Raw genomic sequence first — 56,948 nt, forward strand, 5'->3', positions numbered from 1 at the left:
TTCGCCACGCTTGCTACTCCTGCGCAGGAAGCCCCTTTGGTGACCGACCCGAGGCAGGAAGCACCATTCGTCAGATTGGTGTCGGCAGCGCCGGTGACCGGATCAGAACGCGGCTTCACCGGCATCATCGGGGCGAGGGTGCAGAGCAATCTCGGCTTTCGGGTTCCCGGCAAGATCGTGGAACGGTTGGTGGACGTCGGTCAGGAGGTCAAAGCCGGTCAGCCGCTGATGCGGATTGACGATACCGATCTGCGCCTTGCGCTTTCGGCGAAACGCAATGCCGTTGCGGCAGCGCGTGCAACCGTCGTTCAGACACAGCCGGATGAACGGCGCTACGCCAGCTTGCTCGGCAGTGGGTGGGTTACACCCCAGCGCTACGAGCAGGCGAAGGCTGCGATGGATACAGCCCAAGCGCAACTTGCCGCCGCCGAAGCCGATGCACGGGTCGCTGAAAACGAGGCGGCCTATGCAGTCCTGTTGGCGGACGCGGATGGAACGGTGGTTGAAACGCTCGGCGAGCCGGGGCAGGTCGTGGCTGCCGGCCAGCCAATGATCCGGATCGCCAAGGCCGGCCCCCGCGAAGCGGTTGTCGCGCTTCCCGAAACGATCCGGCCGGCGATAGGCTCGGCAGCCGAGGCCAGCGTGTATGGTGGCGATGAACGTCGCTATTCAGCGCATCTGCGGCAGCTGTCGGACTCCGCCGATGCCCAGACCCGCACGTATGAGGCGCGCTATGTGCTCGACGGTGAGGCTGCCGCAGCACCGCTTGGCGCGACGGTAACCGTTCGGCTCGCAAGCCAGGTGAAACAGCCGGAGGTCCAGGTGCCACTGGGAGCCGTGCTCGATGACGGCCGCAAGACTGGCGTTTGGGTGTTGGACAGCGCCAGCTCAACTGTACACTTTCAGCCCGTCCAGCTTGTTCGTGTAACCAGCGAGACCGCTGTGATCTCCGGATTGAACTCCAACGTTCCCATTGTGTCGCTCGGCGCCCACCTCCTGCAGGAGGGCGCTCGCGTCCGGACCGAGTCCGAAAGCGGGAGCAACTGATGAGCTTCAATCTGTCCGCGATCGCCGTTCGCGAACGCGCCGTCACCCTGTTCTTCATCCTCTTGCTGGTGGCTGCTGGTGCCTACGCCTTCCTCATGCTCGGCCGGGCCGAGGACCCTAGCTTCACCATCAAGACCATGACGGTTACGACGGCATGGCCGGGCGCGACGGCGCTCGAGATGCAGGATCTCGTCGCCGAACCGTTGGAGAAGCGGCTTCAGGAATTGACCTGGTACGACAGGGTGGAGACGACCACACGGCCAGGTTATGCGTATATGACGGTCACGCTGAAGGACAGCACACCGTCATCCGTCGTGCAGGAGGAGTTCTACCAGGCTCGCAAGAAGCTCGGGGATGAAGCCCGAAACCTGCCGCCCGGCGTCTTTGGCCCCTTCGTCAACGACGAATATTCGGATGTGAGCTTCGCCCTTTATGCGCTGAAGGCCAAGGACATGCCGATGCGGGAACTGGCGCGGCAGGCGGAGGTGATCCGCCAGGACCTCCTGCACGTGCCCGGCGTCAAGAAGATCAACATCCTTGGTGAACGTCCCGAACAGATATTCGTCGAGTTTTCCTACGCCAAGCTGGCAACCCTCGGCGTGTCGGCACAGGACATCGTCGCCGCCTTGCAGCGGCAGAACACCGTCACGCCCGCAGGCTCGATCGACACCCAGGGGCCGCGGCTCTTCATTCGGGTCGACGGCGCCTATGACAGCGTTCAGGCGATCGCCGACACGCCGATTGTCGCCGCGGGGCGGACACTGAAGCTCTCCGACATCGCCGAGGTCAGCCGCGGCTATGAAGACCCTCCCACATACCTCATCCGGCGTCAGGGCGAGCCCACCATCATGCTCGCGGCGGTCATGCAGGAAGGCTGGGATGGTCGCGCGCTCGGCAAGGCGCTGGAGGACAGGACTGCCACGATCGCAAAGACACTGCCGCTTGGGATGACGTTCGACAAGGTGTCCGATCAGGCCGTCAACATCACCTCGGCGGTTGACGAATTCATGTTGAAGTTCGCGATGGCGCTCGGCGTCGTGCTGCTGATCAGCCTGCTCAGCATGGGCTGGCGCGTCGGCATCGTCGTGGCGGCTGCCGTCCCTCTGACGCTCGCCGTCGTGTTCCTCATCATGCTGGAAACCGGCCGGTTCTTCGACCGCATCACGCTCGGTGCCCTCATCCTGGCGCTTGGTCTTCTCGTGGACGACGCCATCATCGCCATCGAGGTGATGGTGGTGAAGATGGAAGAGGGCATGGACCGCATCAAAGCGGCGGCCTATGCATGGAGCCACACCGCGGCGCCGATGCTATCCGGAACGCTGGTGACGATCGCCGGCTTCGTGCCGGTGGGTTTTGCGCGCTCGACGGCCGGCGAATACGCCGGCAACATTTTTTGGGTCGTGGGGTTCGCCCTGATTGTCTCCTGGATCGTCGCGGTGGTCTTCACGCCCTATCTCGGTGTCAAGATGCTGCCCGCGATCAAACCGGTCGAAGGCGGTCACCACGCTATTTACGACACGCCTAACTATCGACGCTTGCGGCGGCTCATCACCTTTGCCGTACGCCATAAGTTCGTAACCTGCGGTATCGTTGGCATCGCCTTCGCCCTTTCCGTCGTCGGTATGGCCGGCATCAAACAGCAGTTCTTCCCGACATCCGACCGCCCCGAAGTGTTGGTGGAGGTTCGCCTGCCGGAAGGTGCCAGCATCGAGACGACGACCGCCGCAGTCGAGAAGCTTGAACATTGGCTGGACAGCCAGCCCGAGGCCAAGATCGTCACCAGCTATGTCGGTCAGGGCGCCCCCCGCTTCTTCTTCGCGATGGCCCCGGAACTGCCTGATCCTGCCTTTGCCAAGATCGTCGTGCTGACCCCGGACGCCGAAGCGCGTGAGTCTTTGAAGCACCGGCTCCGGGAGGCGGTGGCGCAAGGGCTTGCGCCCGAGGCGTATGTCCGCGTTACGCAGCTCGTGTTCGGCCCCTACACGCCGTTCCCGGTCGAGTTCCGGGTCATGGGACCCGATGCGACGCAACTCTACAGCATTTCCGAAAAGGCCCTCGACATCATGCGGGGCGTCCCGGATGTGCGACAGGCCAACCGCGACTGGGGCAATCGCACGCCCGTGCTTCGCTTTGTCCCAGATCAGGATCGACTGAACCTCATCGGCCTCTCGCCGGCGGAGGTGGCCCAGCAACTGCAATTCCTTCTCACCGGCATCCCCGTTACGCAGGTTCGCGAGGACATCCGCAATGTCCCCATCGTGGCACGCAGCGCCGGCGGCGAGCGGCTGGATCCGGCACGTCTGGCGGATTTCTCGCTCGTGAGCCGAGATGGCCGCTCGATTCCGCTCGACCAGATCGGGCATTCGGAAATCCGTCAGGAGGAGCCAATCCTGAAGCGCCGCGATCGCACGCCCGTTGTCACGATCTGTGCGGACATCAATGAGGCGACCCAGCCTCCGGAGGTCTCCAAGCAGATCATGAAGGCCCTTCAGCCGCTGATCGCGTCCCTTCCGGTCGGCTATCGCATCGAAATGGGCGGATCGATCGAAGAGGCTGAAAAGGCCAACACCGCGCTAGGCAAGGTCTTCCCGGCCATGATAGCCGCCATGTTGATCGTCATCATGCTGCAGGTGCGATCCTTCTCGACGATGTTCATGGTCATGCTGACGGCGCCGCTTGGCCTTGTCGGCGTCGTGCCGATGCTGCTCACCTTCCACCAACCCTTCGGGTTCAACGCCATTCTGGGCATGATAGGACTGGCCGGCATCCTGATGCGCAATACGCTGATCCTGACCGAACAGATCAAGGAGAACCGTGCTGCCGGCATTGACGACTATCACGCGGTCATCGAGGCCACGGTGCAACGCACACGGCCCGTCATTTTGACGGCACTTGCAGCCGTGCTCGCCTTCATCCCCCTCACGCACTCCGTCTTCTGGGGTTCAATGGCTTATACGCTGATCGGCGGAACGGCCGCCGGCACGGTGTTGATCTTGCTCTTCCTTCCCGCGCTCTACACTGCATGGTTCCGGATCAAGCCGACTGCGGGTGAGAGCCAGGAGGTGTCGACGGAGCAACCGGAACCGCAACTAGCAATGGCTGCCGAGTAGGCACTGTTGTCGAGCCTCGTTTGTCTACACGGGCGACTGGCGGATTCGCTTTGTCGATGCGAGCAGCTGACGGCGGGACATCCGGGGAGTGCTGATGATTTTGAGCGCTGCCTCGCACGCCTTCGGTCAGCTGGACGTCCGCACAATCAGCCGCCCCGGCAAATAGGTTGTCGCTTTCTCCCGGTGGCCCAGAAGCATGGCGATCATGACGTCAACCATTTCGGACTCCGGCTGCTCATAAGTCGTGAGGTCGTAGGTCGGGGATCCTGAAAACGCCGTGTTGTCGAAACCGACGACGGCAATGTCCTGCGGTATTCTCAATGCGTATTCGCTGCGGATCACGTCCATGGCGCCGAACGCCAGCGCATCGTTCTCACACATCAGCACATCGATGCGTTCTCCCGCCGGTGTTCTCTCGAGATAGGCACGCGCCGCTTCCGCGCCGGCATCGACGCTGTAGCGTTCGGCCGCGATTTCCATCAAGTCGACATCGCGCTCCCGACGCCAGAATTCCTTGAATTTGCGGCGTCGTCCGAGCGCCGTCGACAATGTTTTCCGCCCCGCCATGAAACCCGGTCGGCGGTAGCCCCGCGCCAGAAGATGGCGGCCGATTTCCTCCATGGCGATATCGGTATCGCAGGTAATCGCCGGCACACCCTCGATCTGGCAGTCCCTGGCCACGACGAAAAGCGGGGCGCCGTCGCGTCCGAGTTTTCGATCGTTCAAAGTCTCGTCACGAAAAGCGGTGCCGAACAGAACGATCGCATCGACCTGGCGCTGATCGGCGTTGAGGATTGCGTGGATGTGATTGTAGTGGTCGTTGATGTTGATCAGGACCGCCAGCAATCCTTCGGCCTGCAGCCCTAATGTCAGCTTTGCCAGGAAGGGAAGCTTGTGGGGGTTCTCGAAGTCGTCGACGAGAACTGCGACCTGATGCGTCAGGTTGGTGGCGAGGCTGCGTGCCAGAAGGTTGGGGCGGTAGTTGAGTTTCTCGGCGGCGGCCAGCACCTTCGCCTTGCTCGCCTCCGTGATCGATGCGCCCTGCGTGAAGGCCCGTATCACGGTCCATTTGGATACGCCCGCCTCCGCTGCCACGTTCTGAGCCGTCGCCCGCTTCATGCCCGAGTCTCCTGCCTTCGGAATGTATATTCCATATTCTCGAAACTCGAAATGAACAGTTGATTTTTCGACAGCGCGATTTTATAACGCATCTAGTTTGCTACCGGTAGCAAGAAAGTTTGCACCCGATAGCAGACGCGCCGTGTGGGGCGCAACAATCGTGCTCGTGCCAGGAGGCGCGGGGCATTCTTTTGGGAGGAGTTCTGAAATGAAGTCGTTTCTTCGTAACATCATGCTTGGTGTGGCGTTCGCGGGCGCGCTTGGCGCCGCTTCGAGTGCCGCCTCTGCCAAGGACATTTCCATCATTGCCGTGACTCACGGCCAGGCCAACGATCCTTTCTGGTCCGTGGTCAAGAACGGCATGGCGGCTGGCGCCAAGGATTCCGCCGTACATATCGACTACCGCGCACCGGAAACCTTCGACATGGTGGCCATGAGCCAGCTCATCGATGCGGCGGTCAACCAGAAGCCTGATGGCCTGATCGTCTCGATCCCGGATTCTTCGGCATTGGGGCCATCTATCCAGAAAGCTGTTGCCGCCGGCATTCCGGTCATCTCGATCAACTCGGGCTCCGATGTTTCGAAGTCGCTGGGTGCGCTCCTGCATGTCGGTCAGGACGAATACAGTGCCGGCAAGGCGGCCGGCGAAAAGCTGAAGGAACTGGGTGGCAAGGTCGCAATCTGCGTCAATCAGGAAGTCGGCAACGTAGCGCTCGACCTGCGCTGCAAGGGTTTCTCCGATGGCTTTGCTGGCAGTGCCACGGTGTTGCCGGTTTCCAATGATCCGGCTGATGTTCGTGCAAAGGTGAAGGCCGCGCTCAGCGCGAATGCTGAAGTCGACACCATCATGGCACTCGGTGCCAGCACCGCAGGCGAGCCGTCCCTGGCTGCTGTTGCCGATGCCGGCATGACCGGCAAGGTCAAGGTGGCCACATTCGACCTTTCGGCAGACTTCCTGAAGGCTGTCGCCGCCGGCGATGCTGCCTTTGCCATCGATCAGCAGCAGTTCCTGCAGGGCTATCTGCCCGTGGTCTTCCTCGCAAACTATGCCAAGTATGGTCTGATCCCCGGCGGCAATGTGCCTTCTGGTCCGAACCTGATCACCAAGGACAAGGCGGCGCAGGTCGTCGAACTCTCGGCTCAGGGCATCCGCTAACCCAAGACTGCTGAACGCGTGATCGTCGGCAATCCCTCCCCGGTTTCGGGGAGGGCCTTCGGCTGACGACATGGGCGATGAGGATTGCCCGCGATGCTTCAGCAGACTTGCAATCCATTGGGAGGTATCATGGCTGCGGAACAGAAAGCTGCGGATGCGGCAAAATCCGACGAACGCATCAGGCAGGTGGGAATTCTCACACAGCTGATGCGTCGCCCCGAGCTCGGCGCTGTTGCCGGTCTCGTGCTGGTGGTGATCTTCTTCTTTTTCACCGCCGATCGTTCGATGTTTTCGCTCTCGGGCGCAATGACGATCCTGGCTCCTGCGTCGCAGTTGGGAATTCTCGCCATCGCCGCCGCCTTGCTGATGATCGGTGGCGAGTTCGACCTGTCCATCGGTTCGATGGTGGCTTTCTCTGGTCTGATCTTCGGTTCTGCATTGACCAATTTCGGTCAGCCCGCCTGGATGGCCATCATCTTGACGATGCTGCTGGCCGGTGCCATGGGCGCGGTCCATGGGCAGATCGTCATCAGAACCCGATTGCCTTCGTTCATCGTGACGCTTGCATTCCTCTTCATTCTGCGCGGCTTGACCCTCGTTGGCCTCAAATGGGCGACCGGCGGCTCGACACAGCTTCGCGGGATAAATGACCTCGTTGGCGACGGACCTCTGAAGCGGCTGTTCTCCGGAGTTGCCTTTCAGGATCTCTTCAGCTGGCTTGCTGAACACGGCCTGATCGAGAAATTCGACAATGGGGTGCCGAAAGTAACCGGCGTACCGGTGTCCGTCGTCTGGTTCGTGGTCATTGCCGGCGTCGCAACATGGGTGCTTTTGCGCACTCGTGTCGGCAACTGGATCTTCGCGGCCGGTGGTGATCCCAATGCCGCGAGAAACTCCGGTGTGCCGGTCGATCGCGTGAAGACGGGGCTTTTCGCCCTGACGGCATGCGCCGCAGCGCTCGTCGCTATCATCACCGTGCTCGATGCCGGCTCGACCGACGCGCGCCGCGGCTTCCAGAAGGAATTCGAGGCGATCATCGCCGCCGTGATTGGCGGATGCCTGCTGACGGGTGGCTATGGCTCGGCGATCGGCGCCTTCTTCGGCGCTATCATCTTCGGCCTTGTCTCCATCGGCCTGACCTACACCAAGTTCGACTCCGACTGGTTCCAGGTGTTCCTCGGCTCGATGCTGCTGCTGGCCGTCCTCTTCAACAGTTTCATCCGCCGCAAGGTGACCGGGGAGCGTTGATCATGGCTGAGAGCAAAGTGGAAACTGTCCCCCCGGTCATCGAAGTCCGGGACATCGTAAAGCACTATGGTTCCGTCATCGCGCTTTCGGGTGTCTCGATGAAGGTGTCGCAAGGCGAAGTCCTGTGCCTGCTTGGTGACAACGGCGCCGGAAAATCCACCTTGATCAAGACCCTTTCGGGCGTGGTCCGCCCGTCCAGCGGCGATTTCCTGGTCGATGGCAAACCGGTCGCGTTCACCAGCCCACGGGATGCGCTCGATGCCGGCATCGCGACCGTCTACCAAGATCTGGCGATGATCCCGCTGATGTCGATAACGCGCAATTTCTTCATGGGTCGCGAGCCGCTCAGGGGTTTTCCGCCGTTCCGCAACATCGATTTCCGTCACTGCGATCAGGTGACTCGCGAGGAAATGCACAAGATCGGCATTGATGTTCGTGATCCGAGCCAGGCGGTCGGAACGCTTTCGGGCGGCGAGCGGCAGTGCGTGGCAATCGCGCGGGCCGTCTATTTCGGGGCCAAGATCCTGATCCTCGACGAGCCGACATCGGCGCTCGGCGTCGCCCAGACTTCCATGGTCCTGAAGTATATCCATCAGGTTCAACAAAAAGGCCTGGGCGTGATTTTCATCACCCACAACGTCCGCCACGCCTTCGCGGTCGGCGATCGCTTCACGGTTCTCAACCGCGGCAAGACGCTGGGCACTTTCGACAAGGGCGCGGTCTCCATCGAGGAACTGCAGAACCTCATGGCCGGCGGCAAGGAACTGCAGGTGCTCGCCGGCGAGCTCGGCGGCACAGTCTGACCCGCAAAATTCAGGAATCGACCTTGACCACAACAACCACATCCTCGCCATTCACGTTCGCAGTTTGCGCCGAGATGGTGTTTCGCTCCCTGCCGGTGCTTGAGCGTCTGAAGCGCATCACCGAGCTCGGCTTTCAGGCTGAGATCTGGGACTGGACGAAGCATGACATCGCAGCGATCGCGAAGTCCGGTGCCACCTTCTCCTCGATGACCGGCTATGTGACGGGCACGCTTGCCGACGATGCCGGCGCCGACGAGCTTCTGCGCACCGCGCGGCTCTCGGTCCCCGTTGCGAGGGAACTGAACTGCCCGCGTCTCAATCTGCACGGCACCGGGCTCGACGGGCAGGGCCTGCCGATCGTCAAGTCCGAGGTTGTTTCCGGGGCCATGTGGTTGAAAGCCGCCGATACGCTCAGGCGGATCGCCGATCTCGGAGAAGAGGGAGGTGTCACCTTTGTCCTCGAAAACCTCAACGAGGCCGTCGACCACCCAAAGACGCCATTCGCCAAGGCCGCCGATACGATCGCGTTGGTGGCCGCTGTCAATAGGCCGTCGCTGAAGCTCAATCTCGACCTCTATCACGCGCAGATCGGGGAGGGGAATCTCATCGAACTGTGCCGCCAGGCGCTTCCCCACATCGGCGAGATCCAGATTGCCGACGTCCCAGGCCGCAAGGAGCCGGGAACCGGCGAGATCAACTATCCCGCGATCGCCCGGGCACTCAATGAGATGGGCTACCGCGGAACGATCGGAATGGAGGCCTGGCCTTCGGCCGATGACGAACTCGCGCTCGCGCGCTTCCGCAACGCCTTCTCAATCTAGCCAGACGACAGAATTCAGGAGTATTCCATGCCCAACCATCGTCCCGTCAACATCGGCCTCATCGGTGCAGGGCGCATTGGATCTTTCCACGCCGAAAGCGTCGCCCGTCGCCTTTTCGACGCCGATCTCGTCGCCATCGCCGACCCGGCGCCCGGCGCCGCCGAGAAACTGGCCGCCAGGCTCGGCGCGCCAAAGGCCTATACGAGCGTCTCCGAACTTCTCGCCAACCCCGAGATTGAAGGCGTCGTCATCGCGACGCCGGCGCGCTTCCATACCAGCGTCGTCGTCGAGGCGGCAAAGGCCGGAAAGGCGGTGTTCTGCGAAAAGCCGATGGCGCTGACGCTTGAAGAGGCGGATCAGGCGATAGCCGCCACTGCGGCTGCAAAGGTGCCGCTTCAGGTCGGCTTCAACCGGCGCTGGGACCAGGCCTTTCACGAGGGGCGCACCGCCATCGACGCCGGCAAGGTCGGCTCGGTCCAGCTGCTGCGCTCGCTGACGCGAGATCCCGGACCGTACGGCGGTGATCCGGCCAAGACGCCGTTGTGGACGATCTTCTACGAAACGCTGATCCACGACTTCGACACGCTTTTGTGGCTCAACCCGGCGGCGAAACCGGTCGAAGTCACCGCCATTGCCGACGCGCTGGTGCGCCCGGACTTCGCCGGCCGGGGTTTTCACGATACCGCCGTTGTCACCATCCGCTTCGACAACGGTTCGATCGCGGTCGCGGAAGCGAATTTTTGCGCCATGTACGGCTACGACATCCGCGGCGAGGTCTTCGGCTCGGGCGGCATGGTGACGATGGGCGATGTGCGTCGCTCCTCCATGACGCTGTACGACAACAATGGCGTCTCGAACGACACCTGGCGGCGCGACACCGATCACTTCGTGCACGGCTATACGGCGCAGCTCGCCTCCTTTGTCGAAGCGACGAGGACCGGCACCGTTACCGGCCCTACCGGTAAAGACGCCCGCAACGCGCTCGCCATTGCGCTTGCCAGCATCAAGTCGGTTTCGGAGCGACGGACAGTCCAACTTTCAGATGTCTGACGGACAGCGATGGAGGCGGAGTGAAACGAATGCCAAGACATTTGCGCGTTTTGGACACTCCGCCTTTGAGTCTCGAGGAACTGAGGCGAGCGATCGCCACACGTCAGGTAACCTTTTCTCATCACGTTGAGAGTGTGGCGAGGAGGGTTCTGGCCGAGCCGGAACTCATGGCCTTCGAAAGTGCTCCCCGGATCGCCAAGCATATCGGCGTATCCACTTCCACCGTGATCCGCTTCGTCACCCATATTGGGTTCCGCAACTTTGCCCAGGCGCGCGGAATTTTCCAGACAGAGCTTCGACGTCGTTTCAACTAGGAGACACATAACCGCGGCGGTATCCAATTTATGGCGCTGTTCTTTCGACCCGTTTCGGAAATGTTCAAGCCGCGTCACCCGTGTCGGCCCGGTCGGAGCAGGCAGTCTAGCCAAGCTGGCGAACCAGCTGATCGTCGCTAGTAACATTTGTGCGGTCGCCGAAGCGTTGCTGCTTGCCGAAAGAGGTGGCGCCGACTGCGCCACGCTTACCCATAGGAAGCGCCGGACCCGTGGTCGAGTCGATCGCTGTCCGCTGAAATTTGCGATGCGACACCTGGCCGGAGCCGTCTCCGTGGTGACTGCAGGTATTGGCGACGAACGGACGGGCGCAACAGTTACCACCGCCCACTCCTTGTCGGTCGAACCGGAGGTGATGGTCGTCAGCATCAATCTGAGCTCGTCGACATGGACGGCCATCAGCCGGCATCGGCATTTCTGCGTGAATGTGCTGCGCGCCGACCAGATTGCGATTGCCGACCGTTTTGCTGGCCGCGGCGGCCTCAAGGGGCAGGCGCGTTACGAGGGTGCACGCTGGTCCACCCTTGCAAGCGGTGCACTGGCACTCGACGGGGCGCTTGCCGCTGTCGACTGCACGGTTGAGGACACGATTATCCGCCACAGCCACGCACTCATCCTCGGCAGCGTTCGGCATGTGGTGAGCGAAGAGCCCGGTCCGGCACTAATCTATCATCACGGCGCATATGGGTCATCGTGAGCGCTGTCGGTTCTCCGCGTCAGGATCGAACTCCTGGTCCTCTCGTGGCGCAATGTGTTAAGGTTGCCAAACCTTGAACCCTCCCAGAGTGAGAGTGGGCCTCCAACGAAGTGCTGGTATTTTTGTTGGCACTTTCTGAACCTCTGTGAATGGCATTGATTTATTGATCTATGGCGGGCTCCCGAGGGCCGCCAGTCGATTTGCTATACAAGACGGGCGACGTGAAAGGGATCGAACTGCCGCCTGACTTGAGGGAAACATCCCGGTCCAGAGCCAAACCTCAGCAATTGTGTTTCCGAGCGTTCGATCACCGACCAGATTGCGGTGACTCTGCACCTGCGGCGCCCACGCTGCGAAACCAGTCAAGCTTGGCGAAGCGTTTTGCGCGTGACATTTGGGACATGAAGCGAAGACATCAATCGTGTGTGAGGTGGCTAAGGCGCGGCTCTTGAAGCGGTCTGGTTTCCTGTCGAATCGACGTGATACGGGCGACGACAAACTCTGTGAAAATGCTCTTCGACCCAGCCCACAAACGCATCGCGTGGGAGATTGATCAGGAAATGTTCGCATCTGCACTAACGTTCAACATGGATCAGCTACTGTAGATCCGGCGGAGATGCGCCTTGAAATTTTCTTTCACACAGCGACTGCGAGTCCTCGACTGACGGATTCGCCAATTTGCTGAATTTTCCGGCAGAAAAGCCTGGTGAAGTTGCGCCTCTGCATATGTTTTGGCAAAATTGTGCCTGCCTGTGCCCACATCAGCGGCAGATAAGCTTTGCTTATGATTGGAATTTTCACTTCTAATTTGGCGCATCGCGCAAAAACTATATCCTGCTCCCAGCAGACAGCCAGACATCGAAAGAATGTGGATTGCCGACGAGAGGTTCGGCATGCAGGGGAAGGGTTTGACCATGAAACAGGTGAAAGAGTCGACGAATTCACTGACAAGAAGAAAGTTTCTTAGAGGCAGCGCGGCCGCTGCCGGGGCTGCCGTCGGATCCGGTGCGATCGGCGGGTTTCCGACGATCTGGGCCCAGGAAATCAAGGACATTGAACTGCGCCATCTCGGCGTTTCATACTCGGTGGTGAAGGCAATCGGCGACCAGGCCGCCAAGGATCTCGGCTTCAAGGTGACGATGCAGAATCTCGACACCTCGGCAGCCATCAACCGCTTCATCACCCAGCCGAATTCGGTCGATATCGCCGACCTCGAAGGCTGGCAGGCCAAGCTCGCCGCCAAGCGCGGCGTGATCCAGGGCATTGAAGCCAAGAGGATCAAGGAATTCGACAATTTCCTGCCGATCTTCACCAAAGGCGAACTCGACGGGCACAAGATCCCGCGTCAGGGTATCTCCCCCTATGAGGCGCTCTACATCGAGAAGCCGGAGTCCACCGAACTGCATGACGGCGTCACCGAATGGCTGACAAATGTGCCGCAGGTCTACAATGCCGATTCCATTGGCTACCGTCCCGATCTGGTCGGCCATCCGGTCACCGAATGGAAGGAATTGATCGACCCGAAGTTCAAGGGCAAGGCGGCGATCCTCGACGTGCCGGCGATCGGCATCATGGACGCCGCCCTTTGTTTCGAGAGCGCCGACCTGATCAAGTACGGCAACAAGGGAAACATGACCAAGGCCGAGATCGACTTCACCATCGACAAGCTGATCGAACTGAAGAAGTCGGGCCACTTCCGCGCCACCTGGACCACATTCGACCAGTCGGTGCAGCTGATGGCGGCCGGCGAGGTGATCATCCAGTCGATGTGGTCGCCGGCCGTTGCCGCGGTGCGCGTCAAGGAAATTCCTTGCGTTTATGCTCCAGTCAACAAGAAGGGCGACAAGGAAGGCTATCGCGGCTGGTGCAACGGCATGGGCCTGATGAAACATCTCACCGGTAAGAAGCTCGACGCGGCCTATGAATATATGAACTGGTACATGTCGGGCTGGCAGGGCGCCTTCGTCAGCCGCTACGGCTATTACAGCCCGGTCCCCTCCACGGCGAAGAAGTTCATGACGCCGGCCGAATACACCTTCTGGTACGAGGGCAAACCGGCGCCGGAAGAGGTCAAGGATCCTTATGGTGTGCCCATGGAGAAGGTGGGCACCGTCCGCGACGGCGGCTCCTTCGTCGAGCGCGTCACCAACATCTCATGCTGGAACACGCTGATGGACGAGGCGGCCTATATGAACAAGCGCTGGAACGACTTCAAGGTCGCCTGAGGCGCTAGACCTTTGAGCACGATCTTCTCCAAAAACCGGTTTCCACTTTCCGGGATCATGCTCTAGCCCCAACCGGATCGGGCGCGCCGTGCCCGATCCATACCTTCATCCGAAAATCTTCGGAGAGCCGCGATGGCGCAAAGCGCTGCGTTCAAGCGAAATCTGGCCGGATGGGCCTATGTGGCCCCGCTGGTCGTCGTGCTGATCCCGTTCTTCGTGCTGCCGCTGATCGCCGTGGTGGCCGCGAGCTTTTTCGAGACCGACGGCTTCGGCGGATTGTTCCCGGCCTTCAACCTCGACAATTACACCGAGATCCTGACTTCGGAACTGACGTTCAATCTCTACTACGAGACGATCAAGTTCACTGTGTTGACCTGGTTCTTCAGCCTCCTCATCGGCTTCTTCGTCGCCTATTTCCTCGTCTTCCATGTCAGGAACCAATTGCTCGCGCTTGGGCTGTTCCTGCTCTGCACCGTGCCGTTCTGGACCTCGAACATTATCCGGATGATTTCCTGGATCCCCTTGCTCGGCAAGGAAGGGCTGGTCAACGAGGCTTTGCTCAAACTCGGCCTGATCGACCAGCCACTCGAATTCCTGCTGTTTTCGAGTTTCGCGGTGGTGGTTGCCTATGTCCACCAGCTGACGATCTTCATGATCGTGCCGATCTTCAACGCCATGGGCCGCATCGACAAGCGCGTCGTCGAGGCCGCACTGGATGCCGGCGCCAGCCGCTTCGACATCATGCGGCTGATCATCGTGCCGCTGTCGAAGAGCGGCATTGCCCTCGGTTCGATCTTCGTCATCTCAATCGTCATGGGCGACTTCTTCGTGGTCAAGGTGATGTCGGGTGGCGGCTCGGCGTCGGTCGTCGGCGCCTTCTACGAGGACATCTCGGTCCTGCAATATCCGACCGCCGCGGCGAGTGCTGTTCTGCTGACGATAATCCTCGTCATTGCGGTTGGGCTGATCATCCGCTTCGTCGATATCCGCAAGGAGATCACGCGGTGAGCCTGGCCCGCGTCTCGGACGAGGTCGCCACCAGCGCACCGGCGCGCAGGAGCCGGGCGATCGCGCCAGCCAGTGGACACCGGCCGTGGACCTTCTACGTGCTTGCCACCCTGTTCACGGTCTACCTGCTGGCGCTCTACGGTCCGATGGCCTGCATCTATATCCTTTCCTTCCAGGATCTGCGCGGCGGGCTGGTCTTCCCTATGAAGGGCTTCTCGCTGCACTGGTTCGTCGACCTGTTCACGCAGGTCCGCACCGGCGACGTCCAGGGCTCCTTCGAGCGCTCGTTCGAGCTTGCGCTGGTGGTCACGGTGCTGACCGTGGTCGTGTCCTTCCTGGCCGGACTTGGTTTTCGCAAACGCTTCGCCGGCGACACGGTCGTTTTCTATATGATGATCGGAAGCCTGGTCGCTCCCGGCCTGGTGCTTGGCATCGGCGTCGGGCTCATCTTCAACGCAGTCGGCATCGACGCAAGCCTGTTCACATCGGCGCTTGGCGCGCAGCTTACATGGACGCTGCCTTTTGGCGTGCTGGTCATGTTCGCCGTCATGTCACGCTTCGACCATGCCTGGGAGGAGGCGGCACGCGACCTCGGCGCCTCGCCATGGCAGACGATCCGACTCGTCGTGATCCCGGTACTGGCGCCCGGCATCGTCGCCGTCGCGCTGTTCGGGTTCACGCTCTCCTATGATGAATTTGCCCGGACGCTGCAGACGGCCGGCTCGCTCAACACGCTGCCCCTGGAGATCTGGAGCATGACGCTGAACATCACCTCGCCGGCGCTCTATGCGCTTGGCACCGTTACCACGATCGTCTCTTTCATAGTCATCGGCGCAAGCCTGGGCACGATCGCCTTCATCCAGAAACGGCGTGAGGCGCGCGCCCCCGGCCATCGGGGAGGTGCGGCATGAGCCTCGGCAAGGGCCATATCGAGATCGCCGGCGTCGCCAAGAGCTATGACGGCTTCACCTATGCGGTCGACGGCGTCAATCTGAAGATCCCGGACGGCGCCTATTGCTGCATTCTAGGCCCGTCCGGCTGTGGCAAGACCACGATCCTGCGCATGATCGCCGGCCATGAAGATCCGACCGTCGGCGAGATCCTGATCGGCGGCGAGAATGTCGTCGGCCTGCCGCCGGTCGAGCGCCGCACGGCGATGATGTTCCAGTCCTACGCATTGTTTCCGCATCTCACGGTTCGCGACAACATCGCCTTCGCGCTCAGGGTTCGCGGACTTTCGAAGACCGCGCGCTACGCCAGGACCGACGCCATGATCGAGAAGGTGCGGATGACCGAGTTCTCCGACCGTCTTCCGGCGCAGCTTTCCGGCGGCCAGCAGCAGCGCGTGGCGCTGGCCCGCGCGGCCATCACCGAACCGCGGGTGCTGCTGCTCGACGAGCCGCTATCGGCGCTCGACGAACATTTGCGCATCAGGATGCGCGCCGAGCTGAGGCGCATGCAGCGCGAACTCGGCATCACCTTCGTCCATGTCACCCACACCCAGCTTGAGGCGATTGCGCTCGCCGACATGGTCGTGGTCATGGAAAACGGCAAGATCAAGCAGTCGGGTCCGGCGCGCGAAATCTATGCCGCACCGAAGGATCGCTACGTCGCGGAGTTTCTTGGCGGGCAGAATGTGCTGAGCGGCAAGGTCGGCAAGATCAACGGCACGCGGGCGATGATCGCGAGCACCGAGATCGCCGGCGTTCAGATTCCGATGCACGCCGGTGCCCGGCTTGAGGCCGGCCAGGCAATCGACATCGCGGTGCGGCGCGACGATGTCGAGCTCTTCCGCAAGGATACGGCACTCTCCGAGGACATGGCGTCGGTGCCGGCGACGATCCTCGGCATCGAGTATCAGGGCAATTTTGTCAAGGTGATGCTGGACGCGGCCGGCGAGGAGGAATTCGTCGCCTATGTGCCGGAGCGCCGTTTTTTCGGGAATCCGTTCGAAGTTGGCGACAGCGTGCTTGCGGCATGGCTGATCGACCGCGCACATTTGCTTGCCTAGAATTTGGAGCCCGTCATGGAAATCAGTCTCACGCTCAATGCACGCCCGATCAATGTTTCGGTCGAACCGGCGATGCTGCTGGTTGAGCTGCTGCGCGAGCAGCTCTCGCTGACTGGAACGCATGTTGGCTGCGACACCAGCCAGTGCGGCGCTTGCCTGGTGCATTTCAATGGCGAGTCCGTGAAGAGCTGCACCATGCTGGCGGTCTCTGCGGATGGCGGTTCGGTGATGACGGTCGAAGGCCTGGCGGGTGCCGGGCAGGCGAAGGTGCATCCGATGCAGCAGGCCTTCCATGAAAACCACGGGCTGCAATGCGGCTTCTGCACGCCGGGCATGCTGATGAGCGCGGTCGACCTCGTCGGACGCAATCCCGACCCGAGCGAGACACAGGTGCGGGATTGGCTGGAAGGCAATCTCTGCCGCTGCACCGGCTACCACAACATCGTCAAATCGGTGATCGCTGGCGCTGCCGCCATGCGCGATGCGAAGTGAGGGGCTTATGAACATGTCAAAAGTGATCGGCATCGGCGCGTCGCCAAAGCGCAAGGAGGATCTGCGCTTCGTCACCGGGCGCGGCAACTACGTCGCGGACATCAAGCGGCCGGGAATGTTGTTCGCCGCGTTCCTGCGTTCGCCGCACGCACATGCCAGGCTTGGGGCGATCGATGTGACAGCGGCCCGTGCCATGCCGGGCGTGGTGGCGATCTATACCGGCGAAGATCTGAAAGCCGACAATGTCGGCGGCCTGCCGGTCGGCTGGGGCATCCATGGCAAGGACGGCAACCCGATGAAGGAGCCGCCGCACCCGCCAATCGCGCATGGGAAGGTGCGCCATGTCGGCGACGCCGTCGCCTTCGTGGTGGCGGAATCGGTCGAGCAGGCGCGCAGCGCCGCGGAAGCTATCGAAGTCCAGTACGAGGTCCTGCCCGCCGTGGTCGGCGTCGTCGAGGCCTTGCAGGCGGGGGCGCCCGCCGTCTACGACGACATTCCGGACAATCTTTGCTGCGACTGGGAACTGGGCGACGCCGCCGCGGTGGAGGCGGCTTTCGCCGACGCTGCGCATGTCGCCAGTATCGAGTTGGTCAACAACCGCCTGATCGGCAACCCGATGGAGCCGCGCGCGGCGATCGGCGAGTACGACTTCGCCACCGGCCAGCACACGCTGTGGACCACCAGCCAGTTTCCGCACGTGGTGCGCTTCCTGATGGGCGAATTCGTGCTTCATATCCCGCAGCACAAATTGCGCGTCGTGGCGCCCGATGTCGGCGGCGGCTTCGGCGTCAAGCAGTTCCACTATGCCGAGGAAGCTGTCGTCACGTGGGCGGCGGCAAAGCTCGGGCAACCGGTCAAATGGGTGTGCGAGAGGTCGGAGGGCTTTGTCTCCGACGCCCATGGCCGCGACCATTTCACCGAGGCCGATCTGGCTCTCGACGAGAGCGGCAAGTTTTTGGGTCTGAGGGTGCGCACGCTCGCCAATATGGGCGGCTACCTCTCGACCTTCGGACCCAACATCCCAACCAATCTTTACGCGCCGCTGCTGTCGGGGGTCTATCGAATGCCGGCGATACACTGCTCGGTCAAGGTGGTGTTCACCAACACCGTTCCAGTGGATGCCTATCGCGGCGCCGGCCGGCCGGAAGCGACCTTCGTGCTGGAACGTCTGGTCGACGTAGCGGCGATCGAAATGGGCATCGACAAGCGTGCCATCCGTCGCCGCAACATGATCCCGACGGAGGCCTATCCCTACCAGACGCCGGTCATCGTCGAATATGACAGCGGCGACCCGATGGGCTGCCTCGACCGGGCCGAGAAACTCGCCGATGTCGATGGCTTCGAGCAGCGGCGGTTGGAATCGGCGCGCCGCGGCAAATATCGCGGCCTCGGCCTCTCCACCTATGTCGAAGCCTGTGGGCTCGCACCGTCGCGGCTTGCCGGCAGTCTCGGGGCGCGCGGCGGCCTCTACGAAAGCGCAACGGTGCGCGTGCATCCGACCGGCGCCGTCACTGTGCTGATCGGCACCCACAATCACGGCCAAGGCCATGAAACGACCTTCGCGCAGATCGTCTCGGATCGTCTTGGCGTGCCGTTCGAGGATATCGACATCGTCTGCGGCGACACCGCCAAGGTGCAGTTCGGCATGGGCACTTACGGCTCGCGCTCGCTGGTGGTCGGCGGCGCGGCGCTTTCGAAGGCGGCCGACAAGGTCATCCTGAAGGGGAGGAAGATCGCAGCCCATCAGCTCGAGGCCGATCTGGGGGATATCGTCTTCGAAGCGGGGGAGTTTTCCGTCGCCGGCACGGACCGCAAGAAGAAGTTCACCGAGATTGCCGGCGCCGCCTATGTGCCCTTCGACTATCCGCTGGAAACGCTGGAGCCCGGGCTTGAGGAGCAATCCTACTACGACCCGGTCAACTTCACCTATCCCGGCGGTGCGCATTTCGCCGAAGTCGAGATCGATCCCGACACCGGCACGGTGGCGCTCGAGCGCTATACCGCCGTTGACGATGTCGGCACGATCATCAACCCGATGATCGTCGAGGGCCAGCTGCAAGGCGGTATCGCCCAGGGCGTCGGCCAGGCGCTGTTCGAGCACGGCGTCTATGACGAGAGCTCCGGGCAACTGCTGTCCGGATCGTTCATGGACTATTGCATGCCGCGCGCCGACAATCTTCCGGCGATCGTCGTTGCGCCACACTCGACCACCTGCACCCATACGCCGATGGGGGTGAAGGGCTGCGGCGAATGCGGCACCATCGGTTCGCCGGCTGCCGTCATCAACGCCGTGGTCGACGCCTTGCAGCCGCTGGGCATCACCCATGTCGACATGCCGGCCACGCCGAACCGGATCTGGAACATCATCCGCAATTCGCGCGCCGCGCTCGCGGCCGAATGAGGGGGCTTCGATGAAATCCTTCGCCTACATGAAGCCCGAGACGACCATAGCAGCAGCCACTCTGCTTGCCGAACATGACGACGCCAGGATCTTGGCCGGCGGCATGACCCTGCTGCCCACCATGAAGCAAGGCCTGGCCGCGCCGGCCGCAATCATCGATCTCGCAGCGGTGGCCGTGCTTCGTGAGATAGCATTCGAGGAGGGCGCCCTGATCATCGGCTCGATGGCACGCCACTACGATGTGGCGTCCTCGGCGCTGGTGCGGGCGCATATCCCCGCACTGGCCTCGCTCGCCGGGCAGATCGGCGACCCGCAAGTGCGCCATCGCGGTACTATCGGCGGCTCCGTTGCCAACAACGATCCAGCCGCCGACTATCCGGCGGCGATCCTCGCGCTCGATGCGACCGTGGTCACGACCATGCGGACCGTCACTGCTGATGATTTCTTCGTCGACATGTTCGAGACGGCGCTTGAGCCCGGGGAAATCGTCACCGGTTTTCGTATCCCGGTTCCCGAAATGGCGGCTTACGCGAAATTCCGCAGCCCAGCGTCGCGCTATGCGCTTGTCGGCGTGTTCGTCGCACGGACGGCCGGAAAGGTGCGTGTCGCCATCACCGGTGCGGCCTCGTCCGTGTTCAGGGCGCTCGACATCGAGGCGGCGCTGCAGGAACGGTTCGATCCGGAGCAGCTCAGCCGCGTCTCGATGGATCCGTCGGGATTAAACTCCGATATCCATGCGGATCGCGATTATCGCGCCAATCTGGTGATGGTCATGGCACGGCGCGCGGTAGCGGCCGCGCTTCAAAATGCCGACCAGAGTGCAACAAAAGGACAATAGCGGCCGGCCGGCGCGGTTCGGCCGCGCGAGTCCGGCCCGGGAGGGCATATGACCGTCAATCCAGCCAATTTCGGCGCGGCCAGCGCGCCGGGCGACCTTGCGCGTCTTTCCGCCGCCGACATGGTCGCGGGCTACAAAGCCGGCCGTTTCGACGCTGTCGACGTGATCGACGATACTGTGTCGGCGCTCCGCCGCTCGGACGCGGTCTGCAACATCGTCGTGACCGACCTCTATGACGATGCTGTTTCGGCGGCCAAGGCGATCGCGCAGCGCTATCGAAAGGGCACTGAGAACCGCCCACTGGCGGGCGTTCCGGTTACCGTAAAGGATCTCGTCTTCGTCGCCGGCAAACCGGCTAAAGCGGGCGCACCCTCGCTTGCCGGTTTCGTGCCGCAGGTTGATGCGCATGTCGTGCGCCGCCTGCGCGACGCCGGCGCCATCGTAACCTGTAAAACGACCACCTGCGAATCCGGCTACAAGCTCACCGCCGACAGTCCCGTCAGCGGCATCACCCGCAATCCCTGGTCACCGGATCGCACCAGCGGCGGCTCCAGCGGCGGTGCCGCCGCTGGTGTCGCCGCCGGCTGCGGCCCGCTGGCGATTGGCACCGACGGCGTCGGTTCGATCCGCGTGCCGGCTTCGTTTTGCGGGGTCTTTGGTCTCAAGCCGACTTTTGGCCTCGTTTCGCGCGCGCCCGGCTTCTTTCCGCCGTCATGGGGATCGCTCGCGCATACCGGCCCTATTGCACGAACGGTCACTGATGCGGCCCTGCTGTTGGAGACAATTGCAGGCTACGATGTGCGCGACGCCGCCTCGCTCGCCTTGAAGCCACAGGAATATTCGAGGATACCGTCGTCAGCGAAGGGCCTGCGCGTCGCCTTCTCGGCCGATTTCGGCTACGCGTCGATCGACCCGCAAGTCCGGGCGGCATTTACCACCGCGGTAGATCTCGTGGCCTCCGCCGGGGCTGAACTCGTCGAGTTCCCTTTTATCCTCGACCCGCAGATGCTGGACAAGGTGCTCAAGCCGATCGCCTTCACCGAACAGGCGGCATCGGTCGGCGATCGCGGTGAAGATGCGTTTGTCGATTCGGACGATGAGTTCCGCGCAATTCTTCAAAAGGGCCTCGGCTACAGCGGTGCGGACTACATGGCGGCGACGCATCTGCGCACACGGTTGAGGAGCCAGTTCGTCGAACTGTTCCGCACCGTCGACATATTGCTGACGCCGACGGTCGCAGTCACGGCCTTCGCGGCCGGTACGCTCGGCACATCCCGCGTCGACGGGCGGCCGGTCGACGCGCATCTGGGCTGGTCGCCCTTCACCTGGCCGGTCAATCTGTGCGGCCTGCCAGCCGCGACGGTTCCTTGCGGGCGCGATTCCTCGGGCATGCCGATCGGCCTGCAGATGATCGCGCCCTGGATGCGGGAGAGCTCTATCATTGCGCTCGCTGGGGCCTTCGAGGAGGTGCGGCCCTGGGCGCAGGAATGGCCGCCGCTCAACTTCCAGTGAGGGGTTCTTCGCTTTCAGCTTCACGCATGTCCGGCATCAGCACACCGCCGATCTCTCGGCTGATATCGAGATAGTGCGAAAGATAGTCGTATAGCGCCCTGGCGGCCGGCGTGGTCGCGCCCTGCGCCTTGTAAAGCAGCAGATCGACTTTCGGCAGCGTTGGGAATTCGCCGCTGGCGACGATTTCGCGCATGCCCGAAACGAGCGCGCTGCGGCCTAGAACGGTGACGGCCATACCCGAAAACACTGCAGCCTGGAGCCCGCTGACGCTTTCGCTGACGCAGGCAATGCGCCAGGCTCGGCCCGCCATTTCGAGGTGCTCGATGGCGTGATCGCGATAGATGTTGCCCGGCGGCAGCAGTGCCAGCGGCAAGGGTGTCTCGACATGCGCCGTTGAGTGTTCGCCGGTGATCCAGACGAGCTGTTCCTGACGTACGACCCGCCCGCCGATGAAGTCGTTCATCCGGGTGACTAGCGCGATGTCGATTTCGCCGCGATGGACCTGCGCGACCAGCGGCGTCGACAGCGAGCATTGAAGCTGGACCTGGACGCGCGGGAAGGCGCGCTGGAATACGGCCAGGATCGACGGCAGCAGATAGGCAGCGTAGAGGTCGGGGGTGCCGAGGACCACCTGGCCTTCGATGTCGGGCGACGAGAGCCGCGACAGCAGCTCGTCGTGCAGGCGAAGAATCGAATTTGCATAAGAAAGCACCAACCTGCCGTCGGAAGTGAGCACCATCTTGCGTCCGTCATGATGGAACAGGTTGCAGCCGCAAATGTCGTCGAGCCGCTGCAACTGTAAGGTAATGGCCGGCTGCGATCGGCTAAGGCGCCGCGCCGTCTCCGTAATGCTGCCGGTTTCCGCGACACATTGCAGCGATCGGAGCATTCGTATGTCGACGCTGATGAGGTTCATATTCGTGCCCCGGGCCAGATCCGATGCGCCCAGTCGATTTTAAGCAAGATTCATTCCAAATTTTCTGTGTGGCATGTTGCGGCTGTACTCATGGCGGCGGCCGCCAGATGCATGTTCTGGGCATCTCCTCTCTCGCCGTCGGCCACAAAGCGGGTAAGTCTAGAATTTGTGAATGAAATGGTTTTGGGCCGTTCGTCGATTTTCTCCGTCTTGTTGATGGCACCCGTCCCACGTAGCTCAGCACTCCCGGCTTCGAAAGGCCTTGTAACGACGCTCGCGGTAGTCGGAGGCAACGACGTGCAATTGGGCGGGTCCTGACTTCGGCTGCAGGCTCATTGCCCGTAAGTATGCCGGTCACCGATCCCAATCGGCTGGAGAAGCGTCCAGGCGTTTGGAGATCGAAACGATCCAGGCACGAAGTTCTGGTGCAAATGGTTTTTCTAGCGCCGCACGGTCCCAGGCGAGGAAATAGGCGTCGGACAACCTTATTCGCTGATCGAACGGCACGATGAGCCGACCCGCAGCGATATCGTCAGCGGCCATGGACAATTGCGCAAGCACAAACCCCTTTCCATTTATCGCAGCGTCGATCGCGGCGCTCGATAAGGAAAAGGCAACTTCACCGGAAATATTTGATTTTGCTAAGCTTTTCTGAGGCTGCCCCGCAACGTGGACGCGAACCCCTCCATCTGAAGACAACTCATCTTGGTATACGGTCGTTGGTGTCGATCATCGGTGAGCGTTTGTAGCCTGTTGGGGCGACCAAACATTGAGTCTAGATCTTGTGCCGACGCCGTTCCCCCGTTGCGAAATCGTCGTCAAACGCATTCGTTCCCACAACGCGCAGAAGTAGCCAAGGATCGTATTGACAAGGCTTCGCTGATATGAACATTTGACTTTGTAAAAGTAACGATGTTCATGCTGAGGCAAGCTTGCCACGGCTGAAATCGGCGGAGTTGGGAGGCCCGATCACATGTCTCATTACAATTGTGCCGTCCTGGAAATCGAACGGGTGCGGCCGTCCGGACTGCTTGCGGACCCGACGGGGTGGGCTGTGACTGGGTAATCAATGTGGGTCTGGACAGGCCCGCTTTCGAACCTGGCATCGTCGTTGGCCCGCAAACGATGCATGATATCTCTGGGCGGGTGTTTGGGAGGATTTGCAATGCCTGTTGGAAATAAGAAGGACGTATCGCGTCGGTCGTTTCTGATGTCGACGGCAGTCGTCGGCGCATCGGCCGTGGCGGCTGGCGGTGTCTCGCTGTTCAATGTCCGGCGCAGCTTTGCGCAGGAAGCCGCCAACCCCGCGGACATTCTCGCCAAGATCAACGTCGGCGGCTACGTCAAGAAGGAATACCGCGACCTCTACAAGCTCGCCGATGGCGACGAACTTTGGGATCCGGCCAAGGACTGGATCCGCACCGTCGACTGGGAAAAGGTGCGCAGCGAATTCGCCGGAAAGACGGTCAAGTTCGCGATCGGTGCTGCTGACATGGAATCGGCTGCGGACGGGTTGAAGCCCTTCGAGCAGCTTTCTGGAATGAAAGTCGAACTCGTTCCGATTCCCGACGATTCCATGTACGACAAGGTGCTGGCCGAATTCATCTCGGGCAATGCCAGCTTCGACGCGCTGCAGTTCTTCTCGCCCTGGCTCGGCGACTTCGCCGGTCCGGGCTTCCTCGCCAAGCTCGACGACTATGCTGAGAAATGGAAACTGCCGCTCGACGATTTTTATGACACCTACCGCCTGAACTACGGCTATTTCGGCGACAAGGGCCTCTACGGCATTCCCTTCGACTGCGACATCCAGATGGTGCATGTCAGGCCGTCGCTGCTGAAGAAGGTGACAGGCAAGGACGCAGACGCCAAGCTGACCGTGCCGACCTATGACGAGATGATCCGTCTGTCGGCCGAACTCAACAAGGTGGAAAAGGGCGTTGCCGGCGTCGGCATGATGGGCGCTCGCGGCTTCTGGTCCACCTACACCTGGGAGCACATCGCCGCGCAGCATGGCGTCGACCTGTTCAACGATTCCTGGGAGCCGGTGTTCAACAGCGACGCAGGCATCAAGGCGCTCGAAACCATTCTCGCGCTGAAAGCCTCTTCGGCGGAAGGCGTTGCCGGTTGGGGCTGGGGCGAGAACCGCGCTGCCTGGCTTGGCGGCCAGCTTGCCATGAATATATCGTGGCAGGATTCCGGCACCCAGGCGACGCGTCCGGACCAGAGCCGCATCGTCGGCGACGTGCTGACCATCTATGAGCCGCGCGTACAGATCGAAGGCGCTCGCTTCGCGCCGCCGAACATCGCCGGATCGACCTCCTGCGTGACAGCCACATCGCAAAACCCGGAAGGCGCCTTCCTGATGCTTGCCTTCCTGACCTCGGCATCGATCATGGCGATGAACGAAGCCAATGCAAACGGTGTCGCACCGGGCTATAAGTCGGTGCTGAAGAACGAAAAGCTGCGCTCGGTGTCTCAGCCTGCCGCCGTCTGGGCCGACTCGCTCGACTACGCCTGGTGCGCGCCGCGCATTCCCGGCATGTTCGAGATGGAACAGGCGCTTGGCAACGAGATCAACAAGGCGATCGTCGGCCAGGCGACCCCGAAGGAGGCTCTCGATGCCGGCGCCAAGGCCTGGAAGGAGATCATGACCAAGAATGGCTTCTTCTCAGACAAGGAGCCCTTCAAGTATGCTGCGGTGGCGCCGGCGACCTGGGCCGGCAAGGGCAAGACCCCGCCGGTTTGACGGTCGATTGATACTAGCTTGCCCACAGGTCCAGGGAGACTTCACGTAATGCAGGACTCCATGGTCCAGAACAGTTCAGGATGGGCGGCGACAGCCGCCCATCCCGGCATCAGGCCCCGACCCCGGAGCCGGTTGCGCCGCAAGGCGTTTCCCTATCTCCTGGTGGCGCCGGCGATGATCTTCCTGCTGGGCATCACGCTCTATCCCGGCGTCTACGCCATGTATCAGAGCTTTTTCTACGTCCGCTTCAACGACTGGTCCTTCGCCGGGCTCGCCAACTACACCAAGCTCCTGTCTGACAACGAGTTCTGGCAGGCGTTGTGGAACACTTTCGTCATGGGCGCGATCGCGCTCAGCCTCGAATGCGTCATCGCCATCAGCATCGCGGCTTTCGCCTATCGCGATCCCTGGGTGCGATCGTGGCGCATTTTGTTTCTGATGCCGATGCTGTTCATGCCGTCGGCGGTCGCTTTCATCTGGAAGCTCGCCTTCAACGATGGGCGGATCGTCAGCGATCTCCTGATGCGCCTGGGGCTGATCGACGGCAATCTGGATTTTCTGGGCTCCATCTGGCTCGCCCGGCTGACCCTGATCGTCGCCGACGTCTGGCAGTGGACGCCGTTCCTGTTCATCATCTTCGTCGCGGCCCTGCAGGGCCAGGATGCGGAGATGGAAGAGGCGGCAAGGCTCGATGGTGCCAAATGGCGGCAGATATTCTGGAACATCTCGCTGCCGCTGATGATGCCGATCGTCGCCGTCGCGCTCATCCTGCGCGGCATCGACATAATCACCATGTTCGCTTCGGTCTTCATCATCACCGGCGGGACGCCCGGCGGCGCCACCGAAACGATCAGCTATTTCATCTATCGCATCGGCTTCAAGACCTTCAATTTTGGCTACGCCTCAGCCATCTCGGTGGTCATGCTGGCGATAACGGTCACGGTTGCGCAGCTGTTCGTGAAACGCTTCTTCCGCTCGGGACGGGAATAGAAGATGGCCAGAAAAAGCAAATCGTCCGAGAGCCTGTTCTTGCGCTATCTCGTGCTGTTCGCCTGGGCCGTTTTCTGCCTGGCGCCGATCCTTTGGTTCCTGTCCATCGGATTGCGGCCGCGCACCGAGATCATCGCCGCCGAGCCCATCTACTGGCCGACCTTTTCCCTCGACGCCTGGAACATGATCTGGACCGACTGGCCGATGGGCAATTATCTGCGCAATTCGCTCGTCGCGGTCGTCGGCAGCGTCGTCATCGACCTGCTGCTGGCGATCCCGGCCGCCTATTCGCTGGCCCGCTACACCTACCGGTTTCGCGAAGACATCGGCTTCTACATCCTGTCGACCCGCATGATGGCGCCGGCCATCGTTGCCATTCCGATCTTCTTCCTGTTCCGGAACATGGGACTGCTCGATACGGTCTGGGCGCTGATGCTGGTCTATGCCGCGATCAACCTGTCGCTGGTGACCTGGATTATCCGCTCCTACATGCTCGACATACCGCATGAGATCGAGGACGCGGCCCGCACCGACGGCGCCTCGGACCTGCGCATCCTGGTGTCGATCATCGTGCCGATGTGCTTGCCCGGCATCATCACCGCTGCCGTCATCGCCGTCATCTTTGCGGTCAACGAGTTCCTGTTCACTCTGCTCATCGCCTCGACCAAGAACGCCTACACGCTTTCCGTCGCGCTCGCCAACTTCACCGGCGGTTCGGACGGCATCATCTACAACGCGATCGCCCTTGTTGCCTTCCTCGCCTTCGTTCCGATCATGTTCCTGGTCGTGCTGATCCAGAAGCATCTGTCGCGAGGCCTGACCATGGGCGCGGTCAAGGGTTGATATCAGGCGCGGCAGCAATTGCACTGCCTGCGTTGCGCGGCCGGCCGGCGAAGAAAAAATGGAAAGAAGTAAATGGCTCAGATTCAACTGAAGAATGTCACCAAGGGGTGGGGAGCAGTCCTTGGCGTCGACAAGGTCGATCTGGACATACGCGATGAGGAGTTCATGGTCTTCCTCGGGCCGTCGGGCTGCGGAAAAACCACGACGATGCGCATGATTGCCGGTCTGAACGATCTGACGTCGGGCGAAATCTGGATCGACGGCGAACTGGTCAACGATTTCGATCCGCGCGACCGCGACGTCGCGATGGTGTTCCAGAGCTATGCGCTCTACCCGAACATGACCGTCTACGAAAACATCCGCTTTCCGCTCAGGATGCGCGGCATCCCCAAAGCCGAGCACGATCAGCGGGTGCGCCGCGCCGCCGACATGGTCGAACTCGGCGACTATCTCGACCGCAAGCCCGGCGCGCTTTCGGGTGGCCAGCGGCAGCGCGCGGCACTTGCTCGAGCGATCGTCAGGCAGCCGCGCGTCTTCCTGATGGACGAACCGCTGTCCAACCTCGACGCGAAGCTTCGCAACGCCATGCGCGTGCAGCTAAAGCACGTCCAGCGCCAGTTGAAGATCACCACCGTCTACGTCACCCACGACCAGGTCGAGGCGATGACGCTGGCCGACCGGATCGTCATCATGGACAAGGGCCGCATTCAGCAGTTGGGCACACCCGATGAGATCTATTCGAACCCCAGCAACACCTTCGTCGCCGGCTTCATCGGTTCGCCACCGATGAACCTGATCAAGGGCGCGGTGCGCGGCAAGCGTTTTTCCGCTCCCGGAGTGGAGGTTGCCGGTGTGAACCTGCCCGACTCGCAAAGCATCATTCTTGGCGTGCGACCGGAAGATGCAAAGGTCTCCACCGGCGCGGCCACCCATCTGAGAGGGACGCTCTACGGGCTGGAGCCGACCGGCGACCAGACCTTCCTTTCGATCCGCACGGAGGCGATGGTCGTCGAGGTGAAGGCCGATCGGGATTTCCGCCAACCGCTCGATACGGCCATCGCCATTGAGCTCGACCTCGACCGCCTCTACTTCTTCGATGCAGAATCAGGCCAGCGCATTCGCGCAAACTGACGGGATGTGACGGTGCTCTACGACTACGCTTCCATCGGCTTCTTCACCTTCGATTGCCTCGGTCGGCCGGTGCGCCGCATCCCGGGGCCGACCGAATTCGATTTCCTGGAGGAGATCACCATCGCCGTTTCCGGCGCGGCGGGTGCCGCGGCAATTGTCGCCGCCAAATACGGAATGAAGGTGCTGGGCGTCGGCGGCGTCGGCGCCGACGACATGGGCGACTGGGTGCTCGGCAAGCTTGGCCAGCACGGCGTCGAGACCAGCCTGATGCAAAGGATCGAAGGCGTCGGCACCTCGTCGAGCATCGTGGCGGTGCAGGAAAACGGCCAGCGGCCGGCCATGCACATGCGCGGCGCGACCGGCTCGTTCGAGATCGCGCCGGACCAGTTCGACAAGGTGCTGGATGCGACCTTCGTGCATATCGGCGGCGCTGGCCTGATGGACCGCATGGACGGCGAGCCGACGGTCGCCCTGCTGACCCGCGCCAAGCAGCGTGGCTGCACGACCACGCTCGACGTTGCATCCGCCCGACACGAAGACATGCCGATGATCGCCAGGCTGCTGCCGCATGTCGATTACTTCCTCCCCTCGGTCGAGGAGGCGCGCCTGCTCTCAGGGCTATCTGACACGCGCGACGTGGCGCGCTTCATGCTCGACCGCGGCGTGCGCTGCTGCATCCTGACCCTGGGCGAGGACGGCGCCTACTATCATCACGCCGACGGCACGCGGTTTCACATTCCCGCATTCGAGGTCGAGGTGGTCTGCACCTGCGGCTGTGGCGATGCCTTCAACGCCGGCTTTGTGGCCGGGCTGCATCGCGGGCTTGGTCCGGAGGACGCGGTCACCCTCGCTCAGGCAACGTCGGCGCTCAACGCCACCGGGCTCGGCAGCCAGGCCGGGGTTCGATCCTTCGACCACACCATGGAATTTGCCCGGCGCACGAAGCGAAAGACCAACACGCTCGCCGCTTGAACTGGAGCATGATCGCGAACCGAAGGCCAGCGCAGCAAAAAGTGGTTTCCGGCTTTCAGAAGGGTCTATGCCGGCTCGTTGCTCTTCTTCTGCCCTCGCCATCCGCGCAGCTGCATTTTTTCGATCATGCTTGCCGCGGTCACTTCATCAGTGATGAAAACCGTCGGCTCGACCAGCTTCATCACGCCGATCAGCGCGCCCACCTTTTCGGGTCCGCCGGACGCCAGCAGCCGGATCGGTGCCCTGCGCAACCGGTCGATGCCGACCGACATCACGCGGTCGTTGATCTCATGATCGACAAGGTTGCCGTGTTCGTCGAAGAAATGGAACAGCAGATCGCCGATGGCGCCGGCCGAAACCAGCGAGTCGTGCTGGGCGTCGGTCAGGTAGCCAACCCGGTAGGAGGTGGCCGTCGACGTCGTCCCGCCGACGCTGAGAAGCACGGCGTCGAGGTCCTCAGCCATTTCGAAGATGGTGTTCAGCCCGCAGCGCTCGATCAGGGTGCGCTTTGTCTCGACGCTGTCGACGATGGCCGGCGCCGGCACCAGGAAACCCTCGCCCTGGAAGAGTTCGGCGAGTTGCCAGGCGAACTCGGCCGGGTTGAAGCGGCGCGCCTGGATGATACCGCCGAGCAGCGAATAGACGCGAAATCCGGTCAGCGTCTGGCCCGTTATGAAGGGCAGTGTGTTGTAGAGCGTCCTTCCCCAGCCGACCCCGACGCGCATGTTCGAGGTCGCAATCTGCGAAATATAGTCGCCGGCGGCGGCGCTGATCACGGGCACCGGATCGGCCTGCGGGCTCGACAGCGGCGCCACGATCGCCTTCTGGATGCCGAACAGCTCTTCCAGGCCGCGCTCAAGCTCCGTCGTGTCGGCGACTTTCGCATTGATCGTGATCTTGATCTCGTTGCGAGCTCGTGCATCCGCCAGAAGCCTGACGACAGTCACCCGGCCGATTTTGAGGATCGCGGCGATCTCGCTCTGGGTGAGCTGCTCGACATAGTACATCCAGGCGGTGCGCACACGAACGCGATCCGCCTGACTCGAGCCGCGAACGTTCTCGCCAAACATCATCTCGGGGTCTTTCGTCCCCCGTTTCCCTTGGCGCATGGTTCCCCTGGCTCCATCGTTCCGGCCCACCTGTCACAGCCGGAATACAGGATGCGCGGATGATCATGTCATAGCTTTGCGGGCCATAATTGTCTATCATTCCAGGGACCGTACAAAGCAGTCATAGGGACGGAAGCATGGCATCATTCTTGCCGGAGGAACTGCGGACGAAGGTGAAGGAGCGCCTGCGCGACGCCCGTTTTCTGGCGCGCGAGATGCGCGCTTCCACGAGAAAGGGTCAAGACAGCCAAGTGCCCGAGGGGGTCGACCATGCTGCGGGCCCGACCGGGCTAGTGACCGCGATTGCCGACTTCTCCGACAGTGCGCTTTCGGCGCTGGAATCGGTCGCTATAGGGCTGCTCTCTTCCGATCCCAAGGCGCATTTCGGCAATGCGTCCGCCTATCCGCTGAGCCGTTATTTCGACGGTGAAAGTGCAAGCGCCCAGACGATGTTCGCGCGCGATTGCTATTTTGCCGCCAAGCAGATCCTGTTGGCGAAAGGCATCTCGAACCCGCACCTCAGCGAGGAACTCTTCGCCGAGGCCCATCGCCTCGCGGCCAAAGGCCAGCAGCCGCCGCCCGGCAAGGTCGCGGACCCGGATGCGTCGCTCGACGATATTTCGCTGCGGGCCGCGGTCATGGCCACGGCCATCCTTCGCGCCCGCCCGGTCGAGGCACCCAGGCACATCGATGATGCGGCCAACGGCCGTATGCTGGACAGCAACGTCTACAGCGCGGCCGCACTTGCTTTAGCCATGGCGGTCGCGAGCTACCACGAGGACGTGACTGTCGACGACGATATCTATCCGGGCGTCTGCGCCGCAGTCGACGCACGCTATGCGCTGTTCGCAAAAGCCCTGGCGAGCCAGGACCGGCCAGAGGACCTGGCGCGCGTTTTCGCCGATCTGATCCCGCATCTTCCTTAGTTTGGGGTCTCACGAAAGGGCCGGGCCATAATCGAGCGAAGCTTTGAACCTTTGCCTTTTCGTGGAAACACATGTACATGTGTGGCGACCTCAAAGCCTGAGCAGATATGAACGTCGCCGGGGATGGAACGAGACGATGGACCTGACGCCGAAGGACAAATTGTCTTCGATACCGGACCTCCGCCACCGGCTCCGGCAGTTGCGCTGGTTTTCCAAGGCGTTCCGCAACAATGCGGAATTGGTGGAAGCGCATTTCGGCTTCACCTACCGGGTCGATGAAAAGCTGTTGAACCAGGTCTTCTTCGACTGGCTCGCCGCAATCGACGCGCAGGATGAATCAGCGGCGGTTGACCGGGCCGACTACATCGTCTTCGTGGCCGGGCTTGCCTTGCGGGAACTGATCCGCACCAAGCCTGCGGTTATGGTTTCCGACGCTGGCAAGGGACGGGTGGACGACCAGGCGACACTTGAGATCGTGCGTTTCTGGCCGGAAGGCTTTCTGTTCACGAATTTCTGCGTCTGTGCCATTGCCGCCGTTCAGGAACAGGAATTCGGCGTGTCGCGCGATCTCGAAAAGGCTGCCTCCGATTTGCGTGTCTGGTGGTCCTACCGGGAGAACGCGGTGGAGGATCCGAACATTTCAATCGCGTTCCTTGACCAGTTCGTCGGTCTCGAGCCGAACTGGCTTTTTCCCGCAATGGTGCAGGAGAGGGCGGCGATCAAGAAGGCTCTCAGCGCCTCTCGCGAGGCCGTGCTCGGTCGCCTGTAGCCTTCGATGTAAGGTCCTCAGGATTCGTTTTCCCATCGATCAGCGCTTCGGTTTCTGACGCGACGTCCCCAGTTTGACCGCGGGTCGGATGTCACCGCATCCAGGGGCTTGCGGTCGGCATCGCCGTTGCGCCTGCCATATTCCATCCTTTGCGACGAAGATTTGAACATTCGTCTTGATATGGAGACAGATGTTCAGTATTTGTTTGACCGAAGAAAAGTTGCCTATGGGAGGATATCGCAATGACCATCAACGTCGCGCCGACCGGCCTTGCGCGCGATCTTGCCGAGCGGGCAAAGTTCGGCAAGCCGATCCGCATCGGCCTGATCGGTTCCGGCGAGATGGGCACCGATATCGTGACCGCGGTTGCTCACATGACCGGTATCGAGATCGGAGCGATCTCGGAACTCAAACTTCCGGCGGCGGCCAAGGCGGTCGACGTCGCCTTTCAGGAAGCCGGGCATTCGCGCGAGGTGTCCAGCGCTTCCGCCATGACGGCCGCGATCGAGGCCGGCAAGGTCGCGGTGACGGGCGACGCCGACCTCATCATCAACAGCGAGCTGATCGACGTGGTGATCGACGCCACCGGCGTTCCGGCCGTCGGTGCCGAAATCGGCTTGCGCGCCATGGAGCAGGGCAAGCATCTGGTGATGATGAATGTCGAAGCCGACGTCACCATCGGTGCCTATCTGAAGAGCGAGGCCGACCGGCTGGGAGTCACCTATTCGCTCGGCGCCGGCGATGAACCGTCCTCCTGCATGGAACTGATCGAATTCGTCTCGGCCATGGGGCATACGATCGTCGCCGCCGGCAAGGGCAAGAACAATCCGCTCAACATCGATGCGGTCCCGCACGACTATGAAGAAGAAGCGAAGCGCCGGCATATGAATGTGCGCATGCTGGTCGAATTCGTCGATGGCTCCAAGACCATGGTCGAGATGGCGGCGATCGCCAATGCCACCGGGCTGGTTCCCGACAAGCCCGGCATGCATGGCCCGGCGGCGACGCTTGGCGAACTGTCCAAGGTTCTGGTGCCGCAGAAGGATGGCGGCGTGCTGTCGAATGTCGGCGTCGTCGACTACTCGATCGGCAAGGGTGTCGCGCCCGGCGTCTTCGTCGTCGCCGACATGTCGCACCCTCGCATTTCGGAGCGCATGGAAGATCTGAAGATGGGCAAGGGCCCGTATTTCACCTTTCATCGCCCCTATCACCTGACCTCGCTCGAGGTGCCGCTGACCTGCGCGCGCGTGGTGCTCTACGGCAAGGCGGACATGGTTCCGCTGGCCACGCCGGTGGCGGAAGTCTGCGCCGTCGCCAAGAAGGACATGCAGCCGGGCGAACGGCTCGATGCGATCGGCGAGTATTGCTACCGCGCCTGGATCATGACCGCCGAGGATGCACGGGCGGCCAAGGCGGTGCCCTGCGGCCTGCTTCAGGGCGGCTCGGCGACGGCACCGATCAGCAAGGGCGATCTCATCACCTACGCCAACGCAGCACCCGTCCCCGGCTCGAAGATCGCCGAACTCAGGGCGCGGCAGGACAAGCTCGTTTACGGCGACAAGGGAGCATGACGATGGCCAGGAAAGCCGTGATGGAAAAGGCTGAGCCCACCAATCTGCCCTTCGCCTACCGGCAGTATGATGCCGGGCAATTGAAGGAAGTGCTGCGCAAGATGTACCTGATCCGGCGCTTCGAGGAGGGCGCCGAGGATTGCTACACGCGCGGTCTGATCCACGGCACCATGCATTTGTCGATCGGACAGGAGGCGAGCGCCATGGGCATCTGCATGCCACTTGCCGAGGATGACCAGATCACGTCCACTCACCGCGGCCACGGCCATTGCATTGCCAAGGGCGCCGAGGTCAAGAAGATGTTCGCCGAGTTCTTCGGCAAGACCACCGGCTACTGCAAGGGCCGCGGCGGCTCGATGCACATTGCTGACGTCGCCAAAGGCAATCTCGGGGCCAACGGCATCGTTGCCGGCGGCATCCCGATCGCCGTTGGCGCCGCACTGTCGGCCAAGCGGCTGAAGACCGGCAAGGTCGTCGTCTCGTTCTTCGGCGACGGCGCCAACAATGAGGGCGCCTTCCACGAGGCATTGAACATGGCGTCGATCTGGAAGCTGCCGGTTATTTTCGTCTGCGAGAACAACGGCTACGGCATGTCGACATCGACCGCGCGCTCCACCGCCGTCAAGAACATCGCAGACCGGGCGGCCGCCTATTCGATGCCTGGCGTCATCGTCAACGGCAATATCTTCACAGAAGTCGCGGAAGCGTCGCACGCGGCGATCGAGCGGGCTCGCGCGGGCGAAGGACCGACGTTGATCGAGTCCAAGACCTACCGCTATCGCGGTCACTCCAAGAGCGATCGCAACCGCTATCGCACCAAGGAAGAGATCGAGGACTGGATGTCGAACCGCGATCCAATCATGCTCTTTGAAGCCGAATTGAAGGAGTTCGGCATCATCGACGACAACGGCATCGAAGCGGTGCGCGATGTGGTCAGACAGGAAATCGCCGAGGCCATCGAATTCGCCAAGGCCAGCCCTGCTCCTGAGATCCGCGACCTTCAGAACTACGTTTATGCGGAGCCCGCGTGATGGACGCCATGGTGCGCGAACTGAGTTATGCCCAGGCGATCCAGGAGGCGATGGCGATCGCCATGGAGGCCGATGAGCGCGTCTTCCTGATGGGCGAGGACATTGGCGTCTATGGCGGCGCCTTCCAGGTCACGGGCGATCTGGTCGAGCGCTTTGGCGCCGACCGCGTCATGGATACGCCGATCTCCGAGCTCGGCGGCGCCGGTGTCGCCGTGGGCGCGGCGATGACAGGGTTGCGGCCGATCTTCGAGTTTCAGTTTTCCGACTTCGCCACGCTTGCCCTGGAGCAGATCGTCAACCAGGCGGCCAAGATGCGCTTCATGCTGGGTGGAGAGGTTTCCGTGCCGCTGGTGATGCGGTTTCCGGCCGGCTCAGGCACAGGAGCGGCCGCCCAGCACAGCCAGAGCCTGGAAGCCTGGCTAGGTCACGTGCCGGGGCTGAAGGTCGTCCAGCCGGCGACGCCCTATGATGCCAAGGGCATGTTGCTGGCCGCCGTCGCCGATCCTGATCCGGTCATGATCTTCGAACACAAGCTGCTCTACAAGATGAAAGGCCCGGTTCCGGAAGGCTATTACACGGTGCCGATCGGCACGGCCGACATCCGGCGCGAGGGCCGCGACCTGACCATCGTTGCCACCTCCATCATGGTGCACAAGGCGCTGGAGGCGGCGCAAGTGCTCGAGGCGGAAGGGATCGACATCGAAGTGGTCGATCTCAGAACCGTCCGGCCGATGGACAAACAGACGATCATCGAAAGCGTCAAGAAGACGTCGAGGCTACTTTGCGTCTACGAGGCGGTGAAAACCCTCGGCGTCGGCGCCGAGGTCAGTGCGATGATCGCCGAAAGCGAGGCGTTCGATTTCCTCGACGCGCCGATCGTGCGGCTGGGCGGCGCCGAGACGCCGATCCCCTACAATCCCGAATTGGAAAGGGCGACGGTTCCGCAAGTACCCGACATCATTGCCGCCGCCCGCGACCTCGTGAAGGGGGCTCGCTAGCCGATGCCGGTCGAAGTCATCCTTCCCAAGGTCGACATGGACATGGCGACCGGGCAGATCTCACGCTGGTTCGTCGCCGAAGGTGCTGATGTCAAGCAAGGCGACGTGCTGTTCGAGATCGAAACCGACAAGGCGGCGATGGAAATCGACGCGCCGGCTAGCGGCACGATTCGCAACATTACCGGCAAGGAAGGCATAGATATTCCGGTCGGCGAGGCCGTCGCCTGGATTTATGCAGCAGGGGAGGATGCGGACGCCGCGGTAATCGCTCCCGCGCTGGCCGCAGCATCAATGGTGCTGCCGAGCAGCACTGATCAATCTGAATCGTCCTCCCAGGACAGTCCCGCTCGGGCTGCGCCTGCCAAGCAGAAATCGTCTGCACCGGCGGGCGCAGCCCGCGCTTCGCCACTGGCCCGTCGTATCGCCAAGGATGCAGGTGTCGATGTGGCGACCGTCACCGGCTCAGGCCCGCATGGCCGTGTGGTGAAGGCCGATGTCGAGGCAGTGATTGCCGGCGGTGGCGCCAAGGCGGCGCCGGCTGCGAAAGCGGCGCCTGCCGTTGCTCCGGCTGCTGCCGCACCCGCGCCAAAGGCGATGTCGGACGAACAGGTGCTGAAACTGTTTGCCGAAGGCTCCTACGATCTCGTCCCGCACGACAACATGCGCAAGACCATCGCGCGGCGGCTGGTCGAGGCCAAGACCACCATCCCGCATTTCTACCTGACGCTCGATTGCGAGCTCGATGCGCTGCTGGCGCTGCGCACGCAGCTCAATGCGGCGGCCCCGGTGAAGAAGACCGAGAAGGGCGAAGTGCCGGCCTACAAGCTGTCGGTCAACGACATGGTGATCAAGGCGATGGCGCTGGCACTGAAGGCAGTGCCGGATGCCAATGCGTCCTGGACTGACAGCGCCATGGTCAAGCACAAGCATGCCGATGTCGGTGTTGCCGTGTCGATCCCAGGCGGGCTGATCACGCCGATCATCCGCAAGGCGGAAGAAAAGACGCTTTCCGTCATTTCCAACGAGATGAAGGACCTGGCCAGCCGCGCCCGCGGCCGCAAGCTGAAGCCGGAGGAATATCAGGGCGGCACCACGGCGGTGTCCAACCTCGGCATGTTCGGCATCAAGGACTTTGCCGCCGTCATCAACCCGCCGCATGCGACGATCTTGGCGGTGGGTGCCGGCGAGCAGCGTGCCGTGGTCAAGAATGGCGAGATCAAGGTCGCCACCGTGATGTCGGTGACGCTCTCGACAGATCATCGCGCCGTCGATGGCGCGCTCGGCGCCGAACTGCTGGTCGCCTTCAAGCGGCTGATCGAAAACCCGATGGGCATGCTGGTCTGATGCAGAATACAGGGTCGTCGTTTCGCCTGGCCCAGCCAGTACGACGATGGTGAGCACGCGACATCGGGAGCCTGCACAGCGCCTGTTGGGCTGGCACTGGCATCACGGAGGTGATCGACGCAGTATATGCCGCACCTCGCGGCCGCCGACTATGCCGGCATCTTAATCGCCGAGCCGGTTCAGCGATCCCCGGCGTCGTGTTGCATCGTTTCGGCGTTCTCAACCGCGGCGACTCCCTCAAGGTGTGCTTCCTCGAAACAGTGCTCCGTGACTGGCGCGAAGGGCTTGTCGCCGATCTTCTGATCGATGAGGTGGAGCTGACACAACGGCGCTACGCGGAGTTACGAGCACAGCAGAACTTCGACTTGTTGACCTCAGAGGCGACAATGCCGTCAGGATTGGTGTGCCGACCGACGTCGTTCGAGCACAGCGCTATCTGGCACGCCGGTGGTCGCTGGCGAGCACCCGTTTCAGCCTGATGGGATCGTTTACCCGTTCGAGCGCCAGAGAGATGCCCTGAGGCGCTGCTGTCAGGTGAGATGGTTGCCGCGTAGGCGCGGTCCTCCGATGGCTCATGGGCGGCTTGAGACGCTGGTCGCGGGATAGTCGGTATAGCCGGCGGGGCCGCCGCCATAGAGCGTCGCCGGGTTGAACTCCGCCAGCGGCACGCGTGTCTTCAGTCGTTCAACAAGGTCGGGATTGGCGATGAACGGGCGTCCGAAGGCGAACAGGTCGGCCTTACCCTCGGCGAGCCGCGCTGCTGCGAGTTCGAGGTCATAGCCATTATTGGCGATATAGGTGTTGTTGAAGCGCCGGCGGAGCGATCCGAAGTCGAATGGCGCAACATCGCGCGGTCCGCCCGTGGCGCCCTCAACGACATGGATGTAGACGATGCCCAAGGCATCTAGTTGATCGACAATATAGTCGAACTGCGCCTGGGGGTCGCTGCTGGAGATGCCGTTGGCAGGCGAGACGGGCGAAATCCGGATGCCGGTGCGCTCGGCGCCGATCTCGTCGACGACCGCGGCTGTGACCTCCAGCATGAGCCGGGCGCGGTTCTCGACCGATCCGCCGTATGCGTCCGTCCGGACGTTGGCGCCGTCCTTGGCAAACTGGTCGAGCAGATAGCCGTTGGCGCCGTGGACTTCCACGCCATCGAATCCCGCCGCGACTGCGTTTGCGGCTGCTTTGCGAAAGTCGTCCACGATGCCCCGCAGTTCATCCAGTTCGAGCGTGCGCGGCTCGGAGACAGCGACGAAGCCATTGTTGACGAACGTCTTGGTTTCGGCCCGGATCGCCGACGGCGCGACCGGCGCCGCCCCGTTCTCCTGGAGGTCGACGTGCGAGACGCGGCCGACATGCCAGAGCTGCAGGAAAATCCGCCCACCCTTGGCGTGCACGGTGGTCGTGACCTTGCGCCAGCCATCGACCTGAGCCTGGGAGTAGATGCCGGGCGTGTCCTGGTAACCCTGTCCCTGCCGCGAGATCTGCGTGGCCTCGGAAATCAGCAGGCCGGCCGACGCGCGCTGGCCGTAATACTCCACGGTCAGATCGCCTGGAACGAAGCCCGCGCCAGCGCGATTGCGCGTTAGGGGCGCCATAACGATACGATTGGAGAGGGTCAGCGAGCCGAGAGTATACGGCTCAAACAGCGTTTTGCTCGTCATAGGTCACCTTTAGTTGTCGTCCCTGCCGTGGCGGGCTCATTTATCGAAACGTCTTCGTTGGTGCTCAAGCGACCGTGCGGTACCGCTCGGCGGGATGTTCGTTCCGATAGTTCGGAAGCATGGCCTGGCGCGCGGCCTGAAGCGCGTCCCACTGCCCGGCATCGGGAAGCGGCGGGATGGTCACTGGTTCGCGGCGGTCAAAGCCGACCAGCGCCGCATCAACCAGATCGTCCACCTCCATCACGTTGGAAAGCGTGTTGATGTCGGCGCCGACGTGTTCCCAGATCTCCGTTCGCGTCGTAGCGGGAAGCACGGCCTGGACGTAGACACCCTTCGGCCCGAGTTCGAGGCTGAGTCCCTGCGACAGAAACAGCACAAAGGCCTTGGTTGCGCCGTAGACCGTCATGCCGAACTCCGGCGCCAGGCCGACCACGGAACCGATGTTGACGATCGCTCCTTCGCCGGCCTTCGCAAGACGCGGGGCCACGGCGCTGGCAAGCCGCAGAAGTGCGGTCGTGTTGAGCGTAACCAGCCGTGCGACGTCATCGGTGCTCTGCTCGATGAAGCTTCCGCCGATGGCCGTTCCGGCATTGTTGACGAGGATCCCGATGCGGGCGTCGTCGCGCAGCCTCGTCTCTACCGTTGCAAGCTCGGCAGGCTGCGTAAGATCAGCCCGGATGATGTCGATCGCCACGCCATTTTCCTGACGCAGACGGACCCCCAGAGCCTCCATTCGTGCCATGTCACGGGCAACCAGCACGAGGTCGTGCCCGCGGCGCGCGAAGCGCTCGGCATAGGCGGCTCCGATGCCGGTGGAGGCGCCGGTGATGAGGACTGACGGAAGGGTGGTCATGGCATTGCTCTTTTCTCTGATGGAATCTATAATCATGACAGTCATCATGATTGCGCTTAAATATGATACCCATCATGTAAATGTCAACGGTGCCGGCGGAGTATTTTGAAATGAAGGTCAGTCGAGAACAGATGGCGGAGAACCGTCGCCGGATTCTGGATGTTGCCAGCCTGCTGTTTCGCGACAAGGGGTTCGACGCGGTCAGCGTGGCGGAGGTGATGAAAGCCGCCGGGCTCACCCATGGCGGCTTCTACGGCCATTTCAGTTCGAAGGACGATCTGATCGCGCAGACCCTTGCCCATGTCCTCGCCGTCGAAGCCGGCGGAGGGGGCGATTTTCGCGCTTATGTGGATGCCTATCTTTCGCCCCGTCATCGCGACAACGCCGCCGGTGGTTGCCCGACGGCGGGCCTTGCCGCGGCCATCCGCCATCAGACCCCGGCTGCACGCTCGGCCATGACGGAAGGCCTTCGATCGCAGATCGACCGTATCGGCAAGGCGCTCCCGGAGTTGGATGCGGCAGACAGACGCCGCGTGGCGATCGGAAGCTGGGCGGCGATGGTGGGGGCAGTGATCCTCGCCCGGGCGATCGACGATCCCACGCTTTCGGATGAGGTGCTGGAACAGACACGTGCCTGGGTTGATGACGGGATCAACCAAGCGACTGCCAGCTAGGCGGTCTGCGGCAAGAGTGCTCTTGTCGAGAGCAATGCGGCTGTCGGCGGTGGTCGGCAACCTCGGGGCCGGAAGTGGACCGGACGCTTCGAGGATGGGACCTTCAAAAGCGAACTCTCAGTTCGGCGGGAGCATCGTAGTGACGTGACCAATCCAGACACGGTCGCTGCATCAGAATCGGGTAGAACGTTCTGCTGGTTGAGGCGACTTCAAACCCTGGCAAGAGCATTCCGGATTGGCTGGAAGTCGGGCCGCGGTCTCCAGCGCGACCCGCGAGGCCGTCATGGAGAGGTTCGGCAACACGTCCTCCTGCAGCAATTCCTGGCGATTGCGGTCCATATAGTCGTTGAAACCTGCCGTTACGAACGCAAGAGGCACGAAACACGAGCCAATCTCGCGCGATAAGGTCGCCTCAGGGGCGATCGAATGGTTGAGCACATCCGCTCCCATGCTCCGAAACGCCAAGGCCTCGGCCGGGGTGGTCAGTCGCGGCCCGTAGCAGTGGGCAGCGACCAACTGCTGTTCGATACCATGAACGCGGCATTCGGCTGGCCAATGACGGCGGGCGGTTTCGACCAGAACGGCCGCACATCTGGGACATACGATCTGCTTGCCCGAGCAGTCGAAGCTCTGGCGGCCGGGAAGCAGCGAAAACGGGGTCTGTGTCAGTTCGATGATATCGGCGTTCACCACCATGTCGCCGGGCCTGATCGCCTTGTTGACCGCGCCAATGGTCGAGCAGGCGAGGACTTGCCTTACACCCGCTTTCATCAAGACCCAGAACGCGCGGCGATGGCAGGAATGGTCGATATGGTCGCGGGGATTGCCGTGCGAATACATGCACAAGGCACGTTTGGGTTTGCCTTCGACGGTGATCGACGCGTCGAACTCGAGCAGCTTCCAGTTGTCGGTGCGACCGAAAGGCGTTTCAAAACTCATGTTCCGCCGCAAGGTGCGCACGCCAGCGACTTCGACATCTTCCGGGAAAGCTAGCCCCCAGTTTGCCGACCCGGTGATGATCGCCAAGCCGACCTGAGGGATGTCCGTTGAATGATACGCCGGATCGTCGGCTGCGTGCTGATTGGTGGGCATGTTTCCAGTCTCTGTCAGGATTTTTGGCGAAGGGTCACGATCAGGACGGCGACCAGGACGATGGCGGTCCACAATGTGGAGATCGCCGCAATGGTCGGATCGATCTGATCGCGTAGCGACAGGAACATGAGCTTCGGCAGCGTGCTGTTTTGACCGCTGGCGACGAAGATCGAAATCACAGACTCGTCGAGCGAGGTCAGGAAGGCCATCAGCGTGGCCGACAACAGACTGATCTGAAGTTGCGGGACAATTATTCCGCCAATGGCTCTCGCCCAGTTTGCGCCGAGGCTGCGCGCCGCCTGAACCTGGTTCCAGTCAAAGCGGGCCAGAGCGGGCAACAACACAATGCACGCGACCGGGATGGCCAGCACCACATGTCCGACCAGGACGCCGAACAGCGTCCCGACCAGACGTTGCGCCGCCAGAACAAAGAAGAGACCGATCGCGAGCAGGATGCCCGGCACGATGGACGGGGTGAGCAGAATGCCTTGAATGGCTACGGCGGCCTTTCCGCCGAGCCTGTTCATCGAGATGCAGGCCAGCAGCCCCAGGGGCACTGCGATCATCGCCGTCAATGTCCCAAGGATCAGGCTCGTCCTGAGTGCGGCCATCCATGTCGCCGAGCCGAAGAAAGCCTCGTACCAGCGCAACGAGTATGCGCGCGGTGGGAACTCGAGGAGATTCGACGCCGAAAAGGAGAGCGGAACGACGACGAGCGTCGGCAGCATCAGGAACGCCATTACGAGCGCGCAGAAACTCCACAGGAGGATGCGGGCCAGCCTGTTGTCTGGATAGGCTTCAAGCATGGGCTGTACCGACTTTGCGCCCGGCAATCAGCCGCCGTGCAGCCAGGAACATCACACCCATCAACGCCATCAAGATGAGGAGCAGAATACCCAGGACGCTCGCCGACCCCCAATCCTGAAATGTCGACAGCGTGCGCTCGATCCGGATGGAGAGGGGATTTACCTTGCCGCCGCCAAGCACCGCCGGCGTGATGAAGAACCCTATGGTGTAGATGAAGACGATGATCGAGCCCGAGAAGATGCCGCCGGCCGAAAGTGGCAGAATGACCGTGCGGATCGTTTGTCCGAGAGTGGCGCCCATGCTCGCCGACGCGCGGACGAGGTTTGCGTCGATATCGCGCATCGCCGCATAAACGGGCAGCAGAAAGAGCGGCAGCATGTAGTGAACCATGCCGATGAGTGTTCCCGTGAAGTTGTAGACCAGCGGCAATGGCTCGGCTGTCAGGCCTGAGCCGGTCAAAGCCGCGTTGATCAGGCCATCGCGCCGCAAGAGCACGAGCCAGCCATAGGTGCGCACCAGAATGGAGGTCCACAACGGCAGCATGACGAAGGCCATCAGCAAATTGGCTACCCTTGGTCTGGCGCTGGCCAGGGCGAGCGCCAGGGGTGTGCCGAGTAGAATGCAGATCGCCAGCGTGCCCAGGGACAGCTCAAGGGTTGTGACGAGCGCCGACCATGTCAGTCCACTCGACAGCACCTTCTCGTAATTGCCGACGGTGTATTCGCCCCCGGTGGTCAGGAAGGATTGCCGGATGATCCAGAGGATGGGCAGTATCGCCGCCAGTCCGACGATGAAAAGCGCAGGCAGTGAAAGCGAGAGGAAGAACCGCCGCTCGCGTCCAGCGTCTGCCGCCAGCGCAGGATCGGCAAGGACTGTCACGCTCTCGCTCCGGGTATCGCGTGAACTTTCGCTGCTGGTGCATACGCGGTCACCCGCTGACCGGTGACAAGCTCGGCGCAGCCACTGGCCAGCGCCGCCGGAATGCAGACAAGAATCTCCTGCCCGCCGTCAAGCGACAGCGTCAAAAGCCAGTTCTCGCCGCGAAACGCCTTGGCGCGCAGCGTTCCCTCAAGCGCCACCCCGTCTCGCCCCACGAGCTTCGCATCAAGATGGAAGCTTTCCGCGCGGATCATCAAAGCTTCGCTTGACGCATCGGCGCCGTCTATCCTGCGCACCGAGCCCGGGGCCACAATGTTGGCCTCCCCCATGAACTCCGCGACGAAGCGGGTCGATGGACGATCATAAATCCGCTGTGGCGTGTCGATCTGCTGAATGCAGCCGGAATTCATCACCGCAACCCGGTCTGACATAATCAGTGCTTCGCGCTGGTCATGCGTCACATAGATTGTGGTGATCCCCAGATCATCGTGCAGACGCCGGATCTCGTACTGCATGGTTTCGCGCAGATTCTTGTCGAGCGCCGACAAAGGCTCGTCCATCAGCATCACGCGTGGTTCGAAGACGATCGCCCGCGCCAGCGCCACCCGCTGGCGCTGGCCGCCGGACAATGCGGCAATGTTGCGCTCCGACAGACCTTCCAGCTTCACGCGAGCCAAGGTGTCAAGCGCCCGCTGGCGGGCCTCCGCTTTCGGCACCTTGCGCAGCGCCAACGGATACTCGACATTTGCCAGAACGTTCATGTGGGGAAACAGGGCGTAGTTCTGGAACACTATGCCGATGTCCCGCTTGTTGGGGGCCAGTCGGGTAATGTCGCGATCACCCAACAGGAGTTTACCGGAATCGGGCCGGACAAACCCGGCCAGAGCCATGAGCAGCGTGGTCTTGCCCGACCCGGACGGCCCCAGCAGCGTGAGGAATTCGCCGGCCCGAATGTCGAGCGAGACATCGTCCAGCGCGACGTAAGAACCATAGGTCTTGCGCACGCTGTCGATGGTGATCGGGAGCGACTTCATCATGTGCTTCAGCCTTGGAGCTGATGAATTCGAGACTCAGCGGTTCATCATTTCATCGAAGGCCTTTTGGGCGGTCTCGCCATTCTTGACCCACCAGTCGGCATTCGAAAACACCGAAGTGCCGGCATTTTCAGGCGCGGTCGCCAGGGTCTTCAGACGGTCCTCGGGAATAAGGCCACCCTCATAGCCGGCAGGATTGACCGGGCCATAGGCTATGAAGTCGGTCAGCTTCGCCACGCGCGCGGGCTGCGTCATCGCCGCGATGAGCTTCATGGCTGCTTCCTTGTTCGGCGCCCCCTTCGGCACCGCAAGACAGTCCGTGCCGATGACGGAACCCTTGAACGTGTAGTCAACCGTGCCGCCATCGGCTTTCGCGGTCTGCGCCCGACCATTCCAGGTAACGACCAGATCCGCCTCGCCGTCTTTCAGCAACTGCGCGGACTGCGCTCCCGAGGTCCACCAGACCGAGACATTCGATTTGATCGCTTCAAGCCGCTTGATAGCACGCTCCAGACCTTCCGGCGTGCTGAGCACGGTATACACGTCGGCCGGCGCCACGCCATCGGAGAGCAGCGCGATCTCGATCAGGTCCTGCGCATTGGCGCGCAGGGCGCGACGGCCCGGGAATTTGGCAACATCCCAGAACTCGGCCCAGGTCTTCGGCGGATTCTCGCCATAGGTCTTGGTATTCCACGACATGACGGTGCCATAGGAGTCGAACGGATAGCAGTAGTCGGACTTTGCGCCGGCCGGCACGGAGTTGGCATCGATGATTTTGTAGTCGAGCGGCTCCAGCAGCGACTGTGCGGCCGCCTGCGCGCCTTCCGGTGAGCCCAGGTGGATAATGTCGGTGGTGACTGCACCCGAGGTGACCTGCATCTTCAGTGCGGCCAGGCCGTCGCTCTGTGTCTCCTCCCGGACATCATAGCCAAGCTCTTTTGCAGCGGGGGCCCACATGGCCTCCTTTATGGCGTTACCATAGTCGCCGCCCGCGGTCGTGATGGTGACGGTTTGGGCATAGACGGGCAAGGCAGCCGAGACTGCGATAGCTGCCAGGGAAATGCGTAGCAACCAGGACATAATTTCTCCTCCTCCGGATTCATCAAAATGCCGATAAGATAGGCTTTTTTGTTAATCGTAACGTTACGATTGCCGAAAAACACCCCGGAGTCAAGCTGGTGCCGGGCGGGTCCGTTCAGGTTCGGTGGGCTTGGATTTGACCCTCTGGTCGAATCCGGTAACGTTACGACGCCCAGCAAAATCAGCCGGCGCTTTCGCAAATGAAGTCGGGCGATATGGCCAATCTAAAACAGATCGCGGCGGAACTTTCCCTTTCGGTGACCACGGTGTCCCGCGCTCTGAAGGATGGGCCGGAAGTGCAGCCCTCGACCATAGCCCGCGTCAAGGAGGCAGCGAAGCGGGTCGGCTATATCCCAAATCATCATGGGCGCGCGCTGAAAACCGGACGAACCCTGACGCTGACGGCAGTGCTGCCGATGGAGACGAGCGACTACCTGTCCGATCTGGCAAAGCTTCCCTTGATCGAAGGCATGACGCTGGCGGCGCGGCAAGCGGGTTATAGCCTATCCATCTATTCGACCACGCCCGATGACGATCCCGTCGAAAGCGTGCAACGCCTGCTTGAGGCGCGCAGCGCGGACGGCCTGATCATCACGCGCATGGTCTCGGGTGATCCGCGCGTCAAGCTGCTGCTGGATCAGCGCATCCCGTTCGTGGCGTTTGGAAGAACCGACCTGGACATCGCGTATCCCTATGTCGATATCGACAATGAGCAGATTGCCTACGATGCGACCCGACGGCTCATGGACAAAGGCTGTCGACGCATTGCGCTGCAGCTTCTCGTGGCGAAGGATCAGGCGAGCGCAATGCGTCTTGCGGGCTATGGAAGGGCGATGTCCGAGGCCGGTATTCCTATCGACCAGTCGCTGATCGGTCACGGCACGTTCACGATGGAATCGAGTGCTGCCTGGTTCGATCGCCTGCTGGCGTCGTCAGATCCGCCGACGGGATTGGCATGTGCCAACGAACTGGGCCTTCTGGGAGCATTACACGCTCTCGGCAGGCGGGGTCTTGAGCCGGGCCGTGACGTCCACATCGTCACCCGCGACAACACGCGTCTGGCACGCTTTCTTCCGGCCAAGATCGACGTTCATTCCGTCGACATGGCAGATGTCGGACACAAACTCATCGAGGTTCTGGAAAGCCGGATCGCAAATCCGCTTGGGCCGGTCGCGACAGTCTTGTTCAAAGGTGAGTTCGACCCTGGCGAATAGTCGGACCGGAAGAAGTCGGACTGAGTTAGATACTCAAAAAGGGAAAAGCAGACATCCGTATTGCCCTGACAACTATCTCGGTTTGATCCTGGGCGACCTTGACAGTGCAGTTCGCCAATGATGCCGAGCCTTTTCCGTTCCGCAGATACGGCCCTCAGGCGGCCACCTCGTCTTAAGCCGACTGGATCAGCGCCTTTGCGGCATTTGCTCCTGCCGCAAGGATGCGATCCGACAATTCCGTCCCTGCCACCGCGCGTGCCAGCTGAAGCGCGCCGATGAGGGTTGCAAAGATGGCGAACGCAACGCCCTCCGGATCCCTGGTCGACGGCGGCAGATCCGCCGACACCTGGCGCACCAGAGCCAGCAAGCGCTCGGTATAGAGTTGACGGGATTCGGCTGGTTCACGTGCGATTTCTGGCAACAAGGCGGCAGATGCGCAGCCCTTCCCGGGACTGTCTCGGTGCGCAGCCGCCAGATAGGTGTCTATGGCCATTGTCAGACCGCCGGAGGCCAATGCTTGCCCAATCTGGTCTGACTGATCCTCCAGTGCCGCCGCCACCGCTTCGCGGACAAGTGCCTTCTTGGATTGGAAATGCGGATAGAAGGCTCCGTTCGTCAGCCCGGCGTCGCTCATGATTTTTGCGAGCCCTGACGCAGCTATGCCGTCATTCCGAAAGCGTTCCGCGGCGACCTCCACGATCCGATCGCGTGATGCGTCCTTTCGGCCCTTTTCGTAGCGCATGGCTGCTATTCCTCTTTGCTATTGCATTATGAGCGTAATGTGATATTATGATCGTAATTCAACCAATGGCAAAAAGCTAGCCCTCATATCTCTGGAGTATCAAATGAGTGCCTTTTCGGGAAGAACCGCGATTGTGACCGGAGCCTCCTCGGGCATCGGCCGTGCCAGCGCCGAGGCCCTGGCCCGGGCAGGATTTACCGTCTTCGGGACCAGTCGCAGCAAGGCCGGCAGCAATCCAACGCAGGTGTCCATGCTGACATGCGACGTGACGGATGGTGACTCCGTCAACACCCTCGTTTCGACCGTGCTGGCGCAGACCGGCAGGATCGACCTGCTGGTCAACAATGCCGGTGTCGGCCTGCTTGGTGGCGCCGAGGAATCCTCGGTCGCACAGGTGCAGTCCCTGTTCGACGTCAATCTGTTCGGCGTCATGCGCATGACCAATGCGGTGTTGCCGTCGATGCGGCGGCGTGGCCAAGGGCGCATCGTCAACATCGGCTCGATTCTGGGATTGGCACCCGCGCCATACTCAGCTCACTACTCGGCGGTCAAGCACGCGCTCGAGGGCTATTCGGAATCGCTCGATCACGAGGTTCGTGCCTTCAACGTTCGCGTCTCGGTCATCGAGCCGGCGTTCGTCCGCACCGTCTTCGACCAGAACGGCATCGAGCCGGATTCTCTCTTGAAGGAATACGATCAGGCGCGAGCCGGGCTCAAGGCGCTGCTTGCCGATGTGATGCCCAAAGCCGATCGGCCGGAAGTGGTGGCCGATGTGGTCGTCAAGGCGGCGACCGATGCCCGTCCGCGACGGCGCTATACCGCTGGCAAGGCAGCGCGCCAGGTCAGCCTGCTGCGCCGCTTCGCCCCCGCACAAATGTTTGACAAGACCTTGCGCAAGCAGTTCCGCCTACCGGTCTGAACCAGGCTAAGGAGTTCACGCAGATGAGACTGGCAACCACAACACAATTGGTCAGACACCACAGCACGGAGGTGTTAAACATGCCCCATACATCCAACCAGTCGCCCCATTCACGGGTATCGTTCCAGGACGCGCCAACGCGCTCTGTCGATGTCGGCGGCACGGCATTTGTCTACAGGGAACTCGGACCCAGGACCGGTGTGCCTGTGATCCTGCTCAACCATTTGGCCGCTCAGCTGGATAACTTTGATCCCCGTATCGTCGATGGTCTCGCCGCGACCCGGCGGGTGATTGCCTTCGACAATCGCGGCATCGGTGCTTCGGGTGGCAAGACGCCGTCAAACATCTCCGCGATGGCGCGGGATGCCGTCGCCTTTATCCGGGCGCTGGGGTTCGAAGAAGTCGATCTCTTCGGCTTTTCACTCGGCGGCTTCGTGGCGCAGGAGATTGTACTGACCGAGCCCACACTTGTGCGTAAACTCATCCTGGCCGGCACGGGGCCGGCAGGCGGCGAAGGCATAGACAAGGTGACGCCGTTGACGATCGTGGACATGATCAAGGGAGCGCTGACCTTTCGGGATGCGAAATACTATCTCTTCTTCACAACGACGCCGAATGGCCGCCGTGCCGCAAACGCATTTCTGGATCGGCTGAAAGAGCGCAACAACAACCGGGACAAGGCGATTTCGCTGAGCGCGTTCGGCGCGCAACTGAAGGCGATCAAGGCCTATGGACTGCAGGCGCGGCAAGACTTGAGCACCATCCGCATTCCTACCCTCGTCGTTATTGGCGAGGGACGATCGCCGGCGATCGAGAAGCAGCGCGACAAGCGCCGCCTGAAAGAGGCGACGAGTTTTGGCGAGTTCGGGCAGAAGTGGCTCACTACCGCGCCGATGGCCGACAGCACGCGCGCCATGCGGCGCTCCATATTCGAGCGGGAGCTTCTTCCGGTCTGGCGCAATCGTCTTTCTGACGGAAATCACGCCGGATGATCTAAGAGCGCACTGCGGCGCCATCGTTAAAAGTGGTGCTCCAGCGACCGCTATCCACGTACGAGACATCCTGAAGCAGATTTACGGCTTTGCCATCCTCCACGGAGAGAAGGTGGCAAATTCGGCTGATGAAGTTGGGCCCGCATCGATTGCTACGTTCGTTCCAAAGGACCGCTCGCTTTCGCCCTCGGAAATTCGAGTGATGCTGAAGCAGCTTGAGCATTTTGCCACACTTCCCACGATCCGTTTGGGAATGCGGCTTTATCTGCTTACGATGGTGCGCAAGAGCGAGCTGCAAGACGCGGTGTGGGACGAGGTCGACTTCGAGAATGCGGTCTGGACTATCCCGAAGGAACGGATGAAGCGTTCCAAGGCGCACAACGTCTACCTATCGCGCCAGGCGCTCGACATCATGATCGCCCTGAAGACCTGCGCGGGAAATTCCAGATACCTTCTTCCATCGCGTTACGATGCGGATGCCCCGATGTCGCGCGCCACCTTCAACCGGGTCATTTACGCCGTCGTCGAACGCGCAAAGTCCGAGGGGCTGCTCCTTGAGCCGTTCACGGTTCATGACCTGCGGCGAACCGGCTCGACGCTGTTGAATGAACTTGGCTTCAACAGCGATTGGATTGAAAGGTGCCTGGCCCACGAGGACGGACGCTCGTCGCGTGGCGTCTACAACAAGGCCGAATACGAGGTGCAGCGTCGGCACATGATGCAGGAATGGTCGGACATCATTGATGCCTGGGTGGATGGCAAGAAGTACGTGCCGACGCTCATCCCGCAGTCGATGCCGATCTTGGGGCTTGATCCGGCTCTTTGACCGGCCGGGATCGGCGCTGCTTCACGTCCGGTTTGGGGGCGCGGAGAATTGGTTTTGAGCGGCGGGCCGCGAGCCATGCTTGAACTTCGCCCAGATCCCAAACCACGCATCTTGGGGTCAAGGCGAAGCGTCGCGGAAATTCGCCCCGCTGCTCCATTTCGTAGATCGTGCTGTGCTGAGTGCCGCAGGGCATGATGCCTACCATGTCTAAAAAGTCGCCCCTGCAGCCATGATTTTCACTCCCTGCAGGAATGGGATCACCCACAACGAGGCGGAGCACATCGAACTCGAATACACCGTCCCTGGTGTCAACGTGCTTCTGAATGCCGTCGTCCGCCGAGCAAGCACGTAGGCTGATCGGGATCTGCAATGTACACACTCACCGACCCTGGCCTGCTCAAATCACAGGCGCGGGGCTAACAGCTGCGGCAACTGGACGAAGACCGCAGTGCGTGGCGCATGACGGCATCATAAATCCACAGCGACGGAAGCGCAGATGGATGCTGCGGGCCAGCGGCGTCACCAGCCTCAGGCCGGCGAAACCGATGCGTGGGGAACAAGCGTGACAAACAGAGTTAGAGGGCGTATGTTGACATAAAGATGTCTTTATGTGACTTGAGTGCGACTGTCGTCTTGAGGATGAAAAATGTCGCAAAGTTCCTCATCGCTGGATGACCTGTTCGGCCCCGCCGCGGCAAAGCCCGACGGTTCGGAAGTGCTTGCTGCGCTGACCGCAGCGGCGCACGAACGCATCCTCATCCTTGACGGCGCCATGGGCACGCAGATCCAGGGCCTAGGGTTTGACGAGGACCATTTCAGGGGTGAGGCCTTCGCCGGCTGTGCCTGCCACCAGCAGGGCAACAACGATCTGCTGATCCTGACGCAGCCCGGGGCGATCGAGGAGATCCACTATCAGTACGCCATCGCCGGCGCGGATATCCTTGAAACCAACACCTTCTCCTCGACCTCGATCGCCCAGGCCGACTACGGCATGGAGGATGCGGTCTACGCATTGAACCGCGATGGCGCGCGACTGGTGCGCCGCGCCGCTGTTCGTGCCGAGCAGGAGGACGGCAGGCGCCGTTTCGTCGCCGGCGCGCTCGGGCCGACCAACCGCACCGCCTCGATGTCGCCCGACGTGAACAATCCCGGCTACCGCGCTGTGACCTTCGACGACCTGCGCCTCGCCTATGGCGAGCAGTTGCGCGGGCTGATCGACGGCGGCGCCGACATCATCCTGATCGAGACCATCTTCGACACGCTGAACGCCAAGGCGGCGATCTTCGCCTGCAACGAGATATTCATCGAGAAGGGCGTGCACCTGCCGGTGATGATCTCCGGCACCATCACCGACCTGTCCGGCCGCACGCTGTCGGGCCAAACGCCGACCGCCTTCTGGCATTCGGTGCGCCACGCCAGCCCCTTCACCATCGGCCTCAATTGCGCGCTCGGCGCCAGGGCCATGCGCGCGCATCTGGCCGAAATATCAGGCGTCGCCAACACCTTCACCTGCGCCTATCCGAATGCCGGCCTGCCCAATGAATTCGGCCGCTATGACGAGAGCCCGGAATTCATGGCCGCGCAGATCGAGGATTTCGCCCGCGAGGGGCTGGTCAATGTCGTCGGCGGCTGCTGCGGTTCGACGCCGGATCACATCCGGGCGATAGCCGAGGCGGTGCGGAAATATCCGCCGCGCGCCATTCCGGACATCGAGCCGAAGATGCGCCTTTCCGGGCTGGAGCCGTTCACGCTGACCGACGAGATCCCCTTCGTCAATGTCGGCGAGCGCACCAATGTCACGGGGTCGGCCAAGTTCCGAAAACTGATCACGGCGGGCGACTATGTTGCCGCGCTCGACGTGGCCCGCGACCAGGTCGCCAACGGCGCCCAGATCATCGACATCAACATGGACGAGGGGTTGATCGATTCGAAGAAGGCGATGGTCGAATATCTCAACCTCATCGCCGCCGAGCCGGACATCGCGCGTGTTCCGGTGATGGTCGACAGTTCGAAATGGGAGATCATCGAGGCCGGCCTGAAATGCGTGCAGGGCAAGCCGCTGGTCAACTCCATTTCGATGAAGGAGGGCGAAGAGGCGTTCCTGCATCATGCGAGGCTCGTTCGGGCCTATGGCGCGGCGGTGGTCGTCATGGCCTTCGACGAGGACGGCCAGGCCGACACCAAGGCGCGCAAGGTCGAGATCTGCACCCGCGCCTACAAGCTCCTGACCGAACAGGCCGGCTTTCCGCCGGAGGACATCGTCTTCGACCCCAATGTCTTTGCCATCGCCACCGGCATCGAGGAGCACGACAATTACGGCGTCGACTTCATCGAGGCGACGGGTGAGATCACCGCGACGCTGCCGCATGTTCATATCTCAGGCGGCGTGTCGAACCTGTCCTTCTCGTTCCGCGGCAACGAACCGGTGCGCGAGGCCATGCATGCCGTGTTCCTCTACCATGCCATCCAGCGCGGCATGGACATGGGCATCGTCAATGCCGGCCAGCTTGCGGTCTACGACACGATCGAGCCGGAACTTCGCGAGGCCTGCGAGGATGTCGTGCTCAACCGCGTGCCCAAGGCGGGCGGGACTGCCACCGAACGCATGCTGGAGATCGCCGAACGCTTCAAGGACACGGCCGGCCAGGAGGCCAGGGAGCGCGATCTCGCCTGGCGCGAATTGCCGGTCGAACAGCGGATCAGCCACGCGCTGGTCAACGGCATCACCGAATTCATCGACGCCGATACCGAGGAAGCGCGGCTGGCGGCCGAGCGCCCGCTGCATGTCATCGAAGGCCCGCTGATGGCCGGCATGAACGTCGTCGGCGACCTGTTCGGCGCGGGAAAGATGTTCCTGCCGCAAGTGGTGAAGTCCGCGCGCGTGATGAAGCAGGCGGTGGCCGGATTGCTGCCGCACATGGAAGCCGAGAAGGTGGCGAACGCCGCCAACGGCATCGACAATGGCGAACGCCAGACGGCCGGCAAGATCCTGATGGCGACGGTGAAGGGCGATGTCCACGACATCGGCAAGAACATCGTCGGCGTGGTTCTGGCCTGCAACAATTACGAGATCATCGATCTCGGCGTCATGGTGCCGGCGGCAAAAATCCTGCAGACGGCGCGCGAACGGAAGGTCGACATCATCGGCCTGTCCGGCCTGATCACGCCGTCGCTCGACGAGATGGCGCACATGGCCGCCGAGATGGAGCGCGAAGGCTTCGACATTCCGCTGTTGATCGGCGGCGCAACGACCAGCCGCGTGCATACGGCGGTGAAGATCCATCCGCGCTATACCAAGGGCCAGACGGTCTATGTCAACGACGCCAGCCGGGCGGTCGGCGTGGTCTCGTCCCTGCTGTCGAACGAAACCAAGGCCGGCTATGTCGACGCCGTGCGGGTCGAGTACAAGAAGGTCGCCGACGCGCATGCCCGCTCCGAAGCCGACAAGCAGCGGCTGCCGTTGGCCAAGGCGAGGGCCAACGCGCATCGGATCGACTGGTCTGCCTACCAACCGCCGAAGCCGTCTTTCACCGGCGTCAAGGTCTTCGAAAACTGGGATCTTGCGGAACTCGCGCGCTACATCGACTGGACGCCGTTCTTCCAGACCTGGGAGCTGAAGGGGCGTTATCCCAAGATTCTCGAAGACGAGGCGCAGGGACCAGCGGCGCGCCAACTGTTCGAGGATGCGCAGGCGATGCTGAAAAAGATCATCGCCGAGAAATGGTTCGCGCCACGCGGCGTCATCGGCTTCTGGCCGGCCAATGCCGTCGGCGACGATATCAGGCTGTTTACGGACGAAGCGCGATCGCAGGAATTGGCGACCTTCTTCACCTTGCGCCAGCAACTGACCAAGCGCGACGGCAAGGCCAATGTCGCGCTGTCGGATTTCGTCGCCCCGTCGGACAGCGGCAAGCCGGACTATATCGGCGGCTTCATCGTCACCGCCGGCATCGAGGAGGTGGCGATCGCCGAACGGTTCGAGCGGGCCAATGACGACTATTCGTCGATCATGGTCAAGGCGCTGGCCGACCGTTTCGCCGAGGCCTTCGCCGAGCGCATGCACGAGAAGGTGCGCAAGGAGTTCTGGGGTTACGCAGCCGATGAGAACCTAGCGCCCGAAGAGCTGATCGGCGAGCCCTATCGCGGCATCCGCCCGGCGCCCGGCTATCCCGCACAGCCCGACCACACCGAGAAGGCGACGCTGTTCCGGCTGCTCGACGGCGAACGCAATGCCGGGGTCAGCCTGACCGAAAGCTATGCAATGTGGCCGGGCTCGTCGGTGTCGGGGATTTATCTCGCGCATCCCGAAAGTTATTATTTCGGCGTCGCCAAGGTCGAACGCGACCAGGTCGAGGATTATGCGCGCCGCAAGGCGATGCCGCTGGCTGAGGTCGAGCGCTGGCTCGGACCCATTCTCAACTATGTGCCGGCACACTATGCCGAGGCGGCTGAATAGCGGCGGCAAGCTCTGTCATTTTCGCTCTGACAGCGAGCGGTGACGGTACTTTGCGAGACTGCTTGGGCGCGCCGTCGAACGCCGCGGCGAGCAACGACATCTATGTCCGTTGTTGCCCTACCTTGAAGAAACTGATGTTGCGGTGCAAGCCGTCATCGTTCCGAGCCAGACCGTTTGCGCCGGGTACTTGGCGTTGTTTATTAGCCGCCGGGGGCAGGCATTCCGACTTCGGTCCAAATGGCGATTGCCCGCGCGCTGATGGCGCGGCCTGCCGGCCTTTTGCTCGACGAGCCGAGCATGGGGCTGGCACCAATCCTGGTCGCGCAAATCATGGATGTGATCCGCAATTCGAAGACGCTGGGCATCATGGTGCTTCTGGTAGAGCAGAACGCGTGTGCCGCGTTGGGCATCGCCGACCGAGGCTATGTGATGGAAACTGGGCGCATGACCATCCCGGGGCCGCCCGAGTGCTCCCGCGACCTTCATCTCATGCGACTCCCAGCGCCCTCCAAGCTGAACATGAAGATTGAGTTTACAGCGCCCTAAACCCGCTTGGCCGGGAGCGACAGCGTGGCCGTCAGGCCAATCGCCTTCGCGCTGCAATGCCGCTTCGGATGGTCGGGATATCTGCCGCCGGCGTCCAACTGAGGCCGCGCAATGCGATCCAAAGTAGGACGGCTTGACCGGCGATTCCGACGACTATCGAAGTAACAGCTATTCCCGAGATGATATCAGCATACATGTGTGCGAGCCCCCGCTCTGCTTAAGCTACGGGCATGAAGTATTGGCCGTGACTCGCGTTTGAGTCGAGGGCCGGCACCTACTCCGAAAGGGGTACATTGTGGCCGGCGAAGCAGCAGCCAAGGATACCAGCGAGAGCCACGCCGAACACTATCGGCGCTACTTGGGGCGTCACCTCGCAACCGGCGCCGCGTGGCATTGCTGCTGACTGGCGAACCCGGAAGCGACGACACCGATCGGTCTCGGCTGCAAGGTCTGTGAGCGCGAGAACTGCCCGCAGCGGGCTTTCCCTGCCATTGGCCGGTCTCTTGTGATCGACGAAAAACGCAGAGACTTCGTTCCTTACGGAGCGAGCAGTGGGTGAGCAGACACGTGCGTTGGAACTAACGCCAAATCCTCGCTACGCTCTTCGCGCAAACTCCACCGTCAGCTGTTTCCTGTTTGATGATCTAAGCGTTGATCAGTGAGATGATAGCCTCTCTGATCCAGCGTTGGCCGCTGTGTCCGTGACTACGCTCGTGCCACACCATTCCTACAGCAAACCCCTCCACGAGGAACGGGGAGTCAATCACCTTGAGCTTGTCGGCACGGTCGCGCACCAGCCGTTCGGGGACCAAGGCCACGAAGTCCGACTGAGACACGATCTCGGGAACGAACAGGAATGAAGCCGTGGAAAGCACTACGTTGCGACTTTGTCCGAGGGCAGCCAGAGCGTTGTCCACCGGAGTGACAAAGCCGCCTCCGACAAGGGACACGATCACATGCTCCAGCTGACCAAATTCCTCGACGGTGATCCCGTCGCGTAGTCGCGGATGATTCCGGCGGCCGATGAGCACATAGCGCTCGTCGAACAGATGCCGGGTGCGAAGACTGGGCGGTGCGACTTGCGGAGTCATCAGTGCTAGGTCGATATCGCCGCGCGCCATCTGTGCTTCCAATTGCTGCATGTCCAGATTGCGCAGCGCTACACGCACCCCGGGCGCCCTCGTCCTGAGTGCGACGACCAGCGTCTTGACCACCGCCGCCTGCAAGTAGTCCGTACACGCGACAGCGACGGTCAGCTTGGCCTTTGCAGGATCGAAGTTCCTGTGCGTGGTGAGGGTGGCACGAACCTGGTCGAGGGCTTGGCGCAACGGGTCGAGCAGTTCAATTGCCTTGGCAGTCGGAGTCATCCCTCGTTGTGCGGGAATTAACAGTGGGTCATCGAACACATCCCTCAGACGACTCAACTGGGCACTGACCGCCGGTTGACTCAGGTGCAGGCGGGCAGCCGCTTTCGACACGTTCTGCTCCACCAGCAACGTTTCCAGTGTGACCAGCAGATTGAGATCGAGACGCTTGCTATCCATGAAATGGATAGTAGCCGAACATTTTCGCGATTTCAATTGTAGCTCGGAGCGACCGAGACTTCGTGGTCTAGGTCAGACCTCGTCGCGCTGACTGCTTTAGCGGGCTCTGATGGGGAACGATCGGAAACAGTCTACGCCCTCAAGACTAGGAGAAATAGCATGACCCAAGCCGATAAGCCTTTGATCACTATTGTCGGTGCCTCGAGTAAGCAAGGCCGCAGTGTCGCCGATGCCCTGCTCGATAGTGGGCGCTACCGGGTACGCGCCCTGACTCGGCGCCTCGATAGCCAGCCCGCGCAAGCCTTGGCGCGAAAGGGTGCCGAAGTCGTGGTGGCCCCCCTTGAAATCGGCAGGCAGGCCGAGCTAACCGAGGCCCTGAAAGGCTCGGCCGGTGCGTACTTGATGAC

General features: G+C 61.8%; 50 protein-coding genes and 3 pseudogenes (2 of these 53 running past the window's edge). 39 read left to right on the top strand and 14 right to left on the bottom strand.

Features of this window, described 5'->3' with window-relative positions:
- Positions 1–1,047, top strand: partial view of an efflux RND transporter periplasmic adaptor subunit gene (locus ACSQ3Z_RS09570; RefSeq protein ID WP_436171879.1) — the 3' portion only. The gene continues 18 nt to the left of window position 1, outside the view; only the last 1,047 of its 1,065 coding nucleotides appear in the window; its start codon lies off the left edge, out of view; it ends in the stop codon at positions 1,045–1,047.
- Positions 1,047–4,157, top strand: coding sequence for an efflux RND transporter permease subunit (locus ACSQ3Z_RS09575; RefSeq protein WP_436171042.1), 3,111 nt, complete (start codon positions 1,047–1,049; stop codon positions 4,155–4,157). Before ACSQ3Z_RS09570 ends, ACSQ3Z_RS09575 begins: the two co-directional genes overlap by 1 nt.
- Before the next feature lie 126 nt (positions 4,158–4,283).
- Here ACSQ3Z_RS09575 and ACSQ3Z_RS09580 read toward each other — a convergent pair whose 3' ends face one another.
- Positions 4,284–5,276, bottom strand: coding sequence for a LacI family DNA-binding transcriptional regulator (locus ACSQ3Z_RS09580; RefSeq protein ID WP_436171043.1), 993 nt, complete (start codon positions 5,274–5,276; stop codon positions 4,284–4,286).
- Positions 5,277–5,484: 208 nt separating this feature from the next.
- Between ACSQ3Z_RS09580 and ACSQ3Z_RS09585 the strand changes: the two genes are divergently transcribed.
- The 16 genes and pseudogenes from ACSQ3Z_RS09585 (at position 5,485) to ACSQ3Z_RS09660 (ending at position 21,870) form a co-directional block, all read left to right on the top strand.
- Positions 5,485–6,432 (top strand): sugar ABC transporter substrate-binding protein, encoded by a 948-nt coding sequence (locus ACSQ3Z_RS09585; protein ID WP_436171044.1) that lies wholly within the window; start codon positions 5,485–5,487, stop codon positions 6,430–6,432.
- Between the two features lie 129 nt (positions 6,433–6,561).
- Positions 6,562–7,680, top strand: a complete 1,119-nt coding sequence (locus ACSQ3Z_RS09590; protein ID WP_436171045.1) for an ABC transporter permease — start codon at positions 6,562–6,564, stop codon at positions 7,678–7,680.
- Positions 7,681–7,682: 2 nt separating this feature from the next.
- Complete coding sequence (locus ACSQ3Z_RS09595) at positions 7,683–8,483, top strand: ATP-binding cassette domain-containing protein (RefSeq protein ID WP_436171046.1); 801 nt, start codon at positions 7,683–7,685, stop codon at positions 8,481–8,483.
- A gap of 74 nt (positions 8,484–8,557) precedes the next feature.
- Positions 8,558–9,304, top strand: coding sequence for a TIM barrel protein (locus ACSQ3Z_RS09600; protein ID WP_436171880.1), 747 nt, complete (start codon positions 8,558–8,560; stop codon positions 9,302–9,304).
- Positions 9,305–9,331: 27 nt separating this feature from the next.
- Complete coding sequence (locus ACSQ3Z_RS09605) at positions 9,332–10,354, top strand: Gfo/Idh/MocA family oxidoreductase (RefSeq protein ID WP_436171047.1); 1,023 nt, start codon at positions 9,332–9,334, stop codon at positions 10,352–10,354.
- A 65-nt stretch (positions 10,355–10,419) separates the two neighbouring features.
- Positions 10,420–10,668 (top strand): RpiR family transcriptional regulator, encoded by a 249-nt coding sequence (locus tag ACSQ3Z_RS09610; RefSeq protein WP_436171048.1) that lies wholly within the window; start codon positions 10,420–10,422, stop codon positions 10,666–10,668.
- A pseudogene (locus tag ACSQ3Z_RS09615) lies at positions 10,616–10,825 on the top strand (hypothetical protein); the annotation flags it as partial. The gene ACSQ3Z_RS09610 and the pseudogene ACSQ3Z_RS09615, both read left to right, overlap by 53 nt.
- 108 nt (positions 10,826–10,933) lie before the next feature.
- On the top strand, positions 10,934–11,383 hold the full coding sequence (locus tag ACSQ3Z_RS09620) for a flavin reductase family protein (protein WP_436171881.1): 450 nt from the start codon (positions 10,934–10,936) through the stop codon (positions 11,381–11,383).
- A 914-nt stretch (positions 11,384–12,297) separates the two neighbouring features.
- Positions 12,298–13,608 (top strand): ABC transporter substrate-binding protein, encoded by a 1,311-nt coding sequence (locus tag ACSQ3Z_RS09625; protein ID WP_436171049.1) that lies wholly within the window; start codon positions 12,298–12,300, stop codon positions 13,606–13,608.
- Between the two features lie 132 nt (positions 13,609–13,740).
- The gene (locus ACSQ3Z_RS09630) at positions 13,741–14,616 is read left to right on the top strand and encodes an ABC transporter permease (protein ID WP_436171050.1); all 876 of its coding nucleotides are present in this window, start codon (positions 13,741–13,743) and stop codon (positions 14,614–14,616) included.
- Positions 14,613–15,527: an ABC transporter permease gene (locus tag ACSQ3Z_RS09635; RefSeq protein ID WP_436171051.1), complete on the top strand. Its 915-nt coding sequence runs from the start codon at positions 14,613–14,615 to the stop codon at positions 15,525–15,527. Before ACSQ3Z_RS09630 ends, ACSQ3Z_RS09635 begins: the two co-directional genes overlap by 4 nt.
- Positions 15,524–16,627 carry an ABC transporter ATP-binding protein gene (locus ACSQ3Z_RS09640; protein ID WP_436171052.1) on the top strand — a complete coding sequence of 368 codons (1,104 nt, stop codon included), beginning with the start codon at positions 15,524–15,526 and terminating at the stop codon, positions 16,625–16,627. The genes ACSQ3Z_RS09635 and ACSQ3Z_RS09640 overlap by 4 nt, the downstream gene beginning before the upstream one ends.
- Before the next feature lie 15 nt (positions 16,628–16,642).
- Positions 16,643–17,119, top strand: a complete 477-nt coding sequence (locus ACSQ3Z_RS09645) for a (2Fe-2S)-binding protein (protein ID WP_436171053.1) — start codon at positions 16,643–16,645, stop codon at positions 17,117–17,119.
- 13 nt (positions 17,120–17,132) lie between these two features.
- Complete coding sequence (locus tag ACSQ3Z_RS09650; protein WP_436171882.1) at positions 17,133–19,520, top strand: xanthine dehydrogenase family protein molybdopterin-binding subunit; 2,388 nt, start codon at positions 17,133–17,135, stop codon at positions 19,518–19,520.
- Positions 19,521–19,530: 10 nt separating this feature from the next.
- Positions 19,531–20,358, top strand: a complete 828-nt coding sequence (locus ACSQ3Z_RS09655) for an FAD binding domain-containing protein (protein WP_436171054.1) — start codon at positions 19,531–19,533, stop codon at positions 20,356–20,358.
- 48 nt (positions 20,359–20,406) lie between these two features.
- On the top strand, positions 20,407–21,870 hold the full coding sequence (locus tag ACSQ3Z_RS09660; protein ID WP_436171055.1) for an amidase: 1,464 nt from the start codon (positions 20,407–20,409) through the stop codon (positions 21,868–21,870).
- Here ACSQ3Z_RS09660 and ACSQ3Z_RS09665 read toward each other — a convergent pair.
- Together ACSQ3Z_RS09665 and ACSQ3Z_RS09670 are read right to left on the bottom strand one after the other, a co-directional pair.
- Positions 21,857–22,786 (bottom strand): LysR family transcriptional regulator, encoded by a 930-nt coding sequence (locus ACSQ3Z_RS09665; RefSeq protein ID WP_436171056.1) that lies wholly within the window; start codon positions 22,784–22,786, stop codon positions 21,857–21,859. The genes ACSQ3Z_RS09660 and ACSQ3Z_RS09665 overlap by 14 nt on opposite strands.
- A gap of 354 nt (positions 22,787–23,140) precedes the next feature.
- A complete protein-coding gene (locus ACSQ3Z_RS09670; protein ID WP_436171057.1) occupies positions 23,141–23,485 on the bottom strand; it encodes a hypothetical protein in 345 nt (114 codons plus the stop codon).
- A gap of 466 nt (positions 23,486–23,951) precedes the next feature.
- Between ACSQ3Z_RS09670 and ACSQ3Z_RS09675 the strand changes: the two genes are divergently transcribed.
- The 5 genes from ACSQ3Z_RS09675 (at position 23,952) to ACSQ3Z_RS09695 (ending at position 29,468) form a co-directional block, all read left to right on the top strand.
- The gene (locus ACSQ3Z_RS09675; RefSeq protein ID WP_436171058.1) at positions 23,952–25,532 is read left to right on the top strand and encodes an ABC transporter substrate-binding protein; all 1,581 of its coding nucleotides are present in this window, start codon (positions 23,952–23,954) and stop codon (positions 25,530–25,532) included.
- 48 nt (positions 25,533–25,580) lie between these two features.
- Positions 25,581–26,522, top strand: a complete 942-nt coding sequence (locus ACSQ3Z_RS09680; RefSeq protein ID WP_436171059.1) for a carbohydrate ABC transporter permease — start codon at positions 25,581–25,583, stop codon at positions 26,520–26,522.
- 3 nt (positions 26,523–26,525) lie between these two features.
- A complete protein-coding gene (locus ACSQ3Z_RS09685; protein ID WP_436171060.1) occupies positions 26,526–27,365 on the top strand; it encodes a carbohydrate ABC transporter permease in 840 nt (279 codons plus the stop codon).
- 72 nt (positions 27,366–27,437) lie between these two features.
- Positions 27,438–28,496, top strand: coding sequence for an ABC transporter ATP-binding protein (locus ACSQ3Z_RS09690; protein ID WP_436171061.1), 1,059 nt, complete (start codon positions 27,438–27,440; stop codon positions 28,494–28,496).
- Positions 28,497–28,508: 12 nt separating this feature from the next.
- Positions 28,509–29,468, top strand: a complete 960-nt coding sequence (locus ACSQ3Z_RS09695) for a carbohydrate kinase family protein (protein WP_436171062.1) — start codon at positions 28,509–28,511, stop codon at positions 29,466–29,468.
- A 65-nt stretch (positions 29,469–29,533) separates the two neighbouring features.
- Here ACSQ3Z_RS09695 and ACSQ3Z_RS09700 read toward each other — a convergent pair whose 3' ends face one another.
- Positions 29,534–30,577: a sugar-binding transcriptional regulator gene (locus tag ACSQ3Z_RS09700; RefSeq protein ID WP_436171063.1), complete on the bottom strand. Its 1,044-nt coding sequence runs from the start codon at positions 30,575–30,577 to the stop codon at positions 29,534–29,536.
- Positions 30,578–30,714: 137 nt separating this feature from the next.
- On the opposite strand from ACSQ3Z_RS09700, the gene ACSQ3Z_RS09705 reads away from it, so the two are divergent.
- The 7 genes from ACSQ3Z_RS09705 (at position 30,715) to ACSQ3Z_RS09735 (ending at position 37,695) form a co-directional block, all read left to right on the top strand.
- On the top strand, positions 30,715–31,503 hold the full coding sequence (locus ACSQ3Z_RS09705) for a hypothetical protein (protein ID WP_436171064.1): 789 nt from the start codon (positions 30,715–30,717) through the stop codon (positions 31,501–31,503).
- Positions 31,504–31,639: 136 nt separating this feature from the next.
- A complete protein-coding gene (locus tag ACSQ3Z_RS09710; RefSeq protein ID WP_436171065.1) occupies positions 31,640–32,272 on the top strand; it encodes a hypothetical protein in 633 nt (210 codons plus the stop codon).
- Between the two features lie 242 nt (positions 32,273–32,514).
- Complete coding sequence (locus tag ACSQ3Z_RS09715) at positions 32,515–33,843, top strand: NAD(P)H-dependent oxidoreductase (protein ID WP_436171066.1); 1,329 nt, start codon at positions 32,515–32,517, stop codon at positions 33,841–33,843.
- On the top strand, positions 33,840–34,874 hold the full coding sequence (locus ACSQ3Z_RS09720) for a thiamine pyrophosphate-dependent dehydrogenase E1 component subunit alpha (protein WP_436171067.1): 1,035 nt from the start codon (positions 33,840–33,842) through the stop codon (positions 34,872–34,874). Before ACSQ3Z_RS09715 ends, ACSQ3Z_RS09720 begins: the two co-directional genes overlap by 4 nt.
- Positions 34,874–35,872, top strand: coding sequence for an alpha-ketoacid dehydrogenase subunit beta (locus tag ACSQ3Z_RS09725; RefSeq protein ID WP_436171068.1), 999 nt, complete (start codon positions 34,874–34,876; stop codon positions 35,870–35,872). Before ACSQ3Z_RS09720 ends, ACSQ3Z_RS09725 begins: the two co-directional genes overlap by 1 nt.
- Before the next feature lie 3 nt (positions 35,873–35,875).
- Positions 35,876–37,216: a pyruvate dehydrogenase complex dihydrolipoamide acetyltransferase gene (locus tag ACSQ3Z_RS09730; protein WP_436171069.1), complete on the top strand. Its 1,341-nt coding sequence runs from the start codon at positions 35,876–35,878 to the stop codon at positions 37,214–37,216.
- 200 nt (positions 37,217–37,416) lie between these two features.
- Complete coding sequence (locus ACSQ3Z_RS09735; RefSeq protein WP_436171070.1) at positions 37,417–37,695, top strand: hypothetical protein; 279 nt, start codon at positions 37,417–37,419, stop codon at positions 37,693–37,695.
- Between the two features lie 93 nt (positions 37,696–37,788).
- Here the strand turns inward: ACSQ3Z_RS09735 and ACSQ3Z_RS09740 are convergent, their stop codons facing one another.
- On the bottom strand, positions 37,789–38,883 hold the full coding sequence (locus ACSQ3Z_RS09740) for an alkene reductase (RefSeq protein WP_436171071.1): 1,095 nt from the start codon (positions 38,881–38,883) through the stop codon (positions 37,789–37,791).
- 64 nt (positions 38,884–38,947) lie between these two features.
- The gene (locus ACSQ3Z_RS09745) at positions 38,948–39,736 is read right to left on the bottom strand and encodes an SDR family NAD(P)-dependent oxidoreductase (protein WP_436171072.1); all 789 of its coding nucleotides are present in this window, start codon (positions 39,734–39,736) and stop codon (positions 38,948–38,950) included.
- A gap of 110 nt (positions 39,737–39,846) precedes the next feature.
- Here ACSQ3Z_RS09745 and ACSQ3Z_RS09750 point away from each other — a divergent pair, with 110 nt between their 5' ends.
- Complete coding sequence (locus ACSQ3Z_RS09750; protein ID WP_436171073.1) at positions 39,847–40,410, top strand: TetR/AcrR family transcriptional regulator; 564 nt, start codon at positions 39,847–39,849, stop codon at positions 40,408–40,410.
- Between the two features lie 171 nt (positions 40,411–40,581).
- Here ACSQ3Z_RS09750 and ACSQ3Z_RS09755 read toward each other — a convergent pair whose 3' ends face one another.
- The 5 genes from ACSQ3Z_RS09755 to ACSQ3Z_RS09775 are packed head-to-tail and all read right to left on the bottom strand — an operon-like array spanning position 40,582 to position 45,302.
- The gene (locus ACSQ3Z_RS09755) at positions 40,582–41,502 is read right to left on the bottom strand and encodes a phosphorylase family protein (RefSeq protein ID WP_436171074.1); all 921 of its coding nucleotides are present in this window, start codon (positions 41,500–41,502) and stop codon (positions 40,582–40,584) included.
- Between the two features lie 14 nt (positions 41,503–41,516).
- A complete protein-coding gene (locus ACSQ3Z_RS09760; RefSeq protein WP_436171075.1) occupies positions 41,517–42,308 on the bottom strand; it encodes an ABC transporter permease in 792 nt (263 codons plus the stop codon).
- Positions 42,301–43,188, bottom strand: coding sequence for an ABC transporter permease (locus tag ACSQ3Z_RS09765; RefSeq protein WP_436171076.1), 888 nt, complete (start codon positions 43,186–43,188; stop codon positions 42,301–42,303). Before ACSQ3Z_RS09765 ends, ACSQ3Z_RS09760 begins: the two co-directional genes overlap by 8 nt.
- Positions 43,185–44,222: an ABC transporter ATP-binding protein gene (locus ACSQ3Z_RS09770; RefSeq protein ID WP_436171883.1), complete on the bottom strand. Its 1,038-nt coding sequence runs from the start codon at positions 44,220–44,222 to the stop codon at positions 43,185–43,187. Before ACSQ3Z_RS09770 ends, ACSQ3Z_RS09765 begins: the two co-directional genes overlap by 4 nt.
- A gap of 36 nt (positions 44,223–44,258) precedes the next feature.
- Positions 44,259–45,302, bottom strand: coding sequence for an ABC transporter substrate-binding protein (locus tag ACSQ3Z_RS09775; protein WP_436171077.1), 1,044 nt, complete (start codon positions 45,300–45,302; stop codon positions 44,259–44,261).
- A gap of 200 nt (positions 45,303–45,502) precedes the next feature.
- Between ACSQ3Z_RS09775 and ACSQ3Z_RS09780 the strand changes: the two genes are divergently transcribed.
- Positions 45,503–46,516 carry a LacI family DNA-binding transcriptional regulator gene (locus tag ACSQ3Z_RS09780; RefSeq protein ID WP_436171078.1) on the top strand — a complete coding sequence of 338 codons (1,014 nt, stop codon included), beginning with the start codon at positions 45,503–45,505 and terminating at the stop codon, positions 46,514–46,516.
- A gap of 172 nt (positions 46,517–46,688) precedes the next feature.
- Here ACSQ3Z_RS09780 and ACSQ3Z_RS09785 read toward each other — a convergent pair whose 3' ends face one another.
- Positions 46,689–47,258, bottom strand: a complete 570-nt coding sequence (locus ACSQ3Z_RS09785; protein WP_436171079.1) for a TetR/AcrR family transcriptional regulator — start codon at positions 47,256–47,258, stop codon at positions 46,689–46,691.
- Between the two features lie 103 nt (positions 47,259–47,361).
- On the opposite strand from ACSQ3Z_RS09785, the gene ACSQ3Z_RS09790 reads away from it, so the two are divergent.
- The 3 genes from ACSQ3Z_RS09790 to ACSQ3Z_RS09800 all read left to right on the top strand — a co-directional run bounded on the left by ACSQ3Z_RS09790 (position 47,362) and on the right by ACSQ3Z_RS09800 (position 49,995).
- A complete protein-coding gene (locus ACSQ3Z_RS09790) occupies positions 47,362–48,177 on the top strand; it encodes an oxidoreductase (RefSeq protein WP_436171080.1) in 816 nt (271 codons plus the stop codon).
- A gap of 80 nt (positions 48,178–48,257) precedes the next feature.
- Positions 48,258–49,169: an alpha/beta fold hydrolase gene (locus ACSQ3Z_RS09795; protein WP_436171884.1), complete on the top strand. Its 912-nt coding sequence runs from the start codon at positions 48,258–48,260 to the stop codon at positions 49,167–49,169.
- Between the two features lie 202 nt (positions 49,170–49,371).
- Positions 49,372–49,995 carry a tyrosine-type recombinase/integrase gene (locus ACSQ3Z_RS09800; RefSeq protein WP_436171081.1) on the top strand — a complete coding sequence of 208 codons (624 nt, stop codon included), beginning with the start codon at positions 49,372–49,374 and terminating at the stop codon, positions 49,993–49,995.
- Here ACSQ3Z_RS09800 and ACSQ3Z_RS09805 read toward each other — a convergent pair.
- Positions 49,949–50,167, bottom strand: a pseudogene (locus ACSQ3Z_RS09805) (helix-turn-helix transcriptional regulator); the annotation flags it as partial. The gene ACSQ3Z_RS09800 and the pseudogene ACSQ3Z_RS09805 sit on opposite strands and share 47 nt — an antisense overlap.
- Positions 50,168–50,641: 474 nt before the next feature.
- Between ACSQ3Z_RS09805 and metH the strand changes: the two are divergent.
- From metH to ACSQ3Z_RS09820, 3 genes and pseudogenes are all read left to right on the top strand, one after another.
- Positions 50,642–54,451: a methionine synthase gene (gene metH, locus ACSQ3Z_RS09810; RefSeq protein WP_436171082.1), complete on the top strand. Its 3,810-nt coding sequence runs from the start codon at positions 50,642–50,644 to the stop codon at positions 54,449–54,451.
- A 237-nt stretch (positions 54,452–54,688) separates the two neighbouring features.
- Positions 54,689–54,997: pseudogene (locus ACSQ3Z_RS09815) on the top strand (hypothetical protein); the annotation flags it as partial.
- Between the two features lie 403 nt (positions 54,998–55,400).
- On the top strand, positions 55,401–55,556 hold the full coding sequence (locus ACSQ3Z_RS09820) for a short-chain fatty acyl-CoA regulator family protein (protein WP_436171885.1): 156 nt from the start codon (positions 55,401–55,403) through the stop codon (positions 55,554–55,556).
- An 85-nt stretch (positions 55,557–55,641) separates the two neighbouring features.
- Here the strand turns inward: ACSQ3Z_RS09820 and ACSQ3Z_RS09825 are convergent, their stop codons facing one another.
- Positions 55,642–56,541: a LysR family transcriptional regulator gene (locus ACSQ3Z_RS09825; RefSeq protein ID WP_436171083.1), complete on the bottom strand. Its 900-nt coding sequence runs from the start codon at positions 56,539–56,541 to the stop codon at positions 55,642–55,644.
- Between the two features lie 159 nt (positions 56,542–56,700).
- Here ACSQ3Z_RS09825 and ACSQ3Z_RS09830 point away from each other — a divergent pair, with 159 nt between their 5' ends.
- Positions 56,701–56,948 carry the start of an NmrA/HSCARG family protein gene (locus tag ACSQ3Z_RS09830; RefSeq protein ID WP_436171084.1) on the top strand. It continues 727 nt past the right edge of the window, so only the first 248 of its 975 coding nucleotides appear in the window; it begins with the start codon at positions 56,701–56,703; the stop codon falls past the right edge of the window.

The organism is Mesorhizobium sp. LjNodule214, assembly GCF_964252735.1.
Lineage (GTDB): Bacteria > Pseudomonadota > Alphaproteobacteria > Rhizobiales > Rhizobiaceae > Mesorhizobium.

Coding starts and splice junctions, on each gene's coding strand:
- ACSQ3Z_RS09575 (WP_436171042.1), top strand. CDS start 1,047: ATGAGCTTCAATCTGTCCGCGATCGCCGTTCGCGAACGCGCCGTCACC.
- ACSQ3Z_RS09580 (WP_436171043.1), bottom strand. CDS start 5,276: ATGAAGCGGGCGACGGCTCAGAACGTGGCAGCGGAGGCGGGCGTATCC.
- ACSQ3Z_RS09585 (WP_436171044.1), top strand. CDS start 5,485: ATGAAGTCGTTTCTTCGTAACATCATGCTTGGTGTGGCGTTCGCGGGC.
- ACSQ3Z_RS09590 (WP_436171045.1), top strand. CDS start 6,562: ATGGCTGCGGAACAGAAAGCTGCGGATGCGGCAAAATCCGACGAACGC.
- ACSQ3Z_RS09595 (WP_436171046.1), top strand. CDS start 7,683: ATGGCTGAGAGCAAAGTGGAAACTGTCCCCCCGGTCATCGAAGTCCGG.
- ACSQ3Z_RS09600 (WP_436171880.1), top strand. CDS start 8,558: ATGGTGTTTCGCTCCCTGCCGGTGCTTGAGCGTCTGAAGCGCATCACC.
- ACSQ3Z_RS09605 (WP_436171047.1), top strand. CDS start 9,332: ATGCCCAACCATCGTCCCGTCAACATCGGCCTCATCGGTGCAGGGCGC.
- ACSQ3Z_RS09620 (WP_436171881.1), top strand. CDS start 10,934: ATGCGACACCTGGCCGGAGCCGTCTCCGTGGTGACTGCAGGTATTGGC.
- ACSQ3Z_RS09625 (WP_436171049.1), top strand. CDS start 12,298: ATGAAACAGGTGAAAGAGTCGACGAATTCACTGACAAGAAGAAAGTTT.
- ACSQ3Z_RS09630 (WP_436171050.1), top strand. CDS start 13,741: ATGGCGCAAAGCGCTGCGTTCAAGCGAAATCTGGCCGGATGGGCCTAT.
- ACSQ3Z_RS09640 (WP_436171052.1), top strand. CDS start 15,524: ATGAGCCTCGGCAAGGGCCATATCGAGATCGCCGGCGTCGCCAAGAGC.
- ACSQ3Z_RS09645 (WP_436171053.1), top strand. CDS start 16,643: ATGGAAATCAGTCTCACGCTCAATGCACGCCCGATCAATGTTTCGGTC.
- ACSQ3Z_RS09650 (WP_436171882.1), top strand. CDS start 17,133: ATGTCAAAAGTGATCGGCATCGGCGCGTCGCCAAAGCGCAAGGAGGAT.
- ACSQ3Z_RS09655 (WP_436171054.1), top strand. CDS start 19,531: ATGAAATCCTTCGCCTACATGAAGCCCGAGACGACCATAGCAGCAGCC.
- ACSQ3Z_RS09660 (WP_436171055.1), top strand. CDS start 20,407: ATGACCGTCAATCCAGCCAATTTCGGCGCGGCCAGCGCGCCGGGCGAC.
- ACSQ3Z_RS09665 (WP_436171056.1), bottom strand. CDS start 22,786: ATGAACCTCATCAGCGTCGACATACGAATGCTCCGATCGCTGCAATGT.
- ACSQ3Z_RS09675 (WP_436171058.1), top strand. CDS start 23,952: ATGCCTGTTGGAAATAAGAAGGACGTATCGCGTCGGTCGTTTCTGATG.
- ACSQ3Z_RS09680 (WP_436171059.1), top strand. CDS start 25,581: ATGCAGGACTCCATGGTCCAGAACAGTTCAGGATGGGCGGCGACAGCC.
- ACSQ3Z_RS09685 (WP_436171060.1), top strand. CDS start 26,526: ATGGCCAGAAAAAGCAAATCGTCCGAGAGCCTGTTCTTGCGCTATCTC.
- ACSQ3Z_RS09690 (WP_436171061.1), top strand. CDS start 27,438: ATGGCTCAGATTCAACTGAAGAATGTCACCAAGGGGTGGGGAGCAGTC.
- ACSQ3Z_RS09700 (WP_436171063.1), bottom strand. CDS start 30,577: ATGCGCCAAGGGAAACGGGGGACGAAAGACCCCGAGATGATGTTTGGC.
- ACSQ3Z_RS09705 (WP_436171064.1), top strand. CDS start 30,715: ATGGCATCATTCTTGCCGGAGGAACTGCGGACGAAGGTGAAGGAGCGC.
- ACSQ3Z_RS09710 (WP_436171065.1), top strand. CDS start 31,640: ATGGACCTGACGCCGAAGGACAAATTGTCTTCGATACCGGACCTCCGC.
- ACSQ3Z_RS09715 (WP_436171066.1), top strand. CDS start 32,515: ATGACCATCAACGTCGCGCCGACCGGCCTTGCGCGCGATCTTGCCGAG.
- ACSQ3Z_RS09720 (WP_436171067.1), top strand. CDS start 33,840: ATGACGATGGCCAGGAAAGCCGTGATGGAAAAGGCTGAGCCCACCAAT.
- ACSQ3Z_RS09725 (WP_436171068.1), top strand. CDS start 34,874: ATGGACGCCATGGTGCGCGAACTGAGTTATGCCCAGGCGATCCAGGAG.
- ACSQ3Z_RS09730 (WP_436171069.1), top strand. CDS start 35,876: ATGCCGGTCGAAGTCATCCTTCCCAAGGTCGACATGGACATGGCGACC.
- ACSQ3Z_RS09740 (WP_436171071.1), bottom strand. CDS start 38,883: ATGACGAGCAAAACGCTGTTTGAGCCGTATACTCTCGGCTCGCTGACC.
- ACSQ3Z_RS09745 (WP_436171072.1), bottom strand. CDS start 39,736: ATGACCACCCTTCCGTCAGTCCTCATCACCGGCGCCTCCACCGGCATC.
- ACSQ3Z_RS09750 (WP_436171073.1), top strand. CDS start 39,847: ATGAAGGTCAGTCGAGAACAGATGGCGGAGAACCGTCGCCGGATTCTG.
- ACSQ3Z_RS09755 (WP_436171074.1), bottom strand. CDS start 41,502: ATGCCCACCAATCAGCACGCAGCCGACGATCCGGCGTATCATTCAACG.
- ACSQ3Z_RS09760 (WP_436171075.1), bottom strand. CDS start 42,308: ATGCTTGAAGCCTATCCAGACAACAGGCTGGCCCGCATCCTCCTGTGG.
- ACSQ3Z_RS09770 (WP_436171883.1), bottom strand. CDS start 44,222: ATGAAGTCGCTCCCGATCACCATCGACAGCGTGCGCAAGACCTATGGT.
- ACSQ3Z_RS09775 (WP_436171077.1), bottom strand. CDS start 45,302: ATGTCCTGGTTGCTACGCATTTCCCTGGCAGCTATCGCAGTCTCGGCT.
- ACSQ3Z_RS09780 (WP_436171078.1), top strand. CDS start 45,503: ATGAAGTCGGGCGATATGGCCAATCTAAAACAGATCGCGGCGGAACTT.
- ACSQ3Z_RS09785 (WP_436171079.1), bottom strand. CDS start 47,258: ATGCGCTACGAAAAGGGCCGAAAGGACGCATCACGCGATCGGATCGTG.
- ACSQ3Z_RS09790 (WP_436171080.1), top strand. CDS start 47,362: ATGAGTGCCTTTTCGGGAAGAACCGCGATTGTGACCGGAGCCTCCTCG.
- ACSQ3Z_RS09795 (WP_436171884.1), top strand. CDS start 48,258: ATGCCCCATACATCCAACCAGTCGCCCCATTCACGGGTATCGTTCCAG.
- ACSQ3Z_RS09800 (WP_436171081.1), top strand. CDS start 49,372: ATGCTGAAGCAGCTTGAGCATTTTGCCACACTTCCCACGATCCGTTTG.
- metH (WP_436171082.1), top strand. CDS start 50,642: ATGTCGCAAAGTTCCTCATCGCTGGATGACCTGTTCGGCCCCGCCGCG.
- ACSQ3Z_RS09825 (WP_436171083.1), bottom strand. CDS start 56,541: ATGGATAGCAAGCGTCTCGATCTCAATCTGCTGGTCACACTGGAAACG.